Origin of the sequence: Roseicyclus sp. (assembly GCF_018402035.1) — a bacterium.
Lineage (GTDB): Bacteria > Pseudomonadota > Alphaproteobacteria > Rhodobacterales > Rhodobacteraceae > Roseicyclus.
Window position 1 is genome coordinate 228228 of sequence record NZ_JAGYJN010000001.1, and the last position, 56923, is coordinate 285150.

The 56923-nt window shown below is 61.1% G+C and carries 58 protein-coding genes (2 of these 58 only partly in view); 27 read left to right on the forward strand and 31 right to left on the reverse strand.

Annotation, left to right across the window (positions count from 1 at the left end; genetic code table 11):
- The 7 genes from KG698_RS01060 to miaA form a co-directional block, all read right to left on the reverse strand.
- Positions 1–12 carry the beginning of a DNA translocase FtsK 4TM domain-containing protein gene (locus tag KG698_RS01060; RefSeq protein ID WP_213683714.1) on the reverse strand. It extends 192 nt beyond the left edge of the window, so only the first 12 of its 204 coding nucleotides appear in the window; its start codon is at positions 10–12; its stop codon lies beyond the left edge, outside the window.
- A gap of 173 nt (positions 13–185) precedes the next feature.
- The gene (locus tag KG698_RS01065; RefSeq protein ID WP_213683715.1) at positions 186–2303 is read right to left on the reverse strand and encodes an ABC transporter ATP-binding protein; all 2118 of its coding nucleotides are present in this window, start codon (positions 2301–2303) and stop codon (positions 186–188) included.
- A gap of 84 nt (positions 2304–2387) precedes the next feature.
- Positions 2388–3851 (reverse strand): ABC transporter permease, encoded by a 1464-nt coding sequence (locus tag KG698_RS01070; RefSeq protein WP_213683716.1) that lies wholly within the window; start codon positions 3849–3851, stop codon positions 2388–2390.
- A gap of 13 nt (positions 3852–3864) precedes the next feature.
- Entirely contained in the window at positions 3865–4953 is a 1089-nt protein-coding gene (locus KG698_RS01075) for an ABC transporter permease (RefSeq protein ID WP_213683717.1), read from the reverse strand.
- 137 nt (positions 4954–5090) lie between these two features.
- On the reverse strand, positions 5091–6728 hold the full coding sequence (locus tag KG698_RS01080) for an ABC transporter substrate-binding protein (RefSeq protein ID WP_213683718.1): 1638 nt from the start codon (positions 6726–6728) through the stop codon (positions 5091–5093).
- Positions 6729–6972: 244 nt separating this feature from the next.
- Positions 6973–7761 carry a helix-turn-helix domain-containing protein gene (locus KG698_RS01085; RefSeq protein WP_213683719.1) on the reverse strand — a complete coding sequence of 263 codons (789 nt, stop codon included), beginning with the start codon at positions 7759–7761 and terminating at the stop codon, positions 6973–6975.
- A 90-nt stretch (positions 7762–7851) separates the two neighbouring features.
- Positions 7852–8718, reverse strand: coding sequence for a tRNA (adenosine(37)-N6)-dimethylallyltransferase MiaA (miaA, locus tag KG698_RS01090; protein WP_213683720.1), 867 nt, complete (start codon positions 8716–8718; stop codon positions 7852–7854).
- A gap of 158 nt (positions 8719–8876) precedes the next feature.
- Here miaA and pyrH point away from each other — a divergent pair, with 158 nt between their 5' ends.
- From pyrH to lpxB, 13 genes are all read left to right on the forward strand, one after another.
- Complete coding sequence (pyrH, locus tag KG698_RS01095) at positions 8877–9611, forward strand: UMP kinase (RefSeq protein WP_213683721.1); 735 nt, start codon at positions 8877–8879, stop codon at positions 9609–9611.
- Between the two features lie 107 nt (positions 9612–9718).
- Entirely contained in the window at positions 9719–10285 is a 567-nt protein-coding gene (gene frr / locus KG698_RS01100) for a ribosome recycling factor (RefSeq protein WP_213683722.1), read from the forward strand.
- Positions 10286–10353: 68 nt separating this feature from the next.
- A complete protein-coding gene (gene uppS, locus KG698_RS01105; RefSeq protein ID WP_213683723.1) occupies positions 10354–11070 on the forward strand; it encodes a polyprenyl diphosphate synthase in 717 nt (238 codons plus the stop codon).
- A complete protein-coding gene (locus KG698_RS01110) occupies positions 11030–11869 on the forward strand; it encodes a phosphatidate cytidylyltransferase (RefSeq protein WP_367114014.1) in 840 nt (279 codons plus the stop codon). Before uppS ends, KG698_RS01110 begins: the two co-directional genes overlap by 41 nt.
- A 28-nt stretch (positions 11870–11897) precedes the next feature.
- Positions 11898–13070 (forward strand): 1-deoxy-D-xylulose-5-phosphate reductoisomerase, encoded by a 1173-nt coding sequence (gene dxr, locus KG698_RS01115; protein WP_213683724.1) that lies wholly within the window; start codon positions 11898–11900, stop codon positions 13068–13070.
- A 7-nt stretch (positions 13071–13077) separates the two neighbouring features.
- Positions 13078–14406 (forward strand): RIP metalloprotease RseP, encoded by a 1329-nt coding sequence (rseP, locus tag KG698_RS01120; RefSeq protein WP_213683725.1) that lies wholly within the window; start codon positions 13078–13080, stop codon positions 14404–14406.
- 101 nt (positions 14407–14507) lie between these two features.
- On the forward strand, positions 14508–14645 hold the full coding sequence (locus tag KG698_RS01125) for a hypothetical protein (protein ID WP_213683726.1): 138 nt from the start codon (positions 14508–14510) through the stop codon (positions 14643–14645).
- Positions 14646–14784: 139 nt separating this feature from the next.
- Positions 14785–17133: an outer membrane protein assembly factor BamA gene (bamA, locus tag KG698_RS01130; protein WP_300982793.1), complete on the forward strand. Its 2349-nt coding sequence runs from the start codon at positions 14785–14787 to the stop codon at positions 17131–17133.
- A 9-nt stretch (positions 17134–17142) separates the two neighbouring features.
- Positions 17143–17772 carry an OmpH family outer membrane protein gene (locus KG698_RS01135; protein WP_213683727.1) on the forward strand — a complete coding sequence of 210 codons (630 nt, stop codon included), beginning with the start codon at positions 17143–17145 and terminating at the stop codon, positions 17770–17772.
- Between the two features lie 71 nt (positions 17773–17843).
- Positions 17844–18323, forward strand: coding sequence for a 3-hydroxyacyl-ACP dehydratase FabZ (gene fabZ, locus KG698_RS01140; RefSeq protein ID WP_213683728.1), 480 nt, complete (start codon positions 17844–17846; stop codon positions 18321–18323).
- Positions 18323–19126 (forward strand): acyl-ACP--UDP-N-acetylglucosamine O-acyltransferase, encoded by an 804-nt coding sequence (gene lpxA, locus KG698_RS01145; protein ID WP_213683729.1) that lies wholly within the window; start codon positions 18323–18325, stop codon positions 19124–19126. The genes fabZ and lpxA overlap by 1 nt, the downstream gene beginning before the upstream one ends.
- A gap of 6 nt (positions 19127–19132) precedes the next feature.
- On the forward strand, positions 19133–19909 hold the full coding sequence (locus KG698_RS01150; protein WP_213683730.1) for an LpxI family protein: 777 nt from the start codon (positions 19133–19135) through the stop codon (positions 19907–19909).
- Positions 19906–21087, forward strand: a complete 1182-nt coding sequence (gene lpxB / locus KG698_RS01155) for a lipid-A-disaccharide synthase (protein WP_213683731.1) — start codon at positions 19906–19908, stop codon at positions 21085–21087. The genes KG698_RS01150 and lpxB overlap by 4 nt, the downstream gene beginning before the upstream one ends.
- Here lpxB and KG698_RS01160 read toward each other — a convergent pair.
- A complete protein-coding gene (locus KG698_RS01160) occupies positions 21084–21554 on the reverse strand; it encodes a YbaK/EbsC family protein (protein ID WP_213683732.1) in 471 nt (156 codons plus the stop codon). The two genes, lpxB and KG698_RS01160, sit on opposite strands and share 4 nt — an antisense overlap.
- A gap of 92 nt (positions 21555–21646) precedes the next feature.
- Here KG698_RS01160 and KG698_RS01165 point away from each other — a divergent pair, with 92 nt between their 5' ends.
- On the forward strand, positions 21647–24442 hold the full coding sequence (locus tag KG698_RS01165) for a glutamine-synthetase adenylyltransferase (RefSeq protein WP_213683733.1): 2796 nt from the start codon (positions 21647–21649) through the stop codon (positions 24440–24442).
- The gene (locus tag KG698_RS01170; RefSeq protein ID WP_213683734.1) at positions 24442–24726 is read left to right on the forward strand and encodes a hypothetical protein; all 285 of its coding nucleotides are present in this window, start codon (positions 24442–24444) and stop codon (positions 24724–24726) included. Before KG698_RS01165 ends, KG698_RS01170 begins: the two co-directional genes overlap by 1 nt.
- Here the strand turns inward: KG698_RS01170 and KG698_RS01175 are convergent.
- The gene (locus KG698_RS01175; RefSeq protein WP_213683735.1) at positions 24723–25724 is read right to left on the reverse strand and encodes a GlxA family transcriptional regulator; all 1002 of its coding nucleotides are present in this window, start codon (positions 25722–25724) and stop codon (positions 24723–24725) included. The genes KG698_RS01170 and KG698_RS01175 overlap by 4 nt on opposite strands.
- A gap of 145 nt (positions 25725–25869) precedes the next feature.
- Here KG698_RS01175 and KG698_RS01180 point away from each other — a divergent pair, with 145 nt between their 5' ends.
- Positions 25870–27249 (forward strand): class II 3-deoxy-7-phosphoheptulonate synthase, encoded by a 1380-nt coding sequence (locus tag KG698_RS01180; RefSeq protein WP_213683736.1) that lies wholly within the window; start codon positions 25870–25872, stop codon positions 27247–27249.
- 21 nt (positions 27250–27270) lie between these two features.
- Here KG698_RS01180 and KG698_RS01185 read toward each other — a convergent pair whose 3' ends face one another.
- Positions 27271–27843 (reverse strand): PAS domain-containing protein, encoded by a 573-nt coding sequence (locus KG698_RS01185; protein WP_213683737.1) that lies wholly within the window; start codon positions 27841–27843, stop codon positions 27271–27273.
- A gap of 103 nt (positions 27844–27946) precedes the next feature.
- Here KG698_RS01185 and KG698_RS01190 point away from each other — a divergent pair, with 103 nt between their 5' ends.
- Genes KG698_RS01190 through KG698_RS01200 form a run of 3 tightly spaced genes read left to right on the forward strand, consistent with a single transcriptional unit; the run spans position 27947 to position 30005 of the window.
- Positions 27947–28828: a YicC/YloC family endoribonuclease gene (locus tag KG698_RS01190; protein WP_213684261.1), complete on the forward strand. Its 882-nt coding sequence runs from the start codon at positions 27947–27949 to the stop codon at positions 28826–28828.
- Between the two features lie 2 nt (positions 28829–28830).
- Positions 28831–29490, forward strand: a complete 660-nt coding sequence (gene gmk / locus KG698_RS01195; RefSeq protein WP_213683738.1) for a guanylate kinase — start codon at positions 28831–28833, stop codon at positions 29488–29490.
- Complete coding sequence (locus KG698_RS01200) at positions 29487–30005, forward strand: gamma carbonic anhydrase family protein (protein WP_213683739.1); 519 nt, start codon at positions 29487–29489, stop codon at positions 30003–30005. Before gmk ends, KG698_RS01200 begins: the two co-directional genes overlap by 4 nt.
- A gap of 4 nt (positions 30006–30009) precedes the next feature.
- Here KG698_RS01200 and KG698_RS01205 read toward each other — a convergent pair whose 3' ends face one another.
- Positions 30010–30633 carry a histidine phosphotransferase family protein gene (locus KG698_RS01205; RefSeq protein ID WP_213683740.1) on the reverse strand — a complete coding sequence of 208 codons (624 nt, stop codon included), beginning with the start codon at positions 30631–30633 and terminating at the stop codon, positions 30010–30012.
- Between the two features lie 15 nt (positions 30634–30648).
- On the opposite strand from KG698_RS01205, the gene KG698_RS01210 reads away from it, so the two are divergent.
- From KG698_RS01210 to KG698_RS01220, 3 genes are all read left to right on the forward strand, one after another.
- Positions 30649–30834: a DUF3553 domain-containing protein gene (locus KG698_RS01210; protein WP_213683741.1), complete on the forward strand. Its 186-nt coding sequence runs from the start codon at positions 30649–30651 to the stop codon at positions 30832–30834.
- 157 nt (positions 30835–30991) lie between these two features.
- Complete coding sequence (locus KG698_RS01215) at positions 30992–31765, forward strand: GNAT family N-acyltransferase (protein WP_213684262.1); 774 nt, start codon at positions 30992–30994, stop codon at positions 31763–31765.
- The gene (locus tag KG698_RS01220) at positions 31762–32592 is read left to right on the forward strand and encodes a 1-acyl-sn-glycerol-3-phosphate acyltransferase (RefSeq protein ID WP_213683742.1); all 831 of its coding nucleotides are present in this window, start codon (positions 31762–31764) and stop codon (positions 32590–32592) included. The genes KG698_RS01215 and KG698_RS01220 overlap by 4 nt, the downstream gene beginning before the upstream one ends.
- Here KG698_RS01220 and KG698_RS01225 read toward each other — a convergent pair.
- Positions 32589–33374: a 3-hydroxybutyrate dehydrogenase gene (locus tag KG698_RS01225; protein WP_213683743.1), complete on the reverse strand. Its 786-nt coding sequence runs from the start codon at positions 33372–33374 to the stop codon at positions 32589–32591. The two genes, KG698_RS01220 and KG698_RS01225, sit on opposite strands and share 4 nt — an antisense overlap.
- Before the next feature lie 280 nt (positions 33375–33654).
- On the opposite strand from KG698_RS01225, the gene KG698_RS01230 reads away from it, so the two are divergent.
- Together KG698_RS01230 and KG698_RS01235 are read left to right on the forward strand one after the other, a co-directional pair.
- Positions 33655–35475, forward strand: a complete 1821-nt coding sequence (locus KG698_RS01230; RefSeq protein WP_213683744.1) for an extracellular solute-binding protein — start codon at positions 33655–33657, stop codon at positions 35473–35475.
- Between the two features lie 159 nt (positions 35476–35634).
- Positions 35635–36516, forward strand: coding sequence for a DMT family transporter (locus tag KG698_RS01235; RefSeq protein WP_213683745.1), 882 nt, complete (start codon positions 35635–35637; stop codon positions 36514–36516).
- A 35-nt stretch (positions 36517–36551) separates the two neighbouring features.
- Here the strand turns inward: KG698_RS01235 and KG698_RS01240 are convergent, their stop codons facing one another.
- The 3 genes from KG698_RS01240 to KG698_RS01250 form a co-directional block, all read right to left on the reverse strand.
- Positions 36552–37268, reverse strand: a complete 717-nt coding sequence (locus tag KG698_RS01240) for a DUF502 domain-containing protein (protein WP_213684263.1) — start codon at positions 37266–37268, stop codon at positions 36552–36554.
- 95 nt (positions 37269–37363) lie between these two features.
- Positions 37364–38281 carry a pseudouridine-5'-phosphate glycosidase gene (locus KG698_RS01245; protein ID WP_213683746.1) on the reverse strand — a complete coding sequence of 306 codons (918 nt, stop codon included), beginning with the start codon at positions 38279–38281 and terminating at the stop codon, positions 37364–37366.
- Position 38282: 1 nt separating this feature from the next.
- Positions 38283–39173, reverse strand: a complete 891-nt coding sequence (locus KG698_RS01250; protein WP_213683747.1) for a PfkB family carbohydrate kinase — start codon at positions 39171–39173, stop codon at positions 38283–38285.
- 310 nt (positions 39174–39483) lie between these two features.
- On the opposite strand from KG698_RS01250, the gene rpsB reads away from it, so the two are divergent.
- Both rpsB and tsf read left to right on the forward strand, forming a co-directional pair.
- Positions 39484–40269 (forward strand): 30S ribosomal protein S2, encoded by a 786-nt coding sequence (gene rpsB, locus KG698_RS01255; RefSeq protein WP_213683748.1) that lies wholly within the window; start codon positions 39484–39486, stop codon positions 40267–40269.
- A gap of 71 nt (positions 40270–40340) precedes the next feature.
- Complete coding sequence (tsf, locus tag KG698_RS01260) at positions 40341–41216, forward strand: translation elongation factor Ts (RefSeq protein WP_213683749.1); 876 nt, start codon at positions 40341–40343, stop codon at positions 41214–41216.
- A 62-nt stretch (positions 41217–41278) separates the two neighbouring features.
- Here the strand turns inward: tsf and aroQ are convergent, their stop codons facing one another.
- The 8 genes from aroQ to KG698_RS01300 form a co-directional block, all read right to left on the reverse strand.
- Positions 41279–41719, reverse strand: a complete 441-nt coding sequence (aroQ, locus tag KG698_RS01265; protein ID WP_213683750.1) for a type II 3-dehydroquinate dehydratase — start codon at positions 41717–41719, stop codon at positions 41279–41281.
- A gap of 220 nt (positions 41720–41939) precedes the next feature.
- Positions 41940–42626, reverse strand: coding sequence for a phosphate regulon transcriptional regulator PhoB (phoB, locus tag KG698_RS01270; RefSeq protein ID WP_213683751.1), 687 nt, complete (start codon positions 42624–42626; stop codon positions 41940–41942).
- Between the two features lie 11 nt (positions 42627–42637).
- Positions 42638–43354, reverse strand: a complete 717-nt coding sequence (gene phoU / locus KG698_RS01275) for a phosphate signaling complex protein PhoU (RefSeq protein ID WP_213683752.1) — start codon at positions 43352–43354, stop codon at positions 42638–42640.
- A 31-nt stretch (positions 43355–43385) separates the two neighbouring features.
- Positions 43386–44183 carry a phosphate ABC transporter ATP-binding protein PstB gene (gene pstB / locus KG698_RS01280; protein ID WP_213683753.1) on the reverse strand — a complete coding sequence of 266 codons (798 nt, stop codon included), beginning with the start codon at positions 44181–44183 and terminating at the stop codon, positions 43386–43388.
- A gap of 10 nt (positions 44184–44193) precedes the next feature.
- A complete protein-coding gene (pstA, locus tag KG698_RS01285) occupies positions 44194–45555 on the reverse strand; it encodes a phosphate ABC transporter permease PstA (protein ID WP_213683754.1) in 1362 nt (453 codons plus the stop codon).
- Positions 45552–47012, reverse strand: coding sequence for a phosphate ABC transporter permease subunit PstC (gene pstC, locus KG698_RS01290; RefSeq protein ID WP_213683755.1), 1461 nt, complete (start codon positions 47010–47012; stop codon positions 45552–45554). The genes pstA and pstC overlap by 4 nt, the downstream gene beginning before the upstream one ends.
- 70 nt (positions 47013–47082) lie before the next feature.
- Complete coding sequence (locus tag KG698_RS01295) at positions 47083–48129, reverse strand: substrate-binding domain-containing protein (RefSeq protein WP_213683756.1); 1047 nt, start codon at positions 48127–48129, stop codon at positions 47083–47085.
- A gap of 162 nt (positions 48130–48291) precedes the next feature.
- Positions 48292–49374 carry an ATP-binding protein gene (locus KG698_RS01300; protein ID WP_213683757.1) on the reverse strand — a complete coding sequence of 361 codons (1083 nt, stop codon included), beginning with the start codon at positions 49372–49374 and terminating at the stop codon, positions 48292–48294.
- Between the two features lie 238 nt (positions 49375–49612).
- Here KG698_RS01300 and KG698_RS01305 point away from each other — a divergent pair, with 238 nt between their 5' ends.
- Positions 49613–50032: a hypothetical protein gene (locus KG698_RS01305; protein WP_213683758.1), complete on the forward strand. Its 420-nt coding sequence runs from the start codon at positions 49613–49615 to the stop codon at positions 50030–50032.
- 58 nt (positions 50033–50090) lie between these two features.
- On the opposite strand, the gene KG698_RS01310 is transcribed toward KG698_RS01305, so the two are convergent.
- From KG698_RS01310 to KG698_RS01345, 8 genes are all read right to left on the reverse strand, one after another.
- Positions 50091–51278 (reverse strand): aminotransferase class I/II-fold pyridoxal phosphate-dependent enzyme, encoded by a 1188-nt coding sequence (locus KG698_RS01310; protein WP_213683759.1) that lies wholly within the window; start codon positions 51276–51278, stop codon positions 50091–50093.
- A 75-nt stretch (positions 51279–51353) separates the two neighbouring features.
- Positions 51354–52634, reverse strand: coding sequence for a glutamate-5-semialdehyde dehydrogenase (locus tag KG698_RS01315; RefSeq protein WP_213683760.1), 1281 nt, complete (start codon positions 52632–52634; stop codon positions 51354–51356).
- Between the two features lie 78 nt (positions 52635–52712).
- A complete protein-coding gene (locus KG698_RS01320) occupies positions 52713–53276 on the reverse strand; it encodes an antibiotic biosynthesis monooxygenase (RefSeq protein WP_213683761.1) in 564 nt (187 codons plus the stop codon).
- Positions 53277–53289: 13 nt separating this feature from the next.
- Complete coding sequence (gene proB / locus KG698_RS01325) at positions 53290–54390, reverse strand: glutamate 5-kinase (RefSeq protein ID WP_213684264.1); 1101 nt, start codon at positions 54388–54390, stop codon at positions 53290–53292.
- Between the two features lie 17 nt (positions 54391–54407).
- Positions 54408–55445: a GTPase ObgE gene (obgE, locus tag KG698_RS01330; RefSeq protein WP_213683762.1), complete on the reverse strand. Its 1038-nt coding sequence runs from the start codon at positions 55443–55445 to the stop codon at positions 54408–54410.
- A gap of 116 nt (positions 55446–55561) precedes the next feature.
- Positions 55562–56101, reverse strand: a complete 540-nt coding sequence (locus tag KG698_RS01335; RefSeq protein WP_213683763.1) for a GNAT family N-acetyltransferase — start codon at positions 56099–56101, stop codon at positions 55562–55564.
- Between the two features lie 149 nt (positions 56102–56250).
- A complete protein-coding gene (rpmA, locus tag KG698_RS01340) occupies positions 56251–56520 on the reverse strand; it encodes a 50S ribosomal protein L27 (RefSeq protein ID WP_213683764.1) in 270 nt (89 codons plus the stop codon).
- Positions 56521–56533: 13 nt separating this feature from the next.
- Positions 56534–56923, reverse strand: partial view of a 50S ribosomal protein L21 gene (locus KG698_RS01345; RefSeq protein ID WP_213683765.1) — the 3' portion only. Its footprint extends 294 nt past the window's final position; the window shows 390 of its 684 coding nt (coding positions 295–684); its start codon lies off the right edge, out of view — the gene reads right to left on this strand; its stop codon occupies positions 56534–56536.

Here is a 56923-nt window from a genome sequence, read left to right on the forward strand (position 1 = left end):
AAATTTGGTCATGTCATCCTCATCCGTCATGGCGGTGAAAGCCTGCACACCATGGCTAAAGGCGCGCGTTTACGCCGACAAGCTTTAGGCAGCGCCACGCGGCGGCCCCTCAGATTTCGCCTAGATTCTAGGCGTTTCTAGGCGCCATTGCCCTTGAGCAGGGCAGTGGCGTGACAGTAGCTTGATCACGCTTGATCGGGGATGGTGATCACCGGCTCCATCCGGGCCAAGATATCTTCGGCCAAATGGCATTTGATTTCATGGCCTTCCGCCATGCGGCGCATCGGCGGGATCTGGGTTTCGCACAGATTGCCCGGCACCTCTGCCTTCCAGCCACAGCGCGTCTGGAAGGGGCAGCCCGGCGGCGGGTTCATCGCCGAGGGGATATCACCCTCAAGCACGATATGCTTTTTCGTGACCTTGGTATCGGCGATGGGAACAGCCGACAAAAGCGCCTCGGTATAGGGGTGGTAGGGCGGGCTGAACACCTGATCGGTGGTGCCGATCTCGACCACATGGCCCAGATACATCACCATCACCCGGTCGCTCAGATAGCGCACGATGGACAGGTCATGGCTGATGAAGAGGAGCGTCGTCTTTTCGCGGCGCTGGATTTCCATCAACAGATCAGTCACCGCCGCCTGCACGCTGACATCAAGCGCCGAGACAGGCTCATCCGCCACCACAATGCGCGCGCCACCCGCAAAGGCGCGTGCGATGCCAACGCGCTGCTTTTGCCCGCCGGATAGCTGGCGCGGCATGCGGTCGGCAAAGGCCCGCGGCAGCTTGACCAGATCGAGCAGTTCCAACATGCGCGCGCGCCGCGCGGCGTCGGAGGTGCCGATCCCAAAAACTTCAAGCGCACGCATGATCTGGCGGCCCACGCTCATCGAGGGGTTGAGCGTGTCGAAGGGATTTTGAAACACCATCTGGATCGACGACACCGTGCGCGTGTCGCGCTTTTCGATGGCGATATCTTGGATCTCGCGCCCATCGAGAAGTACGGTGCCCTCAGTCGCCGTTTCCAACCCCATCAGCACCTTGGCCAAGGTGGATTTGCCACAGCCCGACTCGCCCACAATGGCCAATGTCTCGCTTTCGCGCGCCTCGAAGCTGAGGCTTTCATTGGCTTTCACCACCCGCTTTTCGCCGCGCCCGAACAAGGCGCTGGCCGCAACCTCGTAGTATTTCTTGAGGTTGTCGACCTTGAGGACGACATCGCCTTTGACCGTGGCCTGTTGTTCCTCGCGCAAAGCCATGGGCGCGTCCCAGTCGATTTCGTCCAGCCGCAAACAGCGGCTTTGATGGCGGTCGCCATGCGCGATATCGGCCATAGCGATATGGCCGGCGTCGCAGCGCCCCGCTTCGAAATAATCGCAGCGCGGCCCGAAATTGCAGCCCGGCGGGCGTTCATGCGGCAGCGGGAAATTGCCGGGGATCGCACGCAGGGGCCGTGTCGTCTTATCCGCACCGGGAAGCGGGATAGAGCGGAACAGCGCTTGCGTATAAGGGTGGCGCATCTCGTCAAAGACATCCGAGATGGCGCCTGTCTCGACCGCCTCGCCCGAATACATCACGCAAATCCGGTCGCAGGTTTCCAGCACAAGCCCAAGGTTGTGGCTGATAAACAGCATCGATGTGCCGTATTTCCGGCCCAGATCTTTGACCAGATCGACCACTGCCGCCTCGACCGTCACATCCAGCGCGGTGGTGGGCTCATCAAGGATCAAGAGAGAGGGTTTCGACATCAAGGCCATGGCGATCACGATGCGCTGCTGCTGGCCGCCCGAAAGCTGATGCGGGTAGGAGCGCAGCATCCGCTCGGGGTCGGGCAGGCGGACATCGCTGACCATCTCAAGCGCGCGCGCCCACGCCTCTTTCTCCGAGATCCCTTCGTGGATCATCGGCACTTCCATCAACTGTTGACCGATCCGCATGGCCGGGTTGAGCGAGGCCATGGGTTCTTGATAGATCATCGCGATCTCACGGCCGCGAATGGCGCGCAACTCCTCTGCGCTCATCGCGTTCAGATCACGGCCTTTGTATTTGATCGTGCCACCGACCACGCGGCCATTGACGCCCAGATCCTGCATCACGCCCAATGCGACGGTGGATTTGCCACATCCAGACTCGCCCACCAGCCCCATCGCCTCACCCGGCATGACGGCGCAGGAGAAATCCATCACGGCGGGGATTTCACGCAGCCGCGTGAAAAAGGAAATCGACAAATTGGCGATTTCAAGGATGGGGCCATCATAGGTATCAGGCACAATCGCCGTAGCCTCTGGGGTCTGGTCAAGCATTCTTGCGCTCCTCCAAGGGGCGGCAACAAATCTTCGTACGAAGATTTGTCGCTGTGCGAACTTTCGTACGAAAATTCGGCATCATCAGTCCTTCAGGCTTTCTTCGCGCAAGCCATCAGCGAGTAGGTTGAGGCCAAGCACAAGGCTCATCAGGGCAAGGGCAGGGGGCAGCGCTGGATGGGGGTAAATCGTCAAAAGCCGCCGCCCCTCATTGATGGTCGACCCCCAGTCGGGGCTTTCGGGGCTGACGCCCAGACCGAAAAAGCCCAAGGTGCCGAGCAGGATGGTCGTATAGCCGATGCGCAGGCAGAAATCGACGATCAGCGGCCCGCGCGCATTGGGCAAGATCTCCCATAGCATGATGTACCACGGGCCTTCGCCACGGGTTTGCGCGGCGGCAACATAATCGCGGGTTTTGATATCGAGGACCATGCCGCGCACGATCCGAAACACCGTCGGGCTGTTGACGAAAACGACCGAGACAAAGACGATCAGCAAGTTCCCCGGCACATCGAACAGGTCCAGCGCCTTGGGCCAGAGGCGGAACAGGCGGGGCAAATCCGGGTCGGATGCATCCGAGATCAATGACATATAGGCGATCCCGCCCACACCGACGCAGATCGCCACGATGATATTTCGCAGGCCGGGCTGGGTGCGATAGCGCGAATTGAACAAGATCACCAAGAACAAGATCGGGAATAAGAACAATACCATCGACAGGTAGTTGGGGATGCCTGCCGCCACGATCTCGGGCGTGACAAGAAGGTAGAACAGCAAGATCACCGGGAATGCCAAGACCAGATTGGCGAGGAAGGTCACACCGATATCAAGCTTGCCGCCGAAATAGCCCGCAGGCACCCCAAGGGTGATGCCGACCATGAAGGCAAACAAGGTCGCAAGTGGCGCGATCTTCAGCACCTCGAAGGCACCATAGATCATGCGACTAAACACGCAGCGCCCCAGATTGTCACCGCCAAGCAGGTAATAGACATATTGCCCCTCGCGCGGGGCGGGCAACACACTGCCCGGAAGTTCGTTGCGCATTTGGCTGATGACATCGATGGGCCCATGCGGCGCGATGCTTTGCACGAAGACCGCCGCAAAAACCCAAAACATCACCAGTCCGAAACCGGTCATGCCGATGGGGCTGTCGAAAAGCTTACCATATAGCCCAAGGCGACGCTTGAAGCTGATCGAAAGCGCAAAAAGCACCACAAGCCCGATCCAGACAGGGGTGAGCCGCGCGGCCATGGCGCCGATGATCCCCGATCTTTGCGGATCGTTCAAAACAACGCCGCCGATGATATGGCCGATAAAGACCAGCAAGACCACCAGCACCGCATAGCGCATCGTCATCAGCGAATAATCGACTGGTCCGCGCCGGAGGGTAAGCGAATGATCGGCATTGATCACCATCTCGCCGGGGCGCATGCCGCCCAAGCTGAGCGCGATATTGACCACGAAGGCGGCCATAAACACGACCACCGCCGCAAGCAGGATCGGGTTGAGCAAGAGACCGATTTCGCCGGACCATGACAGGGGTTCCATCTGTCCGTCCTCCTCAGGATATGCGGATACGCGGGTTCAGATAGACATAGCCGATATCCGAGATCAGCTGTGTCACCAAAACCACGAAGACGGCCACGACCGAACAGGCCAGCAGCAATTCAATGTCATTGTTCGACGCGGCCTGAACCAAGGTCCAGCCAAAGCCGTTATAGTTGAACAATGTCTCGACGATCACCACACCGGTCAAAAGCCATGGGAATTGCAGCATGATGACCGTAAAAGGCGCGATCAGCGCGTTTCTGAGCGCATGCTTGAGCACGATATTGCGAAAGCTGACCCCTTTGAGACGGGCCGTGCGAATATATTGCGCTGTCATCACCTCGGCCATGGAGGCGCGCGTCATCCGCGCGATATAGCCCATGCCGTAAAAGGCGATGGTCATCACCGGCAAGGTGAAGTTCCAGAAATTCGGCCCATCCATCGCGCTGCGCGCCGAGCCAAGAAACAAGGTGCCGCTTTCAAGCCATCCCCATTGCACCAGCAAGGGCGAAATCCCCGTCTGGGACGAGGCCAAAAGCACGATGAAAATCACCCCTGATACATATTCCGGCGTCGCCGTCGTGCCGATGGAGAAGGTGGACAAGACACGATCCGTTCGGCTGCCCTCGCGCATGCCGGCCAGAACGCCGACCAAAAGCGCCGATGGCACGATCACGGCAAAGGCCCAGAACATCAACACGCCGGTCAACGCCAAGCGGCCACCGATGATATTGGCCACTTCGTCATCCGAAACGGTGGAATGGCCCAGATCGCCTTGCAAAAGCCCGCAATAGCGCGGCGCATCCTCGGGCGATCCGCCTTTCTCGAAGCAACGGCCGCGCCATTCCTGCGCCAGCTCGTCATAGCGCACCCAGCCCGGCACCACGCCCAGCCATTCGCCGTAGCGCATCACCAAGGGCCCGCCATAGCCGTTGCGATCAAGCCACGAGATCACCTCGGCATCGCTCATGCGGGCGTTGCCTTGGGTCTTGGCCAATTTCTCAAGATTTGGGGCAAGATTGGTAAGAAAAAACACCACAAACGTCAGGCAAAGCGCCGTCAAGATCATGACGCCAAAGCGGCGCAGGATGAAAAATGCCATTCGTCGCTGTGTCCTTGCCGAGAGGGTCGCCAGATCGCGCCGCGCGCGGCTGGACGGTCCCACATATGGGTTGGTTCAGGCAGCCGGGGCCGAGGACCGGGGCGACCTTTGGGCCGCCCCGGCAATTCAGGTGCAGATCAGGAGGCAAGCCCCAGATGATGCACGTTGATCTCGAACTTGGGATGCATATCGGCGTTCAAGACACCCTCGCGATAGTGGCGGAACAGCGAGCGCCAGAACGGGATGAAGGTCACCGCTTCTTCTTGCATGATCTGCTGCAAGCGGGCCGTCACCACGCGGCGGGCATCGGCATCCTGAATGCCGTTTGCCTGAACGAGAAGGCTGTCGAACTCGGCATTCGAAAAGCCGGTCTCGTTCCATGCCACGCCTGAGCGATAGGCAAGGTTGAGGATCTGCACACCCAGCTCGCGATGGTTCCACTCGGTCGCCGAGAAGGGATAGTTCAGCCAGTCGTTCCAGAAGGTCGAGCCGGGTAGAACTTCGCGCGTGACGGTCATGCCGGCATCGCGCATCTGTGCCGCGATCGCGTCACAGGTGAAGCGACCCAAACCATCGTCGAGCGACACAAGCGTGAACTCATGATCAGCATGACCCGCTGCAGCAAGGCGTGCCTTGGCTGCGGCCTTATCGACCACCATGGGGGGCAGTTCGGCATATTCCGGGTGGATCGGGCAGACATGGTGGTTTTCGCCGACCGTGCCTTGACCGTTGATGCCCAGCTCCAGCACCGCCGACAGATCAACCGCTTCCAGCATAGCGCGGCGTACCTCGACATTGTCGTAGGGGGCGTTCAGCTGGTTGGGGCGGACGACGATGGTGGCACCTGTGGTGACGTCGGACTGGTTCCAGCCCACGGCCGAGAACAGGTCGACGAATTCGCCGACCGTTTGATAGGTCATGTCGAATTCACCCGCCTCGGCGCTGGCAAACCATGCCGCCGGGTCGGTCCCCAGATCGACGAAGGTGACCTCGTCGAGATAGGCATTGCCCCAATAGGCGTGATCGGTATTGCGCTCCAGACGGCACGAAATGCCGACTTGGTAGTCGGCGATCTTGTAGGCACCCGTGCCCACGCCGTGATCAAGCGGGTTGGTGCCGATCAAATCGCGGTGCTGGATCGCGCCGGGATAGTCGGCCATGCCGGGCACCAGCGTGATGTCGGGGGCGGGCAGGTTGATCTGCACGGTCAGCGGGTCGACGACGACCACGCCGCCATCGCGCGCCTTGCCGGTGTTGGCATCGACCAGACCGCCCATGCGCGCGGCCATCGAATTGCCCTCGACCGTGCTGTCGCACCAACCGACGAAGTTGGCGGCCACATCCTCGGCGGTGAAATCATCGCCATTGTTCCACTTGACGCCCGGACGCACGCGCAGCGTGTACTGGGTCGCATCGGCATTGGCCTCCCAGCTTTCGAGCAGAACGCCCGAGAACGACCCGTCGCGATTGTATTCGATCAGGTATTCCAACAGGCCCCGGGTGACATTGCCCAATTCGGACCAATCGAAGGTGCGCGGATCTTTCAGTGCCAACACGCCTTGCTGGATGCGCAGCTTACCGCCCATGGGCGGGGTGGCACGCTGTGCCATGGCAGGCTTGAGCCCGATCATGGAATAGGCCGCTGCCGCTGAAACACCCAGCGCCGTCGCGCGCACCAGGAATTCGCGCCGGTTCATTTGACCCGCTTTGTATTCGCGGGCGTACATTTCCGCGACCGGATGTGTCGTCCGCGTTCCGCCGGAATGGTCAATCATATGTCTTCTCCCTGTGTCGTTTCTCTGGCTGGCTAAGATGCCGCCCATTTTGCCCGCGGCGACACCAAATATGTCAGCCATCGGATACCCGCATTCCGCGGTTTTTCTTGCGTTGCGTCAATCACAAGTTGTGATCAACCTTGGGCCGTTCCCGACCCAGCCCTGATCAAAAACGACATGGACCCTGATCGCAACCCCTTGTTCACTTTTTTTTCAACAGATCGAGTCGCACGGAGGCTTGGCCTCAGCTGCCTTGGCGATATGTGATTGGGGTTTTGCCCGTCGCTTGCTGAAAGGCGCGGGTGAAATAGGGCGCCGATGAAAAGCCCAATGTTTGGGCAATCTCGCGGGCGGGCATATCGGTGTCACGCAAGAGCCGCCGCGCCTCGTGAATGATCCGCTCATTGAGCAGCGCAAGCGCTGGCCGTCCGGCGGCATCGCGACACACACGCGACAGATGGGTGGGCGTCACGCCCAGCGTTTGGGCATAATCGGCCACGCCAGCGCCGCTACGAAACCGCGCCTCGACCGCATCGGCAAAGGCTTCGGCCAAGCGATGTGACCCTTCGCGCAGCGCCAAACCATTGTCACCTTGCGTCTCGCGCGTCATCCATGCCGAGATCAGCAGCCCATAACCCATCAAGGCGCGATCCATGGCCAGGGCTTGCGCGTTCAACTCGCGCTCGGCCCTTTCCAGATGGCCGGTCAGGCTGGCCTGTCCCTCGATTGTCGCGACGCGCCGCTGAAACGGGGTTTGCGGCATGCCAAGCCCGTTCTCCGCCGGAAGGGCGAATTCGATCCCCTGCAGCTGCGCTGGAAGCTCAATCGCCATTTGCGTGCCTGCGGGCAGAAAGATTGCCGTGTTCGGCCCATAGCCGCGCGTGATGCCACGGATCGTGACCCGGCCTTGTCCCCGCGTGATCCAATAGAGGCGATGGAGCGGCTGGCTATGCAGCAGCTCGAGCCGCCACGCATCCTTCATGCGCAGCTTGCCAAGCGAGGTGATGCGAAAGCCATGGGCTGAGTCGGTCATGCCGAAAGGCTGGGCTGGATGTCTGATTTATGCAACCCGTCAGGGGGCCAGCCCTTTGATTGCGCGAAAGGTGTCGGTTTTGTGAAATCGTCACACCACACTGGGATCGATGCCACGCCACGCCCCCATCCGCGCACGAAACCATGTGCGCTGACGCTTGGCATATTGGCGTGACGCGGTGATGGCCGCATCGCGGGCTGCATCAAGACTGCACTCACCGCGCAGATGGGCGATCAGTTCGGGCGCGCCAATGGCCCGCATCGACGGTAAGGCTGGCGTCCAATGGGGCAGGTTGGCCGCGACCTCGTCAAGCGCGCCATTTGCGAGCATCAGATCGAAACGCTGTGCGATGCGCGTATTCAGCCATTCAACCGGCGCATCCAGCACAAGCGCCCTGCAGCTTGCAAGCGGCAGCAGCGGTGCTGGCGTCTCGGCCTGCCATGCGGCAAGCCCTTTTCCTGTGGCGTGCCACACCTCCCATGCGCGCTGCACGCGGGCGCGATTGTTGAGGTCGATCCCTTGGGCGGTTGCGGGATCAAGCGCCGCGATCATTTCGGCCAGTGACAAGCGATCAGCGGTGGCGCGGATATCGGTCGGGGTGGGCGGGATATCGGCCAAACCTTCGGTCAACGCGCGAAAATAAAGCCCCGTGCCGCCCACGATGATCAGGCGCGGCCCGCCCATCAGCGCCGCCACTTCACGCAGCCAGTGGCCCACGGAATAGGGCGCGTCCCATGCGACATGGCCATAAAGGTGATGCGGAGTTGCCGCTAGATCGGCGTTATCGGGGCGCGCGGTCAAGACGCGCCAATTTTCATAGACCTGCAAGGCGTCGGCATTCACGATGATCCCACCTTGCGCCTGCGCGATGCGAAGCGCCAAGGCGGATTTGCCCGAAGCGGTCGGACCCGCGATCAAGACCGGGCGATCATCAGGGATGGTTTTCAAGTCAATCAATGTGTTGCTCTGTGACGTTCATGTTCGCGTCATGGTGACGTTAGGTGCGTGTGGTCTGTGTCGTGGCTGTAAGGGGCGTTGAACCCTGTCCGATTTTAGACCATGGTGCGCCGCGCGCAATGCGCTGTGGTCTATGTCCCATATCAAGGAGCCCTCCCATGTCCGATAGCCCAACCGCACCGGCCGATGCCCGCTATAGTCGGGTGATGTTGAAAATATCGGGCGAGGCGTTGATGGGCGATCAGGGATACGGCCTGCATCCGCCGACGGTCGAGCGCATCGCGCGCGAGGTGAAATCGGTCCATGATCTGGGCGTTGAGATCTGCATGGTGATCGGCGGCGGCAACATCTTTCGCGGCCTGCAAGGCAGCGCGCAAGGCATGGAGCGGACCACCGCCGACTACATGGGGATGCTTGCGACCGTGATGAATGCGCTGGCGATGCAATCCTCTCTGGAATCAATCGGTGTCTTCACCCGCGTGATCAGCGCCATCACCATGAACGAGGTGGCCGAGCCTTATATTCGCCGCCGCGCGATCCGCCATCTTGAGAAAAAGCGCGTCTGCATCTTTGCCGCCGGCACCGGTAACCCTTATTTCACCACCGATACGGCCGCCACCTTGCGCGCATCCGAGATGGATTGTCAGGCGATCTTCAAGGGCACCAAGGTCGATGGTGTCTATGACAAAGACCCCAAGAAACACCCCGATGCCAAGCGTTACGAAACCGTGACCTATGATGAGGTTTTAGCCCAGCACCTTGGGGTGATGGATGCCTCGGCCATTGCGCTGGCGCGCGAGAACAGCCTGCCTATCATCGTGTTCAGCCTTGATGAGCCGGGCGGGTTCAAGGGGATCTTGGCCGGGCGCGGCACATATACAAAAGTGTCTTGAACGCCACCGCGGGCGATTGACTTGGCATGACTGGCACTTGGGTTCTGGAAAACGCGCACAGCTTTGGGTAAGAGCGTCGCCAACAGGAGCGATAAAGGGCCGAGCAGATGGCAGAAGACGAACTTGACATCGACCTTGATGATCTGGCGCGGCGTATGGATGGCGCATTGGCGGCCTTGCGCACGGAATTTGCCTCGCTCAGGACTGGGCGCGCATCGGCCAGCATGTTGGAACCTGTCATGGTCGATGCCTATGGGCAGATGACGCCGATCAATCAGGTGGGCACCGTCAACGTGCCGGAACCACGCATGGTCACGATCAATGTCTGGGATCGGGGCCTTGTCGGCAAGGTCGAGAAAGCCATTCGTGACAGCGGCCTTGGCATCAACCCGCAGCTCAACGGCACGATCATCATGTTGCCGATCCCCGAGTTGAACGAAGAGCGCCGCCGCGAATTGACCAAGGTCGCCGCGCAATATGCCGAGCACGCCCGCGTGGCCGTGCGCAATGTCCGCCGCGACGGCATGGACCAGATCAAAAAAGCCAAGACCAAGGGCATGTCCGAGGATGATGTGAAGCTTTGGGAGGAAGAGGTGCAGGAATTGACCAATGGCCATATCGCCAAGGTCGATGCAGCCCTTGAGACAAAACAGGCCGAGATCATGCAGGTCTGATCAAATGGCCCTAAATGGGCCATTTTCTTATCGTTCTGTTTGTCTTTCCGGTATTAGGATTTTCACAAATGTCGCAGGCCGCCAAACATCCGCATCACGTGGCCATCATCATGGATGGCAATGGCCGTTGGGCGCAGATGCGTGGGCGGCCCCGCTTGCTTGGCCATCATGCAGGTGCGCGCCGGGTCAAGGAAATCGTGCGCGCCTGTCCTGATCTGGGTGTGCGTTACCTGACGATCTTTGCCTTTTCGACCGAGAACTGGAAGCGCACCCAGACCGAGGTGGCCGGTCTGATGCGACTGTTCAAGCGCTATATCCGGCGCGAGGCCAAGGCGCTGTTCGAAGAAAATGTGCGCGTGCGCTTCATCGGTGATCGGGTGCGGCTTGAACCTGCGCTTGTCGATCTGATGGATGGGCTGGAGTTGATGACGGCGGGCAATACCGGCACCAATCTGACCATCGCGCTCAACTATGGTGGCCGTGATGAGGTGACACGCGCCGCACGGCGATTGGCGCATGATGTGGCGATGGGCAAGCTTGATCCACGCGCCATCTGTGATGAAACCTTTCCGCGCTATCTTGATACTTATGTGCTGCCTGATCCCGATCTGGTGATCCGCACCTCGGGCGAGGCGCGGATTTCCAATTTCTTGCTCTGGCAATCCGCTTATGCGGAATATGAGTTTATCGACACGCTCTGGCCCGATTTCACCCCGGCTGTCTTTGCCCAAGTCATCGGCCGCTTTGGCCAGCGCGAACGCCGCTTTGGCGCGGTCATGGCCTGAGGATAGATTGGCCTTCGCCCGCGATAGCTTTTCCGATTTGGCCACGCGCATGGTCACGGGTGGCGTGCTGGCTTTGGTCGGTCTTGCGGCGGTCTGGGCCGGGGGCTGGTGGTTTACCGCGCTTGTCGTGATCTTGGTCGCCACCTTGGTCTGGGAACTTGTCCGGATGCTGGGTGGTGCGGGGCAGGGCGCGGTGATGCTGGGCCTGCTTGCTGGTGCGGCGATCTTGGCGACCAAGCTTGCACCGCTTGCCATTGCGCTGATCTTGGCACTCTGCGTGCCTTTGGCGGCGATGGTCATGCTGGCGCGCCACAGGCGGTTATTCGTGTTGACCATCGTGATGATCCTGATGGCCGGGGTCGGGTTGATCATTCATCGCGACAGCTTTGGCCTGACATGGATGATGTGGCTGGTGCTGGTGGTCGTCGTGACCGATATCTTGGGCTATTTCGCGGGGCGCTTGATCGGTGGGTCCAAGTTCTGGCCAGCGGTCAGCCCCAAGAAAACATGGTCGGGCACCATCGCCGGTTGGATTGGGGCGGCCATTGTCGGCTGGGTCTTCATGGCGGTGACAGGTGTCGGGGCTGAACTGGTCGTGATTTCGGTCGCGTTGAGTGTGGCCAGCCAAATGGGCGATATCGCGGAATCCGCGCTCAAGCGACATATGGGCGTCAAGGACAGTTCCAACCTTTTGCCCGGCCATGGTGGCGTCTATGATCGTTTTGACGGGCTGCTTGGGGCGGCCTTTGTTTTGGTGATTGTCGAGACTGTGACCGCGTTTCCGCCGCCCCTGCTTTGATTGCCCAGCGAATGAAAAGAAGGGGCCTATGCGCAGCATTTCTATTTTCGGCGCGACCGGATCGATTGGGCAAAACACCGTCGATCTGATCGCGCGCGCGCCGGATGCCTACCGGGTGGTGGCCCTCACGGGTGGGGCCAATATCGCCAAGTTGGCCCAAGATGCGATCCGGCTAAGGGCCGAGGTTGCCGTCACCGCCCATGCCGACCGCTTGGAGGATTTGCGCGCGGCCTTGGCCGGTACCGGCATCATGGCCACCGCCGGAGAGGCCGCCTTGATCGAGGCCGCCGACCGCCCCGTCGATTGGGTGATGTCAGCCATCGTGGGGGCCGCAGGGCTTGCGCCGGGGTTTCGCGCGCTGCGCCATGGTGGGACACTTGCTTTGGCCAACAAGGAAAGCCTTGTGACCGCAGGCCCGCTTTTACTGGCCGAGGCGCGCGCGCATGGCGCCACGATCCTGCCCGTCGATAGCGAACATTCAGCCGTGTTTCAGGCGCTGGTGGGCGAAGATATCGCCGCGGTTGAGCGGATCATCATCACCGCCTCGGGCGGGGGTTTGCGCGATTGGCCGCTCGCGGCTTTGGCATCGGCCACGGTCGCGGATGCAGGGGCGCATCCCAATTGGGCAATGGGCCAACGCATCACCATCGACAGCGCGTCCATGTTCAACAAGGGGATGGAGCTGATCGAGACGCGCGAGTTTTTCGGGGTAGAGCCTGCGCGCATCGAAACGGTGATCCATCCGCAATCGCTGATCCATGCGCTTGTGGGGTTCAATGACGGGGCGCTGATGGCCCATCTGGGCGCGCCCGATATGCGCCATGCGATTGGCTATGCGCTCAACTGGCCGGACCGGCGCCATTTGCCTGTCGCGCGCCTCGATCTGGCGCAGATCGCGACATTGGAGTTCCGCGCCCCCGATCCCCAACGCTATCCCGCTTTGGCAATTGCGCGCGCTGTCATGGAAACGCGTGGGCGCGCAGGGGCCGTGTTCAACGCCGCCAAGGAGGTGGCGCTTGATGGTTTCATCGCCGGACGGATCGGCTTTATGGATATGGCAACGGTCGTGGAACAGACGCTTGACGAAATAACGTCGCAGCTTCGCCTCGGTTCTTCCATGTCGACCCTTGAGGATGTGGCGATGACCGACCACATGTCACGACAGGTGGCATGGGCACAGATCACAAAGATGGAGCGTTAAGCACCCGATGGAATTCATTCCCCAGTTCGGCAATCTTGCCTTTACGATTGCGGCCTTTATCGCGGCCCTGTCCATCATCGTCGCAATCCATGAATATGGGCATTACATCGTGGGCCGCTGGTCGGGCATCCATGCCGAGGTGTTCTCGATCGGCTTTGGCCCGATTTTGCTCAGCCGCACGGATCGGCACGGCACGCGCTGGCAAATCGCGGCGCTGCCATTCGGGGGCTATGTGAAATTCTTGGGCGATGCCGATGCCGCCAGCGGCAAGGATGGCGCAGCGATTGATGCGCTGGATATGGCCGAGCGGCGGCGCTCGATGCATGGCGCGCCGCTATGGGCGCGCGCGGCCACCGTGGCGGCGGGGCCGGTGTTCAACTTTATTTTCTCGATCTTGATCTTTGCGGCTGTCTTGTTTGTCAGCGGACGGCCCGCCGAGGCACCGCGCGTGGGCGCGCTGACACCGCTGCCGTCCGAGATGGCGCAGCTTGAACAAGGCGATCTGATCTTGGCCCTTGATGGCCAGCCGGTAAGCGAATTTGGGGATGTCTTTACCATTGCCCAAGACCTCGCGCCGCAGCCAAGCCTGATTTATACTGTCGCGCGAAATGGGCGCGAGATGCAGGTCGAGGCGGCCTTTCCCCTGATCCCGCTGGTCGCATCCGTTGCGCCGCAATCGGCGGCCTTTGCGGCTGGTTTGTTGCAAGGCGATGTGATCCGCGCGATTGACGGCGCGCCCATCTATGCCTTTCGCCAGTTGCGCGATGCAGTCGCCCAAGCCGAGGGCACGCCGCTCACGCTGTCGATCTGGCGCGCGGGCGAAGAGATTGCCGTCACGCTCGTGCCGCGCCGCACCGACCTGCCGCTGGCCGAAGGCGGGTTCGAGACACGTTGGCTGATCGGCGTGACGGGTGGCTTCAGCTTTGAGCCCGAGCGCGAGGCTGTTGGGCCGTTTGCCGCCATTGGATATGGTGCCGAGCAAACCTTGTTTGTCGTGCGTTCATCGCTTTCGGGGCTGTGGCACATGATCACCGGGGCGATTTCATCTTGTAACCTGCAAGGACCAATCGGCATTGCCGAAACCTCTGGTGCGGCGGCAAGCCAAGGGATCGATAATTTCATCTGGTTTATCGCGGTGCTGTCCACGGCGGTGGGGCTGTTGAACCTGTTCCCGATCCCTGTGCTTGATGGGGGGCATCTGGTGTTTCACGCCTATGAGGGTGTCACGGGCAAGCCGCCTTCGGACAAGGCGATGCGGGTTTTCATGACCATGGGGCTCACACTTTTGTTGTCCTTGATGCTCTTTGCCCTGACCAACGACATTTTCTGCCCCTGACGCGCAGCGCGCAGGGAGTGTCGTTGGTTTTCCCTCGCGCTGCCCCAGCATTGCCATAATGCAGGGCGAGGGTTGTTCCATCGTTCAACATGGAGCATGCCATGAAACTGCTGATGGAAGGCACACGCAGCATGTCGTTGCTGGTCTTGTTGAACACCGACCGTTTTGTGATGCCGATCTTGATCATGACAGCGCTGTTTGTGGCAGGCGCACTATTTGACTACCCCAAGGATTTTTGAGCGATAGGTTGCGCAGTCTGACCAATCTTGGGGCCAATGGGCCCTGTTTTTAGCTGACCCCTTTATGTGTTCGTTTTGACAACCAACCGACCCTCCGCTAGGCAAGATAGGTCTGCTGGGAAATTTGGGGTTGGATGAGATGAGTCGGCATGTCCTGTTTTCGCCGTCGCCTGTGATGCGTCAGTTCATCGGCGCTTTGCGATTTCGATCCCTATCCGCACTGTTTGCCGTGCTTTTGATCATCTCAGGCAGTTTGATCGTGGCCTCGGCCAGCGCCCAGACATTCAGCTTTTCCCGCTTCGATGTGGTGGGCAATGCCCGCATCAGCGATTCTGCCGTTCTGACCTACGCGGCGATCACACCCGGCAGCACGGTCTCGGGTGCGCAGGTCAATGACGCGCTGCAACGGTTGCAAAACACCGGCCTGTTCGAGACGGTCGAGATCACGCCGCGCGGCAATACGCTGGTCATCAGCGTGCAAGAATACCCCACGATCAATATCATCTCGATTGAGGGCAATGAACGGCTTGATGACGATGCGCTTTTGCCGGTGATCAGTTCGACGCCGCGTCGCACCTATTCGCCCAGCGTGGCCGAGCAAGACGCCAACGCCATCGCCGAGGCTTACCGCCTGTCAGGTCGCCTGACCGCCACGGTGACGCCGCGCATCATTCGGCTGGCCGACAACCGCGTCAATCTGGTCTTCGAGATTGCCGAGGGCCGCGTGGTCGAAACCGAGCGGATCAGCTTTGTGGGCAACCGCGCCTATTCTGATCGCCGCCTGCGCCGTGTGCTGGAAAGCACGCAAGCCGGGCTTTTGCGCCAGATCATTCGCCGCGACACCTTTATCGCCGAGCGGATCGCGCTTGATCGTCAGCTTTTGTCCGATTTCTACCTTGATCGCGGCTATGTCGATTTTCAAATCCTGAGCGTGACACCGGAACTGGCGCGCGGACGCGATGCCTATTTCGTCACCTTCAACATGCGCGAGGGCCAAAGCTTTTCCTTGGGCGCGGTGTCGACCACCTCTGAGATCCCCGAGGCGGATGCCGCCCAATATCAAGAGATCATCCGCATCCGGTCGGGCCAGACCTATAGCCCGCGCCTGATTGAGACGACGATCAGCCGGATGGAGGCGCTGGCCACCCAGCAAGGCTTGCGCTTTGTCCGGATCGAGCCGCGCATCACCCGCAACGACGAGGCGCGCACGCTGGATGTGGAGTTTTTGATCCGTCGCGGTGAACGCGTCTTTGTTGAACGCATCGATATCGAGGGCAATGTGACGACGCTCGATAGCGTGATCCGGCGGCAGTTCACCACGGTCGAGGGCGACCCGTTTGATCCGCGCGCGATCCGGCAAGCCGCCGAGCGTATCCGCGCCACCGGCTTTTTTGCCGATGTCGATGTCGAATCCCGCCCCGGCACATCGGCTGATCAAATCATTGTCGATGTCGATGTCGAAGAGCAACCGACCGGCACCTTGGGCTTTTCGGCCAGCTTCTCGACCGATACCGGGCCGGGCCTTGCGGTGAACTTTGCCGAGGCGAATTTCCTTGGCCGCGGTCAGTCGTTGGATTTCGGCTTTAACACAACCGATGGCAGTCGCGCTTTCAACCTATCCTTCACCGAGCCTGCTTTCTTGTCGCGCGATCTCGAGCTGGGGCTGAGTGCCTTTTACACCGAGACCACCGATCAAAACCGCGATTTCGACACGCTGGATATCGGCCTGCGCACCAGCCTTGGTTTTCCCGTCAGCACCTTTGGCCGGGTAAACACCTATTTCGGCGTTCAACAAAACGAGATTTCGGGATTGGTGGCTGGACGCAGCTCTCCCATCTTGTTTGCCGAACAAGGTGATCGCGCTTTGGCCTTTGTAGGCATGCAATATGCCTATGACACGCGCGATGGAGGTCTTGATCCCACGCGCGGTGTGCGGCTGCAATTCGGCGTGGAATATGCTGGTTTGGGGGGCGACACCGACTATCTACGCGCCACATTCCTTGGCATCGCCGAGCAAAAGATCCTGCGCGAGGATGTGACCCTGCGCGCGAGCTTTGAGGGCGGCGCGCTTGAGATGCTGGGCGGCACGAACCGCTTGTCTGATCGCTTCTTCCTGTCTAGCCGCCAGATGCGGGGCTTTGATGCATTCGGGATCGGTCCGCGCGATATTGCTGCCACCAACCAAGATGCGCTTGGCGGTAATTTCTTCTCGGTCGCACGTTTCGAGGCGGCATTTCCATTGGGCCTTCCTGACGAATACGGCATCTCGGGCGGCATGTTCTATGATGTCGGCACGGTCTGGGGCCTTGATAACAAAGCCGGGGCGTCAACCGTGGATGATGGTCAGCATTTGCGCTCATCTGTCGGTGTGTCGATTTTCTGGGATACGGCCATCGGGCCTTTGCGCTTCAATTTCTCTCGCGCGCTTGATTTCGAAAGCTACGACCGGACCCGCGATTTCGATCTGACCGTCGAGACGCGGTTCTAAGGGCGCGATATGCGCAGCCGCTCCTTTATCGGCACCTGTCTGGCGCTGGTGCTTTACGTGGTGCCGCCGGTCGCGATTGCGCAGTCCGAGGGTACATCAGCGGCACCATCTGATGGGGTTTCGAACCCCATCGCGATCATCGATCAAGACCGGCTCTTGAGCGGGTCGCGCTATGGCCAACGGATGGGGCAAGAGATCGAAGCAGCAGGCGCAGCCCTTGTTGCCGAGAACCGGCGCATCGAAGGGCAGTTGACCGAGGAAGAACTGCGCCTAACGGCACAGCGCGCAAACATGGATGCCGACGCGTTCCGCCCCTTGGCCGAAGAGTTTGATGCCCGTGTCGAAAGCATCCGTGCCGCACAAGAAGCTAAAAGTCGCGCCCTCCAAGCACAGGCCGAGGCGGCGCGTGCCGCTTTTTTCGAATTGGTCTTTCCGATCCTTGTCGATCTGATGCGGATGCGCGGTGCGGCGGTCTTGATGGACAATCGCGCGGTGCTGCTGTCGGCCGAAGGGATCGACATCACCGATGCCGCGATTGCGCGGATTGATCGCGAAATCGAGGACGGCGGTGATGCGCCGCTGATCGATCTTGATGGCACCACACGGCTGCCCCCTCAGACCGAGGGAACAGCGCCATGACCCGGTCGCTTGCCGCATGGGCGGCAAGTTGATACCAACCTCCAAAGCCTGCATTCAATACCCGAGGACACATGACGGCAGATACGCCCACAACCGCCGATATCGCGCTGATCCAGCGGATCATCCCGCATCGCTATCCGTTTCTCTTGGTGGATCGCGTGCGCGATATCGTGCCTTTTCAATCGGCGGTCGGGATCAAGAACGTCACGATGAACGAGCCGCATTTTCAGGGCCATTTCCCCGGCGCGCCGATCATGCCCGGCGTCACCATCGTCGAGGCGATGGCGCAAACCGCCGCGGTGATGATCGGGGTGTCCGCCGATTTGGCCGATAAGAACCTGCTCGTCTATTTCATGGGCATTGATGGCTGTAAATTCCGCCGCAAGGTGGTGCCGGGCGATATCGTCGAGATGCATCTCACCACGCTGCGCGGCAAGCCCGGTGGCAAGGTGTGGAAGTTCGGTGGACAGGCTTTTGTCGAGGGTGACTTGGCCGCAGAGGCCGAATTTACCGCGATGATGGACCTAGGTGCAGCGCAAGGGGCCGCATGATGGGGATCGATCCCAGCGCAGTTATCCATCCCATGGCCGTGGTCGAGGCAGGGGCCAGTATCGGCCCCGGTTGCGTGATCGGGCCGTTTTGCGTGGTTGGGGCCGAGGCGCGCTTGGCCGCCGATGTGACGCTCAAATCCCATGCGGTCGTGACCGGCTGGACCGAGATCGGCCAAGGCACCGTGATCTTTCCCTTCGCCAATATCGGAGATGTGCCGCAAGACCTGAAATATAGCGGTGAGAAAACCCGGCTGATCGTGGGCAAGCGCAATCGCATCCGCGAGGGTGTGACGATGAACACTGGCACCGAAGGCGGCGGTGGCATCACCCGTGTCGGCGATGACGGGCTGTTCATGGCAGGTGCGCATGTCGCCCATGACGCGCAGGTGGGTGATCGGGTGATCATGGCCAATAATGCCGCTGTGGCGGGCCATTGCATCATATCCGATGACGTCATCATCGGGGGGCTGTCAGGCGTGCATCAATTCGTGCGCATCGGCAAGGGTGCCATCATCGGTGCCGTCACCATGGTGACCAATGATGTCATCCCCTATGGTTTGGTGCAGGGGCCGCGCGGCATGCTTGATGGTCTGAACCTCGTGGGGCTCAAGCGGCGCGGTGTGGCGCGCGAGGATATCATGGCGCTGCGCGCCGCCTTTCAAGCCTTGGCGCAGGGGGATGGCGCGTTTCAAGATCGCGCCAAGCGGCTGCTCGATGATGTGGCCGGGCAATCGCGCTATGTGCGCGATATCGTCGATTTCGTGCTGGGCGAGAGCGACCGATCCTTTCTCACGCCGGGCTAGAGGATCATGGGCAGGCGCGCCATCATCGCGGGGGCAGGGGCGCTGCCCTTGCTGGTTGCCGCGGCCGGGCCTGCGATGGTCGTACGCTTCGCGGATGCGCCGGGCGGCACGGAGGGGGCTGATCTGGTCGCACGGTTCGAGCGATTGGGCGCGCTGTTCACCGATCTCAAATCACATGGTGTGGATGAGCTCTGCCTTGCCGGTGCCATGCGGCGGGTTGGCTTTGACCAAGCACGCTTAGACGCTGAGACCAAAGCGCTCTTGCCAAGATTGGCCGATGCGATGGGGCAAGGCGATGATGCGCTGTTGCGCAGCATTGTGGCGATCTTCGAGGAGCAGGGTTTTACCATTCGCGGCGCGCATGAATTGCGCCCCGATCTGGTCGCGCGTGCGGGCAATCTGTGCGGACAGGCCATCGCAAGCGCCGATGCAGCGCGCGCGCGCGCCGTCCTTGCCGCCATTGGTCCGCTTGATGTGGGGCAGGCGGCGGTGGCAGCCAAGGGCCAAATCCTTGGGATCGAGACCTTGCAAGGCACCGATGCGCTGTTGCGCTTTGTGGGCGACACAATGCCAGCATCGGGCGGCATCTTGGTCAAGCGCGCCAAGCCGGGACAAGATCTGCGCGTCGATATGCCGGCCATTGGCCCTGACACGGTCGCGCTTTGCGCGCAGGCGGGGCTGAAGGGGATCGAGTTGCAGGCAGGTCACGTTCTGTTGCTTGACGCCGATGCGGTGCGCGCAGCATGTCTAACGCACGACATCAACCTATGGGCGGTGCCATGACGCTGCGGCTTTTCTTGGTGGCGGGTGAGCCCTCGGGCGACAGGCTAGGGGCCGCGCTGATGGCTGGGATCAAGGCACTGACCCAAGGCCCGGTCAGCTTTCACGGCATCGGTGGCCCCTTGATGCAGGCCGAGGGTTTACAGACGCTTTTCCCGATGGAGGAGTTGTCGGTCATGGGGCTGACCGAGATCTTGGCCAATTACCACCGCCTATCGCGCCGCGTGGATGAGACCGCTGCCGCGGTGCAGGCCATGGCCCCTGACGCGCTGATCACGATTGATATCCCAGAGTTTTCCTTGCGCGTTGCCGCGCGCGTCAAGGCGGCTCTGCCTGATCTGCGCACCATCCATTACGTCGCCCCCACGGTCTGGGCATGGCGGCCGGGACGGGCCAAGAAAATGGCCAAATCCGTCGATCATGTGCTTGCCCTTTTGCCCTTCGAGCCGCCCTATATGGAAGCCGCTGGCATGAGTTGCGATTTCGTGGGCCACCCGGTTGTGACCGAAGAACAGGCCACCGAGGGCGAGATTGCGGCGTTTCGGGCCAAGTATCTGCGGGACGAGGGGCCGGTGATCCTTGTGCTTCCCGGCTCGCGCCGCTCTGAGGTCGAGCGCTTGATGCCGATCTTCGGCGCGGCGCTGCGCGATGTTTTGGACCGTCACCCAGATGCGCGCATCGTACTGCCAGCGGCACCTGCCGTGGCGGGAATTGTCGCCGCACGTATCAAGGATTGGCCGGGCAATCCCATCATCCTCGACCCACGCGGGGTGGCGCTTGATGATTTCGCCGCCGAGAAACGCGCGGGTTTTGCCGTGGCCGATATCGCGTTGGCCGCTTCTGGCACTGTCAGCCTCGAGCTTGCCGCAAGCGACACGCCGATGGTTGTCGCCTATAAGATGAGTTGGCTCAGCCAAAAGCTGATCGGCGCATTGCTGCGGGTCGATACCGTGACGCTGGTCAATCTGGTGACCGATAGCCGAACGATCCCCGAATTTCTTTCTGAGAACTGCCGCCCCGCGCCGATTGCGGCGGCGATGAACCATCTGATGGAAGATGAGCGCGCGCGCCTTGATCAGCTTGACGCCATGGCGCAGACGATGCGGCGCTTGGGTCGCGGGGGCGAGGCACCTTGGCTGCGCGCGGCGCGGTCGGTGCTGGCGCAGATCGGCGCGCTCTAGCGGGTGAAATCGGCCAAGATCGCGCCGGACAGTTCCAGCAAACGCTGGGGCGCGATGCCAAAGACATGGCGCGGCGTGCCAGCGGCCGCATAGACCAGATCGAAATCCAACAGCCGCCGGTCGAACCATGCCCGGATCGGGATCAGATGCCCAACGGGGGCCACACCGCCGATGGCAAAGCCCGTTTGCGCCCGGATCAGATCGGCATCCGCCTTGCCCAAAGCCTCGCCCGCCAGCGCGCTGGCCTTGGCGGTATCGACCTGATTGCCGCCCGCCGTGATGAAAAGCACAGCGTCGCCTGTCGCCTCGGCGCGGAAAATGATGGATTTGGCGATCTGGTCCACGCCGCAACGGGCCGCGCGCGCCGCATCCTCGGCGGTGCGGGTGCCCTCGGCCATTTCGACGATTTGGCTTTCGACATCGGCTGCGCGCAGCGCATCCGCGACCCGTTTCAGACTTTTCGACATATCGGCACGTTCCCCTGTTGCCCCTTGATCTCAGGGCCGCGCGCAATGTGCAAGCCGTTGACCACGGGGGGCAAGCGGGCCTATTTCGGGCCATGAGCTTTGCATCGCGCCTGACCCGCCATCCCATCCCCTTTAGCACCGCCCGCGGTGAGGAGGGCTGGGCCATGCTTGACGGTGTCGATGCGGCCTTGCACCCGCTTATCACGGGCACGGCAGGTTCATCGCCGTATTTGTCGGGGCTGATCCTGCGCGAGGCGGCTTGGCTGTCTGAAGCTTTGAACGCCGCACCCGAAGACAGCATCGCCGCGCTGATCGTTGAGGCCGCGCGCCTTGATCACACCACGCTTGATCACGGGTTACGCCAGCTCAAACGGCGCGCGGCGCTGGTGGTGGCGCTGGCCGATCTGGGCGGGCTCTGGCCCTTGCACCAGGTGACGCAGGCCTGGACCGATTTTGCCGATGCTTGCCTAAATGCGGCGCTGATCACCCATGTCGGGCTTGAGGCACGGCGCGGCAAGATCCCCGGCATGACCGAGGATGATGCCCATCGCTTTGGCGCGGGCATGGTCGCGCTGGCGATGGGCAAGATGGGCGCGGGGGAGTTGAATTATTCCTCTGATATCGATCTGATCTGTTTCTTTGATGATGATCGTTTCGATCCCGCCGATGCGATGGAGGCGCGCGCGGCCTTTATCCGCGCAACCCGCCGCATGGCGGCGTCCCTCTCGGATACGACCGATGAGGGTTATGTGTTTCGTACCGACCTGCGGCTGCGCCCTGATGCGAGCGTGACGCCGGTTTGTATCTCGCTCACGGCGGCGGAACGCTATTACGAGGCCGAAGGGCGCAGTTGGGAACGCTCGGCCTATATCAAGGCGCGGCCAGCGGCGGGTGACATTGCAGCGGGCGCAAGGTTTCTGGACACGCTTACCCCCTTTGTCTGGCGCAGGCATCTGGATTTCTCGATGGTGCAAGACACGATCGACATGCGGCAGAAAATACGTGATCATAAAGGGTTGCACGGCAATCTTAAACTCGAAGGTCACAATATGAAACTCGGCGCGGGCGGCATCCGCGAGATCGAGTTTTTCGCCCAAACCCGCCAACTTGTCGCCGGCGGCCGTGATCTGAGCTTGCGCAAGCGGCGCACGGTCGACGCGCTTGGCGCGCTTGCCGCGGCGGGTTGGATCGGAGCGGATGTGGCGGAAGAATTGACCGATCACTACACCCATCACCGCGAGATCGAGCATCGCATCCAGATGATCGACGATGCGCAAACCCATGATTTGCCCAAATCCGCCGAAGGTTTTGCCCGCCTTGCCCATCTGTGCGGGACGGATGATATCACGGCCTTCCGCGCGGGGCTTGCGCAGCGCTTGGCCCGCGTGGAGGAGATGTGCGGCGACCTGTTCCAACCGGGCAAAGCGGGTGGCGGCGATGTGGCAGTGCCGCCTGAACAGGCCGAGATTGTGGCCCGTTGGCCCACATATCCTGCGCTACGCTCCGAGCGGGGGCATGCGATCTTTGCCCGCCTTAAGCCAGAGCTTTTGCGCCGGTTTCAGCGCGCCGCGCGCCCCGATGAGGCGCTGCTGAACTTTGATAGCTTTCTCAAGGGGCTACCCGCTGGTGTGCAACTGTTTTCGCTGTTCGAGGCGAACCCCAGCCTTGTTGATCTGATTGTCGATATCTGCGCCACAGCGCCCGGTCTGTCGCTTTACCTGTCGCGCCACGCAAGCGTGTTGGATGCGGTGCTGGATGGGCGTTTCTTTGCACCTTGGCCGGGAACACAGTCGCTTCAGGCCGAACTTGCGGCGGTTTTGGCGGGCTCTGGATTTGAGGGCCAGCTTGATCAGGCGCGGCGTTGGCAGAAGGAATGGCATTTCCGGATCGGCGTGCATCAGCTCCGCGCGCTGATCGACGAAGAGGCCGCGATGGCGCAATATACCGATCTGGCCCAAGCCGTGCTTGGCGCGCTCTGGCCTGTGGTTTGTGACGAGATCGCGCGCCGTCACGGCCCGCCGCCGGGGCATGGCGGCGTGGTCTTGGGCATGGGCAGTTTGGGTGCCGGGCGGATGAGCGCGGGCTCTGATCTTGATCTGATCGTGATCTATGACCCTGCCGATGTCGAACAAAGTGCAGGGCCACGCCCCCTTGATCCGCGCGGCTGGTATGCCAAGGCGACCAAAACACTGATCACAGCGCTGTCTGCACCCACCGCTGCGGGCACGCTTTACGCGGTCGATATGCGGCTGCGCCCGTCGGGGCGACAAGGGCCGGTGGCCACGGCGATCACGGCGTTTGCGCATTATCAGCGCACCGAGGCATGGACATGGGAGCATATGGCGCTGACACGCGCGCGTACCATGGCGGGCCCAGCCGATCTTTGCGACCGGGTGGAAGAGGTTCGCCGCGCGGTCATTGCCGACAAGGCCGATCCGGCCAAGGTGCGGGCGGATGCGGCCGAAATGCGCGCGCGCCTTGCCGCCGCCGGGCGCGCGGGCAGCACATGGGCGATCAAAGAGGGGCAGGGCGGGCTGCAAGATATCGAATTGCTGGGTCAGGCCGTCGCCTTGGCCAGCGGATCGGATGCGCGCGCTACGGCCGCACAATTGGCCCATGCGCCTGATCTGGGCTGGCTTGATGCCGAACAGTCCACCGCGTTGATCGCCGCGCATGGGCTTTTCGCCCGCGTGCAGGCGGCAACCCGGCTTTTGACGGATAGCGCGGTTGACCCAAGCGCCATCGGCGAAGGGGGGCGCGAATTCTTGGCGCGTGTCGCGGATGCGCCCTCGGCTGACGCGCTTGCAGTGGCATTGGACGAAAAGCGCGCCTATATCGCCAAGATGATCGACGCCGTGCTTGGCGCCGCCCCGCGCAAGGAACCGTGATGTCGCCTGAAAAACCCGCCGCCGACCCGATTGATCCCAAGGGTCTGATCCGCGAATCTTTTCGGATCGATGGGATCACCGATGGGGAATGCCGCTCGATCTTTGTGGATTGGGCGCTCAGCGTGTCGGGCGCTGACCCGCGCGAGGCGATTACAGCGCTGCTTGCGCGCTATGCGGATGCCCCCGCCGCCCATCCGATGCTTGCCGTTCTGCGCGCAGGGTTGGATGCCAGCCCCAAGGGTGGTCGGCGTGGCGGGCGCGCGGCGCGTGTCGCTCAGGGTTAATCGCGCGGCTTGCTGCCATGGGTGCCACGCTCACGATAGGGCGTGGTGGCGTAATGGGCGCGGTAGCATTTCGAGAAATGCGAGGGTGAGGCAAAACCGCAAGCCAGCGCGACATTGATCACGCTCATATCGGTTTGCATCAGCAGGTTGCGCGCCTTGCCCAGCCGCAATTCCATGTAATAACGCTTGGGGCTGCGGTTGAGATAGCGGCGAAACAGCCGCTCAAGCTGGCGGGTCGACATATCGACATCGCGCGCCAGTGTCGCGGGGCTGATCGGTTCTTCGATGTTTTGCTCCATCATCCGGATCACTTGGCCAAGCTTGGGGTGGCGCACGCCGATCCGCGTCGGGATCGAGAGGCGCTGTGTGTCCTGATCGGTGCGGATCGAGGTATAGATCAGCTGATCGGCCACCAGATTGGCCAGATCCTCGCCATGATCATCGGCGATGATCTTGAGCATCAGATCGATCGAGGCGGTGCCGCCCGCCGTGGTAATGCGGTTGCCGTCAATAACAAAGACGGATTTCGTCAGCGTCACATCCTCGAATTCTTCGATGAAGCTGTCTTGGTTTTCCCAATGGATCGTGGCGCGCTTGCCATCGAGAAGCCCGGCCTTGGCCAGCGTGTAGCCTGCCGTGCAAAGCCCGCCAATCGTGGCCCCTTTGCGCGCCTCGCGGCGCAGCCAGTTGAGCATCTTTTTCGAGGTGGCCGAGGCCACATCGATACCGCCGCACACAAGCACCGTGTCATCGCGGTTGATCTCGGGGAGGTCGCAATCAAGCTTAAAACCGATGCCCGCCGAGCACCACGCCACATCGCCACCTTCACCAGCCAATGTCCATGTATAGAGTTGCTTGCCAGACATGCGATTGGCGATCCGCAACGCCTCGACGGCGCTGGAAAAGCATAGCATGGTGAATTGGTCCAACAATATGAAGACATATTGCTTGGGGCCGATTTGATCTGGCATTTGCGGTCTCGTCTTGGCACGGCTCATGTCGCGCGGTTGCGCGGACGTCGTGAGCGAAAGCAGCTTTTTTGCCCATGCGCAATCCCCGCTCGCTTTGATTTAAGGCATTGGAAGACAAGCCAAGCCAGCCTATAACCCGCCCGCGTGAACAGACGACAGGAGATGCATAGCCATGACCCGAACGACCGGACAGGCTTGGACCAAAACCGATTGGCGCGCCAAGCCGCGCGTGCAGATGCCTGTTTATCCTGATGCAGATGCGCTTCACAGCGCCGAGGCGCAGCTGTCGAAATACCCGCCCTTGGTCTTTGCGGGCGAGGCAAGGAAGCTGAAAAAGCAGCTTGCCGCCGCCGCGCGCGGTGACGCCTTCTTGCTTCAGGGGGGCGATTGCGCCGAAAGTTTCGCGGAATTCTCTGCCGACAATATCCGCGATACTTTCAAGGTCATGCTGCAAATGGCGATGGTGCTGACCTATGGCGCCAAGGTTCCCGTGATCAAGGTGGGCCGCGTCGCCGGACAATTTGCCAAGCCGCGTTCGGCACCGACCGAAATGGTCAATGGCGTTGAGATGGATAGCTATAAGGGCGACATCATCAATGATATCGCCCCCACACCCGAGGCGCGTATCCCCGACCCGGCGCGGATGTTGCAGGCCTATACACAGGCCGCGGCCTCGCTCAACTTGCTGCGCGCATTCTCGACGGGCGGTTTTGCCGATATCCACCGCGTGCATAGCTGGACGCTGGGTTTTACCGATCACGAAGACGCCGACAAATACCGCGACATGGCAAACCGCATCCAAGACAGCCTTGATTTCATGGCGGCCGCTGGCCTGTCGGGCGCGACGAACCATGAGCTGAGCACGGTCGATTTCTACACCAGCCACGAAGCACTGCTGTTGGAATATGAAGAGGCGCTGTGCCGCGTCGATAGCACCACTGGCAAATGGCTGGCGGGCTCTGGCCACATGATCTGGATCGGCGACCGCACCCGCCAGCCCGATGGCGCGCATGTGGAATTCTGCCGCGGTGTGCAAAACCCCATCGGCCTGAAATGCGGCCCCAGCACCAAGGAAGAAGACCTCAAGGTCTTGATGGCCAAGCTCAACCCCGAGAATGAGCCGGGGCGCTTGACGCTGATCGCGCGCTTTGGTGCGGGCAATGTTGGGGATCACTTGCCGCGCCTGATCCGCACGGTGCAGGCCGAGGGGGCCAATGTGCTTTGGTCCTGCGATCCGATGCATGGCAATGTGATCAAATCCTCGACCGGCTACAAAACCCGTCCCTTTGACGCGATCTTGCGCGAAGTGCAGGATTTTTTCGCCATCCACCGCGCCGAAGGAACCGTGCCGGGTGGTGTGCATATCGAAATGACAGGCAAGGATGTGACCGAGTGCACCGGTGGCATCCGCGCGGTCAGCGACGAGGATTTGTCCTCGCGCTACCACACGGCCTGCGATCCGCGCTTGAATGCGTCGCAATCGCTGGAACTGGCGTTCTTGGTGGCCGAAGAGCTCCAGCAAAGCCGCGCGGCGCTGCGGGCTGCGGTGTGAGCATATCTTGCGGTGGGCGGCTTAACACCGCCCGCCGGCGACCAGCCGATGCGCCGCTGCTCTGGGTTGCGCTTGACTGAGCGGGATTAAACTCGCGTGGCTGATCTCAAAGCGCACAGGCGCCTTGACCGCGCGGGCGCCTTCTTCATCCAAGCAGATCAGGGCGCGCGTGGTCTGATCGTGATGATCACGCAGAGGCAGCATCACCATGCTGAGATGAACAGGCGCTGCGCGGTATTGCGCGGCTGTGGTCACGTTCATGCGCAGAAGGGCTGGGGCATGAAACACATGCTGGGCCAAATCATGCAGACGCGCCCGCGCACCCGGCGCAAAAAGGCTGCGCAGCGGCATACCGCGCGCCTCGGCCCCTAATAAGGCGCGCAATCCCTGTCCGCCGACGCGAAAGCGCAGCGCTCCGTCAGGGCCGTGCTCGACCAACCCGGCCATGGCAAGCCACGGTGCCAAGGCATTGGGATCAAGATCTGCGCGCGCGGGTACGCCTTGACCACGGCGCAACGCCTGCCAATAGCCGATCAGCGCCGCCAAACCGGTGCTGTCCGGTCGCAGCGGGCCGAAGGGAATGATATTGTTCATCTGGTAACGCAGTCTCGAGTTGGTTAGCCAAAGCTTAATAGCTGTGTGCAGTCGCAGAGGGCAGGGGGAGAATTCATCATTGGTTAACGCAGCACCGACCGGGGTGATCGCCTCGATGACAGGCTATGCCACACGCGAGGGGGCGGATGGCAATGGGCAAAGCTGGAGTTGGGAACTGCGCGCCGTCAATGCGCGCGGTCTTGATCTGCGGTTTCGGCTGCCCGATGGCTTGGGTGCGCTGGACGCACCCTTGCGGCGCGCCTTGGGGGCTGCGCTGTCGCGTGGCGCGGTAAGTTTATCCTTACGGCTGGGCCGCGATGGGGGCGTGGCTGGTGCTGGCATTGATGCCGCCCGCCTTGAACACGCGCTGACGCAGATGTTGCAGATCGAGGCGGCGGCAAACGCCATGGGCCTTACGCTCCGCCCGGCCAGCCCGGCCGAGATCATGGGGCTGCGCGGCTTGCTTGATGGGGCCGATTTGGGCTTGCCCGACCCCGAGGTGCTATTGGCCGATATCGACCAGCTTTTGGCCGAGTTCACCGCAATGCGGCAGGCCGAGGGGGCAGCACTTGCCGCAATCTTGCAAAGCCAGATCGACCGCATCGCCGGACTTGTCGAACAGGCCGAAACCCTCGCCCATGCCCGCGCCCAGCCACAGGCAGAACGCTTGCGCATGGCCGCCCAAAGCCTGCTCGACAGCACAGAGATCGACGAGGCGCGGCTGTTACAAGAAATCGCGGCGCTGGCGCTTAAAACAGATGTGACCGAAGAGATCGACCGCTTGCGCGCTCATGTGGCAGCAGCGCGCGCGCTTTTGGCGCAAGGGGGGGCTGTTGGGCGCAAGCTGGATTTCTTGATGCAAGAGTTCAACCGCGAGGCCAATACGCTGTGTTCCAAAAGCCAAGATCACGCGCTCACTTCTGTGGGGCTTGACCTTAAACTGACCATCGACCAGACCCGCGAACAGGTTCAAAACGTGGAGTGATCATGACCGCCACCGACCCGATGGCCCGCCGTGGTCTGTTGATCATCCTGTCTTCGCCCTCGGGCGCGGGCAAATCCACCTTGGCCAAGATGCTGATGGGCTGGGATCCGTCGCTGCGCTTTTCCGTCTCGGCCACAACGCGCGCCGCAAGACCGGGCGAGGTTGATGGCGAACATTACCATTTCATGGCCGAGGCCGCGTTCAAATCGCTGGTCGCCAAGGGCGCGATGCTGGAACACGCCCATGTCTTTGGCCATTTCTACGGCTCACCCATGGCACCGGTTGCCACTGCGATCGAGGCCGGGCGCGATGTGCTGTTCGATATCGACTGGCAAGGTGCGCAACAGATCCGCAATTCGGCGCTGGGGCGGCATACGCTGTCGATCTTTATCTTGCCGCCATCGATCCCCGAATTGCGCCGCCGTCTGGAAAGCCGTGGTCAAGATGGCAGCGATGTGATCGCCAAGCGCATGCAAAAAAGCTGGGACGAGATCAGCCATTGGGATGGCTATGACTATGTCTTGATCAACGACGATCTTGAGACGAGCTTTGCGCGCCTCAAGACCATCATCACCGCCGAACGGCTGCGCCGCGCACAACAGCCGGGGCTGGCCGATCATGTTCGCAAATTACACGCCCAGTTTGAGGAGGGTCAGCCATGATCTATGCATGGGAGGGGATCACCCCCGTTGTCGATGCCGATAGCTGGGTCGCCCCCGGCGCGCATGTGATGGGGCGCGTGGTGCTTTGCGCGGGCGCGAGCGTCTGGTTCGGCGCGACCTTGCGCGGCGACAACGAAGAAATTCGCATCGGCGAAGGCTCCAACGTGCAAGAGGGCTGCATTTTCCATACCGATATGGGCTATCCGCTGACGGTCGGGCGCGATTGCACCATCGGGCACAACGCGATCTTGCATGGCTGCACCATTGGCGACGGATCGCTGGTGGGCATGGGGGCCACGGTGTTGAACGGGGCCGTCATCGGGCGGGGCTGTCTGATCGGGGCGGGGGCGCTTATCCCCGAGGGGAAAATCATTCCCGATGGCAGCCTTGTGATGGGCATGCCCGGAAAAGTCGTGCGCGAACTGGATGGCCCGGCGCAGGAAAAGCTGCTGCAATCGGCGCGCAATTATGCCGACAAGATGCGCCGCTTTCGGTCGGGATTGGTGGCGCTGTAAACACTCATGCGGTGGCGATGATCAGCCCATCATCACCCGCAACGAAGTTCAGCGTCAGATCGAACAGCGACAGTGTGGCATGAAGCGCTGCAAACTGTGCCTCGCAAGCCTTGAGCGGGCGCGCGGCGGCGTTCATGCCGAAATGCAGCACTGACCAAAGGGCCGGGTCAAGCGTGACGCGGCTGGCCTTGGCACTAAGCCGCAGGTGGCCGCCGGGCGCTTGCGCAATGGTCACATCACCCCCCATGGGCAGCGCGGTCTCGGCGCATAAAAGCATCAGATACCCGATCTTGACCCGATGGCGCGGCAAATCCTCGGCCACGGCCCAGCTGACATGCAGCCGCGCACCTTGCCATGGGCCTTGGGCTGTTGCCTTGGCCTCGCGCGTGGAAAGGATCTGGGTGGGGGCGGCCGCGCCAAAGGCGATGCGCAAAAAGCGCACCCTTGCCTGTGCATCGCGCACCGCGTCGCGGATCAAGGCCATTTCCGGGCCGCGCACCGCCCCCGTCATCTCGATCAATTCGACCCCGTTGCCGATTGCGCCCAGCGGGTTTACGAGGTCATGGCAAAGCCGCGAGGCAATGAGTTCAGCAAGGCTTTGATGCCCTGAAGGCGTTTGATCATTCATGAGGCGGACCTTTTGATGCACGATGATTTGAGCACGATCCTAGAGCCGGGCATGTTCGTGCGCGCGCCCGATACCCCGGACTGGGGGCTGGGGCAGGTGCAGTCGAATATTGGCGGCAAGATCACGGTCAATTTCGAGAATGAGGGCAAGCTGGTGCTGGACGCGCGCCATATCCGCCTCAACATCGTATACCTCGACTGAACCATTCTATCCTCACCGGATCGTGCGCCCTAGGCTAAGGGCCACCGGTTAATACCAGTTTAACGCAACACCCCATCAACCTTGCAGCGCCATGGCTGGTTTGCAAGCGGGGTTGCGCCTGCTAAAGCCATCGCCACAGGGGTTACGCGCGACGAACATGCAGATCGATGATCGCCATTTCGAGCTTTGCTTGGCGCAAGATCGCGCCGATCTGCATGCCGCGCAGCGCTTGCGCTATGATGTTTTCGTGGCCGAACTGGGCGCTGACGGGCCAATGGTCGATCATGATGCCCGCCGCGAGATCGACCGCTTCGATGCCCATGTCGATCACCTGTTGCTGCGCGATACCCGTCGGCCCGCTGATGATCAGGTGGTGGGTGTCTATCGGCTTTTGACCGAACAGGGCGCGGTTGCGGCGGGTCAATTCTATTCCGAGGATGAATACGACCTCACCGCGCTCAAGCGCAGTGGCCGGCGCTTGCTGGAATTGGGGCGGTCTTGCCTGCACCGCGACTATCGCGGCGGCACCGCGATGATGCATCTTTGGGCCGGGCTTGCGGGCTATATCGCCGCCCGCGAGGTCGAGGTGTTGTTCGGCGTGGCCAGTTTTCACGGCTGCGATCCCGCGCCTTTGGCCGGGCCCTTGTCGCTGCTGCATCACCGGCATCTGGCCCCGCCCGACCTGCGCCCTGTGGCGCGCGCAAGCGGCTATCAGCGGATGGATTTGATCGCCGAGGCCGATCTTGATCGCCCAGCGGCGATCCGCGCCGTGCCTGCCTTGATCAAGGCCTATCTGCGCTTGGGCGGCGTTGTGGGGCAGGGGGCCTATCTTGATCATGCCTTTAACTGTCTCGATGTCTGCCTTGTCATGGATGTCGCGCGCATCCCCGAGACATCGCGCGCGATCTATCAGCGGGGCGCCTTGGCATGAGCCAAACATGGTATGGGCCGGCCGCGCCTGAACCGCGCGCGCTTGGGTGGGCCGATTGGCTACGCATCGGTTTGCGCGGCGCGCCCTTGTTGATCTTGTTGATCTTGTGTTTTCCGCTTTTGCTGCTCTTGCGTTGGCCCGAGCGGGTGATCTTTGGCCAAGCGCGCCCAATCACGCCTTTCATCACGCAATTTGTCTGTATCGCGGCCTGCCGTATCTTGGGGCTGGGCCGGGTGATCCATGGCAGGCCCATGATCGGGGCGGGGGCCTATGTGGCCAATCATGTGGGTTGGCTGGATATTTTCGTGCTGAGTGCAAGCAAGCGGCTTTATTTCGTCGCCAAATCCGAAGTGGCGGGCTGGCCCGGTATCGGCTGGCTTGCGCGTGGCACGGGTACGGTGTTCATCGCGCGCGATCGCCGCCATGCCGCCGCACAAACGCAGCTGTTCGAGGATCGGCTGCGCGCGGGCCAAAGGCTGTTGTTCTTTCCCGAAGGAACCTCCAGCGATGGGCGGCGGGTTTTGCCGTTCAAAACCACGCTTTTCCAAGCTTTCCACAATGAGCGGCTCAGTGCGATCTTGCAGATCCAGCCCGTGACGCTGATCTATCAGGCACCACTGGGCGAAGACGCATGTTTTTACGGCTGGTGGGGGGATATGGCGCTTGGCCCTGCAATCTTATCCGTTCTCGCCGCACCCCGCCAAGGCCGTGTGACGGTGGTGTATCACCCCCCCCTCAAGGTGAGCGATTATCCAGACCGCAAAACGCTGGCCGCAACTGCCGAAGCGGCGGTGCGCGCGGGTCTGCCACCCGAGATGCGCGATTAAAGTGCGGTCCAGCCGCCATCGACGCTGATCGTGGTGCCGGTGATCTGGGCCGCCGCATCCGAACACAAAAACACCGCCGTGCCGCCCATTTGTTCCACGGTCGCGAAATCGCGCGAGGGTTGGCGTGCCAACATGACTTCGCGCACCACGGTGTCGCGGTCCATATTGTGGGTTTTCATCTGATCGGGGATCTGCGCCTCGACCAAGGGCGTCAGCACATAGCCGGGGCAAATCGCATTGGCGGTGATGGGTTCCTCGGCGGTTTCCAGTGCCGTGACCTTGGTCAGCCCGACGATGCCGTGCTTGGCCGCGACATAGGCCGATTTGAACGGGCTTGCGGTCAAGCCATGGGCCGAGGCGATGTTGATCACGCGCCCCCAACCAGCCGCCCGCATCAGGGGCAGGGCAGCGGCCGTTGTGTGAAAGGCCGACGAGAGGTTGATCGCGATGATCGCATCCCATTTCTCAGGGGCGAAATCGGGAATGGGGGCGACATGCTGGATGCCCGCATTATTGATCAAGATATCGCAGCGCCCCGCCTGCGTGATCAGATCGCGGCAGGCTGCGGCCTTGGACATATCGGCGGCGATGTAGCGCGCGCTGACCCCGTATGCGGCACCAAGCGATTCGGCCAAGGCGTGATCTTCCGCCCGGTCGGTGAAGGAATTGAGCACGATATCGGCACCGGCGCGCGCCAGTTCATGGGCGATGCCAAGGCCAATGCCAGAGTTCGAGCCGGTGATAACCGCGGTCTTTCCGGAAAGATCGGTGGTGATGGCCATGGTCGCTTGGTCCTTTGTGCCGCCTTATGTTTGGCGCAACACTAGCGCTTTGACGCGCGCGGCAACAGGGCATGGCATGTCGCGGCAAGGCGAAAAAAAACGCCGGCACAAGGCCGGCGTTCAGTTATTGAGGCAGGTTTCATACAGGCAAGAAACCTATCGAGCAGTGATCCCTTTATATGCAAAGGCATGCCTCTTGTCCAATCGAAAAGTTTGCAGTGTCCGCCCAGCATCGATAGCCTTGTGCCAATCTGCATTGAGGCAAAAGGATTGTTCGCGCATGAGAACGCAGTGTTTCACGAAAATGCTCGGTGTCGCGGCTGTGTCGATGATGGCTGTATTGGGCCTGTCAGGGGCAGGTATCGCGCAGCCGATGCATGGGATCGCAATGTATGGTGAGCCAGCCCTTGGGCCGGATTTCACCCATCTGCCCTATGCCAATCCCGACGCGCCCACGGGCGGGCGGATCGTGACCGGTGAAACCGGCAGCTTCGATAGCCTCAACCCGCATATCCGCGCAGGCTCGGTGCCATGGCAGTTGCGGCTTTTGGCTTACGAATCGCTTTTGGGCCGGTCATGGGATGAACCCTTTACGCTTTACGGGCTTTTGGCCGAATCGGTCGAGGTCGCCCCTGATCATGCATGGGTGGAGTTCATCCTCCGCCCCGAGGCGCGCTTTTCGGATGGCAGCCCGGTCACGGTCGAGGACGTCATCTGGTCTTATGAGACACTCGGCACCATCGGCCATCCGCGCTATCTGAACGCTTGGACGCGTGTCTCGGGCATCGAAGCGGTGGGTGAGCGCGGTGTGCGGATCAGCTTTTCTGAACCCGACCGCGAATTGGCGATGATCATGGGCCTTCGCCCGATCCTGAAGGCTGCGCAATGGGAAGGGCGCGATTTCACGCAATCGGGCCTTGATGTCGTGCCTATCGCCACGGCCCCTTACGTCGTCGATGCATTCGAGGCGGGGCGCTTTGTCAGCCTCAAGCGTAACCCTGATTACTGGGGCCGCGATCTTGCATTCCGGCGCGGCACCAATGTGATCGACGAGGTGCGGATGGAGTTTTTCTTAGACGGAACCGCCATGTTCGAGGCCTTTACCGCCGGGATTCTTTCGACCATGCGCGAGACATCGGCGCAGGCTTGGGCCACGAATTACGATTTCCCCCGTGTCCGTTCCGGCGAGGTTGTGCTGGCCGAGGTCACGCATCAGCGCCCATCAGGCATGACTGGCCTTGTGATGAACACGCGGCGCACAGATTTCGCCGATTGGCGGGTGCGTGAGGCGATGATCCAGGCCTTTCCGGCCGAATTCATCAACCAGACGATGAATGGCGGCGTTGATCCGCGCATCACCTCCTACTTCGCCAACTCACCCTTGGCGATGCAGGCAGGCCCAGCAACGGGCCGGGTGGCCGAATTTCTGGCCCCCTTTGCCGCCGATCTTTTGCCCGGCGCGCGCGAGGGCTATGTGATGCCCGTCTCTGACGGATCGGAGCGCAATCGCGCAGGCATTGCGGCGGCCCTCGCTGCAATGGAGGACGCGGGCTATACCGTGCAAAACGGTATGATGACCAAACCCGATGGCACGCCCTTTACCTTTGATATCTTGCTGCAGACCGGGTCGGCCGAGAATGACGCGATCATCAATATCTATACCGAGGCGCTGACCCGTCTGGGGATCAATGTCACCGTCAGCCGCGTGGATGCGGCCCAGTTCCGCGAACGCCGCGATGTCTTTGATTTCGACATGGTCTATGAGCGCTACGGCCTGTCGCTCAGCCCCGGCAATGAGCAATACAGCTATTGGGGCTGCGCCAGCCGCGACACCCAAGGCGCGCGCAATTTGATGGGCGCATGCCACCCCGCGATCGAGGCGATGGTGGGCAGGATGCTCAATTCCGAAAGCCAAGATGATTATGTTGCCGCCGTGCGCGCGCTTGATCGTGTCCTGACGTCCGAGCGCTATGTCGTGCCGTTCTGGCACAACCCGGTCAGCCGCATCGCCCATAATGCCGAGCTGCGCTTTCCCGATGTGATCCCGATCTATGGCGATTGGATCGGCTGGCAGCCCGACGTGTGGTGGGTCGCACCCTAAAGGGCCGCGCCCAACACCCAACACAACGGCGCCCTCGGGCGCCGTTGTCTATTTGGGGCGGATCGCCTGAAAACGGCAATGGCCCATGTCGCATCCAAACGCGACCGGGCGTGCTTTGCGGCGGCAGATGGGCGCAAGAACCATCATGCAGGAAATCACATGCGCTACGGAACTGGTGTGGGGCTTGTGATTGGCGCGGCGCTGTTGTGGTCCTTGCAAGGGTTGATATTCCGTCAAATCGACATGGCCGAGCCTTGGGCGATCTTGTTCTGGCGCTCATTGGGGATGATCCCGGTGATCGCGATCTTCATCACTTGGCAAGACCGGCAGCATGGGCTGCGCGGGCTTTGGCATGTGGGATTTGCGGGGGTGATTGGCGCGCTTGGGCTGATCTTTGCCTTTGGCGGGGCCATCTATGCGATCCAATCCACCACCATCGCCAATGCGGTTTTCCTCTTTTCCGCCTCGCCATTTATCACGGCGCTGTTGGGCTGGGCCGTGCTTGGCGAAAAGGTGCGTGGGCGCACTTGGGCCGCCATCGGGGTCGCGGCCATCGGGATCGGCGTGATGGTGCAAGGCGGGCTTGATCGCGGCGCTTTGCCCGGCAATATCGCAGCGCTTTCCAGCGCGGCTGGCTTTGCAATCTTTACCGTCACCCTCCGCCGGAGCGGCGCATCGGCCATGCCCATCGTCTTGCTGGGCGGTATCTTCAGCCTGATCGCAGGGGCAGGGGGCGCATGGTTCAGCCTGACGCCCTTGTCGGTGCCCTTGGCCGATCTGGGTTGGTCGATCGGCATGGGGGCGGGAACGCTGGCCTTTGGCATGGTGCTTTACAGCTTGGGCAGTCGCGTGGTCCCGGCGGCCGAGTTAACGCTCATCTCGCTGCTCGAAGTGATGTTGGCACCGCTTTTGGTGTGGGTGGTGATCGGCGAAACGGCCAGCCAAGCCACCATGCTGGGGGGCATATTCGTGCTAGGGGCGGTGTTACTCAACGCCACAGGGCGCGCGCGCAAGCAGACGGCGTTGGCCGAGAGCGCTTGACACTGAATGGGATAGAACGCGGCACGCGCGTAGAGCTATTCTGCCGCTTCGGGCAAACTGCCCTTTGCATCGGTTTTCACACCACCATCGCCATTGGGATAAACCAAGCCCGCCGAGATGATCAGCTTGGCCGCATCCTCGACCGACATATCCAGCACGATCACCTCTTTGCGCGGCAAAAACAGCAAAAAGCCCGATGTCGGGTTGGGCGTCGTCGGCATAAAGACCGAGACCATCTCTTCTGGCCCGTGGCGGCGCGCAATCTCGCCCTTGGCGGTGGTCGAGATAAAGGCAATCGCCCAAACCCCTTTGCGCGGATGCTCGATCAGACAGGCTTTCTCAAAATTCTGCTGGCCTTGTTGCAGCACCGTCTCGACGATTTGCTTCAACCCCGAGTAGAGCGAGCGGATCAGCGGGATCGACAAAACAAGGCTTTCGGCCCAGCGGATCAGCGACCGCCCGATCAACCCTTTCGCGACCCAGCCCACCAAAATGGTAAAGATCAAGAAAGTGGCCACGCCAATGCCGCGAATATCGACCTCAAGGCCGGTATAAAGCCGGATCAGATAGGCCGGGTTATAGGCATTGGGGATCAGCGGCAAAACCCAGCTATCAATCCAGCCAAACAGCGACCAGATCAGCCAAACGGTGATCCCAATCGGCGCGATCACGATCAGCCCGGTGAAAAAGCTCGACCGGAGTGATGCGAACAGGCCACGGCGTGGCGGCGGGGGTGGGGGTGGCAGTTGCATGGCTCTCATGGGGTCTGGCGCCTTGGCGGGGCTGCGTTGGGCCGCGTTCACCGCATATGTAGGCCGCGCACGGATTTCACACAAGCGTCGCGCAGTTAACCCTTGGCCATCGCCTTGGCAATTTCGGCCCCAAGGCGTGCATTGTTCAACACCAGCGCAATATTGGCCGAAAGGCTGCGCCCTTTTGTCAGCGAAAACAGCCGGTCGAGCAGAAATGGCGTCACGGCCTTGCCGGTTATCCCCTGCGCGCTGGCCTCGGCCTGTGCCATGGCGATCAGCGGCGCCAGATCGGTACTGGGAATTTCATCGACCACAGGGATCGGATTGGCGATCAACTGCCCACCGGGCAGACCAAGGGCCGCGCGCATGCGGTGGGCGGCGGCGATCATTGCAGGGTCATCCATGCGCAGCGGTGCGCGCAGCCCGCTGTCGCGGCTCCAAAAGGCGGGGAAAGCGTCTTGGCCATAGGCGATGACCGGCACGCCAAGGGTTTCCAGCACCTCAAGCGTTTTGGGCAGATCAAGGATCGCCTTGGCCCCAGCCGCCACCACTGTGACAGCTGTTTGCGCCAATTCATGCAGATCGGCCGAGATATCGAAACTTTCTTCCGCGCCGCGATGCACACCGCCGATCCCACCCGTGGCAAAGACCGCGATCCCCGCTTTGGCGGCACAGATCATCGTCGCGGCCACCGTCGTGGCCCCCGTGCCACCCTGCGCAAGACAAGCGGCCAAATCTGCCCGGCTCAGCTTGGCCACACCGCGCGCTTGCCCCAGATCGCGCAACACTGCGCCATCCAGCCCAACATGGATCTCACCCGCCAAAACCGCGATGGTCGCAGGCACGGCCCCTGCGGCACGCACGGCATCCTCCACCGCTTGGGCGGTCTCGACATTCTGCGGCCAAGGCATGCCATGGGTGATGATGGTTGATTCGAGCGCGACGATGGGGGCCGCTGCTGCACGGGCTGCCGCGACCTCGGCACCAAAACGCATTGGAAGGGTAAAGGGCATCTCAGGATCTTTCCGAACTGACATAGTCTGCCGCTGCCGCAATCGCTTGGGCCAGCGCCGCTTGCCCAGTGATCCCGGCAAACTCGGCGGCAATATGGGCCGCCATAAAGGTATCGCCCGCACCCGTAACGCGCCGCGCGGTGATCGCGGGCGGCTTGGCCACCAGCCGCTGGTCCGCTTGCGCTGCAACCGCCAAGGCTGGCCCGTCAGTCACCAGCACCCGCCGCGCGCCTGCATTGATCAAGTGATCAGCGGCCGCCATCGCATCGCTGGGGGTGGTCCCGGTCAACAGCCCGGCCTCCTCGCAATTGACGTAAAGCGTTGCGCGCGGATGATTTAACAGTGGGCGCAACCGCACGGCCTTGCCCGGCGAGGCAGGCGCGATGCGCAGATCGGCCTCGGCGAACTGCGGGCTTTCGGCAATCTCTTCCAAGAGCGCCTCGGTCAGATTGCCATCAAGCGCGACGATCCCGGACCAAGGCGAAACTGCACTGGCCAAGCGCCCGTCATGCAAAGGGGCCAAGATGCGCGCGCCGGCAGCCTCGAGCGAATGGGCATCGGCCAAGGCCGCCAAAAGGCCGCCTTGCGCCTCGATCGCCATATATTGATCGGTCGGCAGATCGGGATCGACCAAGACCGCATCGCAATCCAGCCCCATCGCGCGACATGTCGCCAAAAGCGCATGACCTTCCGCATCATCACCCACCACCGACAAAAGCGCAGAGGTCAAGCCAAACCCCCTGATCGTCATTGCGATGTTCAGCGCCACGCCCCCCGGCAGGCGGGTGATCCGCCCTGGCTTGTCATTGCCGGGTGCCATGGCATGATCGGTGCGCCCGATAATGTCCCAAAGGACCGAGCCGATGCACAAGATATCCGGTGCCTTCCCCATCTTCTTGCTCTAACCTTGCGCCTTGCGCGCGTCTATCGGCTTCTTCGTTTCATAAATATCCCGGGGGGGTCGCGGCACGCGACGGGGGCAGCGCCCCCATTCTTTCGCGCCCCTTCCCACCCTCCAAGCCGGCCCGGTCATAATTGCTTCAAACCCATGGGGCAGGGGTTGCCATTCCCCCCGAAACCCCGTAATCGCACGCTCACTTCACAGGCGGAGGCGGGCCTACGGGGGAGACATCCCCGTTGGGTCCACCGGTTGGGGAAACCCTGAACCTTCGCCCTAGGCGCAAACCGGAAAGGAACACGACATGGCGCTTCCCGATTTTTCCGTGCGTCAGCTGCTTGAGGCTGGCGTTCACTTTGGTCACCAGACACAGCGCTGGAACCCCCGTATGGCCCCGTATATCTACGGCGAGCGTAACGGTATCCACATTCTCGATCTGACGCAGACGGTTGAATTGCTCGACCAAGCGCTCAAGGTCGTGCGCGAGACCGTGGCCAAGGGTGGCCGCATCTTGTTTGTTGGCACCAAGCGTCAGGCACAAAAGCCGGTCGCAGATGCCGCTGAACGCTGCGCGCAATACTACATGAACCACCGTTGGCTGGGCGGCACGCTCACCAACTGGAAAACCGTCTCGAACTCGATCTCGCGCCTCAAGGAGATCGACGCGCTGATGGGTGCCGGTGTCGAGGGTCTGACCAAGAAAGAACGTCTTGGGATGGAACGCGATCACATCAAGCTTCAGGCCTCGCTTGGCGGGATCAGCGAAATGGGCGGCCTGCCTGATTTGCTGTTCGTCATCGACGTCAACAAGGAAAGCCTCGCCATCGCCGAAGCGCGCAAGCTGGGTATTCCCGTGGTGGCTGTGGTCGATACCAACTGCCCGCCCGATGGCGTCGACTATGTCATCCCCGGCAATGACGATGCCGCCCGTGCGATCGCGCTCTATTGCGACCTGATCAGCCGCGCCGCACTTGACGGGATGTCCGCACAGCTCCAGACCGCCGGTGTCGATCTTGGTTCGCTGGAAGAGGGCACACTCGAAGAGGCCTTGGCCGATGAGAGCGCCGTCGAGGAAACAACCGAAGCCTGAGGCTTTCGTCATCCAAATGATACGCGCGCGGGGCATGCCTCGCGCGCAGACCTAATTTCAGGAGAACGCTCATGGCGATTACCGCTGCAATGGTAAAGGAACTGCGCGAAGCAACAGGCGCAGGCATGATGGATGCCAAGAAGGCATTGACCGAAACCGATGGTGATTTCGAAGCCGCCATTGATTGGCTGCGCACCAAAGGTCTGGCAAAGGCTGCCAAGAAATCGGGCCGCACCGCCGCCGAGGGCCTCGTTGCTGTCGCCGTCGCGCATGGCTCCGGCGTCGCGGTCGAGGTGAATTCCGAGACCGATTTCGTGGCCAAGAATGCAGAGTTTCAAGGCATGGCAGCCGCCATCGCCGAGGCGGCACTTGGTGCGGCTGATCTTGCCGCACTCAACGCGACCGCGATCAATGGCACCCCCGTCGAGACCGTCATCACCGATGCCATCGCCAAGATCGGCGAAAACATGGCGCTGCGCCGCATGACCAAGCTGACCGGCCAGACCGTTGTCAGCTATGTCCATAACGCGGCCGCACCCGGCATGGGCAAGATCGGCGTTCTGGTTGCCATCAACGGCACGGATGAGGGCTTTGCCCGTCAGGTCGCGATGCATGTCGCAGCCGTCAACCCGGCCGCGCTGAACGAAGATGCCGTCGACCCCGAAATGGTCGCCAAGGAGCGTCAGGTTCAGATCGATATCGCACGCGAGTCGGGCAAGCCCGACGCCGTGATCGAGAAGATGATTGATGGCCGGATGAAGAAATTCCTCGCCGATATCACGCTGGTCAACCAAGCTTTCGTCATCAACCCCGATCTGACGGTTGGTGCGGCCGCCAAGGAAGCTGGCGTGGAAATCACCGGCTTCGTGCGTTTGGAAGTTGGCGAAGGCATTGAGAAAAAAGAAGAAAATTTCGCTGAGGAAGTGGCCAAGGTCGCCAAGGGCTAAGCCCGTTTCTCAAGCCTGATTTTGAACGGGGCAGGGCATCGCACTGCCCCGTTTTCTTTGGCTTATCCGCGCGTCAGATGCCCCTTGATCGCATCAAGCGCCAAGATGTAGCCACGCGCGCCAAACCCTTGGATCACCCCAACACAGACCGGCGCAATCAGCGAGATATGGCGAAACGCCTCGCGCGCATGGGTGTTTGACAGATGCAACTCGACCACCGGCAAGGCAATTGCGCTAATCGCATCACGCAGCGCGACGGATGTATGGGTATAGGCACCGGCATTGATGATCACACCCGACATCGTGCCGCGTGCGGCATGCAGGTGATCAATCAAACTGCCTTCGCAATTTGATTGCGCACAGTTGACCGTCAGCCCGATGGATGCGCCATGGGCAACGCAATCAGCCTCGATATCGGCAAGCGTGGTTGCGCCGTAAATCTCGGGCTCGCGCGTACCAAGCAGGTTCAGGTTCGGGCCGTTCAGCACCAGTATTTGCATCATGTCATCCTCCGGTGCGCAGTATAGGGGATTTGCAATGCGGCGGAAGAGGCAAGTAAAGGCAACGATTTCTCAAGATTTACCGTTTAAAAACAAGTATCTGTCAAAGGTGTTGAAAGTATCACCCGAGGTTGCGACACAATCGGGTTGATATTTATTTAACATAATACTGATTATAGGATAAATGGACGACGCCGCAGAATAAAGCCCGACGCCGCCCCACCTATCCCAGCGCGTAGCCCGCCCCGCGCACGGTTCTGATCGGGTCACCATGCGCGCCGGCCTTCAGCGCCTTGCGCAAACGGCCCACATGCACATCGACCGTCCGGCTGTCGACATAGATATCGCGCCCCCATACCCGGTCGAGCAATTGCTCGCGGCTCCAGACACGGCCTGGGCGTTCCATAAATGCGGTCAGTAGCCGGAACTCGGTCGGGCCAAGCCGCAGCTGTTCACCTTGGCGATAGACGCGATGCTCGGCCAGATCGATCATGATATCTTCATAGTCGAGCCGCTCACCCACTGTCGCGGGCCGAACGCGGCGCAGCTGGGTGCGCAGCCGGGCAAGCAATTCAGCCACGGAATATGGCTTGGTCATGTAATCATCGGCACCGGTTTCCAGCCCGCGGATCTTATCCACCTCTTCGGATCGGGCCGAAAGCATGATGACCGGAATGCGCGCGGTTGCCGGGCTTGTCTTGAGCTGGCGGCAGACTTCGATCCCGGAGACATTCGGCAGCATCCAGTCCAGAACGATCACATCGGGCGGTGTTTCGCGCACGATGATCAGCGCCTCATCACCGGCTTCGGCGGAAACCACCTGATAGCCTTCAGCCTGAATATTATAGCTCAAAACCTCACGCTGAGCCGGTTCATCCTCGACGATCAAGATCAGCGGTTCGCCAGCCATGCCCCTGCCCCTTACAAGCCATGCCCCGCGTCAAGCGCGGTGCCATCTTGCTTGGGCCGGTCGTCATCGGGCAATTCGCCGGTCACAAGATAGATGACCTGCTCAGCGATGGAGGTGACATGGTCGCCCATCCGCTCGATATTCTTGGCCATGAAATGCAAATGCATGCAGGTCGTGATATTGCGCGGATCTTCCATCATGAAGGTCAGATATTCGCGAAACAGCGCCGAATACATCTGATCGACATCACGGTCACGGGCGCGCACATCCGCGGCCAATACCGCGTCGCGCTGGATATAGGCATCCAGCACATCCTTGAGCATCAACTCCACCTGACGGGCCATCCGGCGCAAGGACGCAGCCGTGCCATTGACCGGCGGGCTGTCGATGATAGTTTCCGTGCGCTTTGCGATGTTCTTGGCATAATCGCCGATCCGCTCAAGATTGGTCGAGACGCGGAATACGGTCAGAACCGTGCGCAGGTCAGTCGCAATGGGCTGGCGCTGCGCGATGATGCGCGCGGCTTCCTCATTCACTTGCTCTTCCAGCGCGTCGATCGCGCTGTCGCCGGCACGCACGGCACGCGCCTGTTCGACATCGCGTGTCTCAAGCGCCTCGGTGGCGCGTGAAATGGCTTCTTCGACAAGGCCGCCCATGCGCATGATCTGCGCCTGAATGGCCTCGAGGTCGCGGTCAAAGCTCGATACGATATGCTCAGATGATGGCATGGTTATCCCCCCTGCCCTATACGATAAAGCCTCAACCGATCCGGCCCGTGATGTAACTTTCGGTCCGCGGATCGTCGGGATTGGTGAAAATCTTCGAAGTATTGCCGTATTCCACCAGATTGCCGAGGTGGAAGAAGGCGGTTTTTTGGCTGACGCGCGCGGCTTGCTGCATCGAGTGGGTCACGATCACGACCGAGAATTTCTCGCGCAGCTCGTCGATCAACTCCTCGACCTGTGCGGTTGCGATCGGATCAAGCGCGGAACAAGGCTCATCCATCAACAAGACTTCGGGGCCGGTGGCGATGGCGCGCGCGATGCAAAGGCGCTGCTGCTGACCACCCGAGAGGCCAGTGCCCGATTCCTTCAGCCGGTCCTTAACCTCATTCCAAAGCGCCGCCTTGCGCAGGCTTTCTTCGACAATCCCGTCGAGATCGGCCTTGGTGCGGGCCAAGCCGTGGATCTTTGGCCCATATGCGACGTTGTCATAGATCGATTTGGGGAAAGGATTGGGCTTTTGAAACACCATCCCCACCTTGGCACGCAGCTGAACAGGGTCAACGCGGCTGTCATAGATGTCTTCGCCATCGATGCGAATATCACCCTCGACCCGCGCGATGGCGACCGTGTCGTTCATCCGGTTCAAGCAGCGCAGAAAGGTGGATTTGCCACAGCCAGAGGGGCCGATGAAGGCCGTGACCGTATTGGTCAGGATATCGACATCGACGTCTTTCAGCGCATGCTTTTCGCCGTAATACACCTGCACGCCGCGGGCGGTGATCTTGATGTCCTGCGCGTCCACAAGTCTTTCCGTCATGAGTTGATCGTCCATGTTCCGTTCCTTACCAGCGCCGCTCGAACCGGCGACGTAGCACAATGGCCAAGATGTTCATGATCAGCAAAAAGGCCAACAATACGATGATTGCCCCTGCCGACCGCTCGATAAAGGCCGGGTCGGCCCGCGAAGCCCAGGAATAGACCTGAACCGGAAGCGCCGTTGCCGGATCCAAGATGCCGCCGTCAAACGGCCCTGCGGGGTAATTGGCCACAAAGGCCACCATCCCGATCAGCAACAAAGGTGCCGTTTCACCCAATGCCGACGCCAGCCCCAAGATCGTGCCAGTCAAAATGCCCGGCGCTGCCAAGGGCAGAACATGGTGAAACACCACCTGCATTTTGGACGCCCCTACCCCCATCGCCGCATCCCGGATCGAGGGGGGGACGGCACGAATGGCCGCGCGCGTGGCGATGATGATCGTGGGCAATGTCATCAGCGTTAGCACCAGCGCCCCGACAAGTGGCGAGGATTGCGGGAACTGCGCAAAGTTAATGAAGATCGCAAGGCCAAGAATACCATAAACAATCGACGGAACCGCCGCGAGGTTCGAGATATTCACCTCGATCAAATCGGTCCAACGGTTCTTGGGCGCGAATTCTTCAAGATAGATCGAGGCAGACACGCCAAGCGGCAGCACCATGATCGCCACCAAGAGCATCATATAGGCCGACCCGATCATCGCCACGCCCAACCCCGAGGCTTCTGGGCGCTGGTCCGAGGCATCGGGGTTGGTCAAAAAGCCCCAGTTGAACTTGAGCGACAAAAGCCCATCATCCACCATGCGGTCGGCAAGGTCGAGTTGAGCCACAGAGATATTGACGTCAAGCAAGGCGATTTCGCGCGTCACCCGACCCTTCAGATAGCCGTCGATGCGCCCCGTGGCATATCCCTCGAACCGGATGGTTTGGCCCAAAAGCGACGGGTCTGCGATGACCATATGACGAAGCCGTGCGGGCGTGTCGCGCGAAATGAAGGCCGCGATTTCCTTGTCGGTCACACCTTCGGTCGAGATGCCACGCTCGCCCAGATAGGCGATCAAATTGTCATTCAACAAACCGGTATAACCAATGGTCGTCACGCGCATCATTTCATCGCGCTGGCGGTTTCCATCGGGGTCAAGCCGTTCGGCATCAAGCGTGACCGTGAAAGAAAACGTTGCTTGCCGAAATGCAGACAGACCGTCGGAAAAGATCGTCCAAAGCATGATGAACAGCACCGAAAGGCTGACACAGATCGCGACGATGCCATAGTATTTAAACCGTGCCTCGGCGGCATTACGCTGCTTCATCCGGTCTGTTTGTTTCAACAAGGAGGATGACGGCTTAGCCGGGTTCTGCGGAGGATTGGCTGCTGCTGCGTCGGTCATTCATACTGCTCCCGGTACCTGCGCACGACCCAAAGCGCGAAAACATTTAGCCCCAAGGTGATCACGAACAGCGTGATCCCCAGCGCAAAGGCCACGAGCGTTTCAGGCGAATTGAATTCCAGATCGCCCGTCAATTGGCTCACGATCTTCACGGTGATCGTTGTCATCGCCTCGAACGGGTTAAGGTCGAGCTTGGCCGATGCACCCGCACCCATGGTCACGATCATCGTCTCACCAATGGCGCGGCTGGCAGCTAGCAAGATCGCACCAACGATCCCCGGTAATGCAGCGGGCAAGATGACCTGACGCACGGTTTCCGATTTCGTGGCGCCCAAGCCATACGACCCATCGCGCAATGATTGCGGCACGGCATTCATGATGTCGTCGGTCAGAGATGAGATGAATGGCACCTGAAGAATGCCAATCACGATACCCGCGGTCATGACCGACGACCCAGAGGTGCCAAGCCCGGTCGGCTCGGCAATCCATTCGCGCAGGAACGGACCCACGGTCACCAGCGCAAAAAGCCCGAAAACCACGGTGGGGATCCCTGCGATCACCTCGATCAGCGGCTTGACGACGGAGCGCACGCGCGGGCTGGCATATTCGGCCAAGTAAATAGCTGTGAAAATGCCCGTCGGCACAGCGACAACCATCGCCACAAAGCTGATGTAGAATGTTCCCCACAACAGTGGCAAAAGCCCGAGCTGGCTATTGCCCTGAAAGGTTGGCGCCCACGTCAGGCCAAAGAGGAAGTCAGCGAAAGGATACATGGTCGAAAAACGGATCGTTTCCGACAACATCGACAAAATGATCCCAACGGTAGTCAAAATCGCGATGGTCGAGGCCAACATCAACATCCCCAACGCCACGGCCTCAACCCGATTACGCGCACGAAAATCCGCCTGCGTGATCTTGATGGCATAGGCCAAACAGCCCAAGGCGATTAAGATCGTAAAGATGGATCGAAACAAACCGCCTGTGCTTGCCAATTCGCGGTAACTCTGCGCCGCTTGTAGCACCTCAGCTGTGACGGCAGAGCCAAGCGCCACGCCCACTTCGGCCAAGCGCGCGCGAACATCATCATCTGCAATATTCAGCGCAATCGCCTGATCTGGCGTCAACGCGCCTGCGACCACAGCACTGTCGATGCCCTGCGCGACGCGGCGCACATCGGCCATCAACAAAATACGGTCGGTTTCATTCTCAAATTGCTCGGCGGGAAAAAAGCCCGCCAGCTGCCGCTCAATCAACAAAGGCTGGGCAATGGACCAGAGCGTCAGGAAAAACAAAGCCGGCAGAAAGGCCATAATGGCGCCATGCCAACCGTAAAAATTGGGTAGGGAATGCAACCGGCGCATGTCGCCTTGCGAAGCAGCCATTGCACGGGCGCGGCCAAGAAAAAATCCGACAGCGCCAAGGGCGAGCAAGAGCAAAATGAGCACAGTGACGGTCATCTAACGAACCTTGCAGCGGTGAAAGAAATAGCACCCCAGGACAACCCCGGGGTGCCATAATCACTTTAGATTAGTTCAGCGGGCCCATGGCGACGCGGTTGCGCACCATGTCCTGAGTTGCGGCCAGCGCCGGGTCGGACACGAGGCCATACTGGGCCAGCGGGCCGTTCGGGCCAGCCATGTCGTCGGAGACGAAGAACTCAACATAGTCCTGCAGGCCGGGGATCACGTCGAGATGCGCCATCTTCACGTAGAAGAACAGCGGACGCGAGATCGGATATTCGCCCGAGGCAACGCTTTCGGTCGAGGGGACAACGCCGTTCATCGTTGCGACGCGCAGCTTGTCGGTGTTGTTGGTGTAGAAGGACAGACCGAAAACGCCGATTGCGTTGCGGTCGTTCTCGAGGCGCTGAAGCGTCTCGGTGTAGTCGCCGTCGATGTCGACGTTGCGGCCATTATCGGTGCGCACGGCCATGCATGCGTCCTCGGCATCGTCTTCCGACATGCCGCCAGCGACCATCGCAGCCATTGCGCCGGTCTCTTCGCAGCCAGCGATCAACACGCGCTCGTCAAAGACTTCGCGGGTGCCGTGCTTGGTGCCGGGCGACAGGACGAGGATGTCCTGGGCGGGCAGGCTTGCGTTGAATTCCGACCACTGGCTGTAGGCGTTGTCGACGAGCGCGCCGTTGACCAAGACCTTTGCGCCGATGGCATTGTACAGATCGCCGGGGGTGAAAGCGAAAGCCGGGCCGTTGATGTCCGACGCGAAGACGATGCCGTCATAGCCGAAACGCACTTCCATCACCTCGGTCACGCCGTTCGAGGCACAACGGTCGAGGTCGGACTGCTTGATGCGCGAGGACGAGTTCGCGATGTCGATGGTGGTCTCACCAACGCCTTCGCACATCATTGCGCGGCCAGCGCCCGAGCCACCGCCCTGAACGACGGGGGTCGGGAAGTCAAAGTTTTCACCGAAAGCTTCTGCAACGATGGTTGCATAGGGCAGAACGGTCGAAGAACCGGCAATCTGCACGTTGTCACGGCTCTGCGCGAAGGCGCCAGTTGCGGAAACGGCGGCGATTGCCAAAACCGAAACGGAAAGTTTTGCGAGCGACATGGAAGAGATCTCCTAATTTAGTCATACATCCGAACGCGCCCGAATGCGCATCCTTGAGCGACCGCCTATCGGTCCCATGCAATGCTTTTGTGACGCTTAGGTAACAGCTTTATGACACTCATCGACGCGCAGGCTTATTTCCATGACGCCCCGCAAATCCGGTCAATCGCGCGGCAAGATCACCGTGAAAACGCTGCCCTCACCTTGGCGCGATTCGATGCGCAGACGACCGCGATGGCGGTTGATAATATGCTTGACGATGGCCAAGCCCAGCCCCGTGCCGCCCATCGCCCGGCTGCGATGCGTATCCACACGGTAAAACCGTTCGGTCAAACGCGGGATGTGCAAAGGGTCGATCCCATCGCCTTGATCGGTGACATCGGCCACGATCAAGGGGCCGGGCATCGCGCCCATCCCCTGTTGCCAACCAATCCCGATGGTGACGGTTTTCCCACGCCCACCATATTTCAGCGCATTCTCCGTCAGGTTCAAAAACACCTGCATCAACTGATCACGGTCGCCCTTGAGGCGAAACACATCTGCGGCTGTGTCAAGCGCAAGCTCTGGCGCGGCGGGCCGGATATCGAGCACCAGTTCACAGGCTTGTTCCTCGGCGGCGGGACGCAATGCGGCGATCACACCGCGAAGAACGGCACCAAGATCGACATCATCCGAAGGGCGCTGGCGCTCTTGCGACTCGACCCGGCTCAGCGACAATAGATCCGAGACCAAGCGGTTCATGCGCCGCGCCTCGCCCTCCATGATCCCCAAGAATCGTTCACGCGCGGTGACATCATCGCGCGCCGGTCCACGGAGCGTTTCGATGAAACCCATCACGGCGGTCAGGGGCGTGCGCAATTCGTGGCTGACATTGGCCACGAAATCACGCCGCATCTCCTCGGCTTCGCGCAGATGGGTGATATCGGTGAAATAAAGCGCCAGATCATGCTGGCCGCGCGCATCGGGCGGGCCAATCGGCGTGATCTTGACCCGGTATTGCGTCTCACCCGTGCGTTCGGTGCGTTGCAGCCGCGCCTCGCCCGGCTGACCATCGGCAAAAGCCGCTTCGATCCGGCCTAGAAGCGACGGCTGGCGCAAGACCGAGGCATAGCTGCGCCCTTCGATCCAATTGCCCAAAAGCGTGCGTGCGGCACTGTTTGCGCGCAACACTTGCCCGCCTTGTGACAGGTGCAGCATCGGCTCGGGCACCGCCTCCATCAATTCACTCAGAAGCGCGTCGCTCATCATGGCCCCATGGTTTTCGCGGTTGCCGTATGTGGCACGGCGCTAGGCGTGGCGCGATTCCCATCGCTTGGCAATGGTTGCGAAATTCTTATCATCTGCATTTGTTATCTTTGACAAAGAAATTTTCTCGCTATACTGACAACCCTGATGGCAAACTTGGCTGTCGTATCGCTGGCTGCGCCGGATCGGTCAGGCGGCGGTGCCATGCCACACCATCGTTGAAAATAAGGTGCCAAAGATGGATGGAAGAGACAGGCAAGCCCTTTCTCGCGCCCGTCAAGAAGGGCCCGAGGAACAATGCGCCGAACGCCCCGTGCTTGCGGTCGAGATCGCATGTGACGTCGTGTCGGCCTTGCCGCCGAACTTGGTGCAACCCGGCGCGCTGATCCGCTCGGTCGCGCTTGACCATTTGGCAGATATCCCGCTTGTCGGACAGGCAGCACCCATCTTGGTGCTCTCGCGCCTTGTGACGCCGGAATTCGACGCGCTCGATCTGGCGCGGATGCTGGCGCAGTATGGCTATCGTGGGCGCTATTTGGCGCTGGTTGACAGGTTACCTGATGCAAGGCTGGTCCGCCGCGAGGTTGCGGCCCAATCGCCCGGCATCAATTTCGATGTCATCATCCTTGATGGAACATCGCCGCTCCATTCGCTTTAAAGCGTGTCGCGTTCTATTGCATTCACCGCAACAGGCGAACGATCAAACGCAACACGCTTTAGATTGCCGCAAGCCCAGCTTCGAAATCGGCAATCAGCAAATCGACATCTTCGATCCCGACCGAGATCCGGAAGAACCCATCCGTAATGCCGAGTGCTGCGCGCCCCTCAGCCGTCAGGCCGCGATGGGAGGATGAGGGCGGATGGCTCAGCGTGGTGCCAACATCGCCCAAGGTCGGCGCAAAGGCCATCTCCGGCATCGCCTCGACCATGCGGTTGGCGGCTGCCGCATCGCCATCGATCATGATCGAGAGCATATTGCCATAACGCCCAGCCAAAAGCGCCTTAGCTTGCGCATGGTCAGGGTGATCGGTGCGGCCGGGGTAAAGCACGCGCGCCACCTTGGGTTGATCCGCGAACCAATCGGCGAGACGGGCGGCATTTGCCTCGGCCCGGTCAAAGCGCAGCGGAAAGGTATAAAGCCCGCGCTCGGCCAGCCAGCACTCATAGGGGCTGGGTGTCAGCCCTGTGGTCACCGCGAAATCATAGATTTTCTTGCTGTCGGCCGGATCGCGCGCTGCGACATAACCCAGCGTCACATCGGAATGGCCGGCCAAAAGCTTGGTCACCGAATGGATGACGATATCGGCCCCATGATCGAATGGGCGGTAACCAATGGGCGTGGTAAAGGTATTGTCGACCGCCACGCGCACCCCCGCCGCTTTCGCCACAGCGATGATGCCCGCCATATCGGCGACCCGCAGGGTTGGGTTCGACACCACCTCAAGCAAGATCATCTTGGTCTCGGGCCGGATCGCGGCGCGCAGCGCCTCGGGGTTGGTGGGATCAACGAGGCTGGTGGCAATGCCAAACCGCGCAAGGTCTTGATGCATCAATCGCAGCGAGCGACCATAGAGCTGATCAGCCCCGATGATATGGTCCCCTGCCCCCAGTATCCCCATGATCGCGGCGGTAACGGCCGCCATGCCCGAACCTGTTACAAGGCCGTTCTCAGCCCCTTCGAGCATATCGATTTTCTGCGCCAGAAGTGTCGCGTTGGGATGGCCTTCACGCGCATAGGTATAGCCCTGCGCGCGGCCCTCATATTGGGCATGCAGCATGTCGATGGAGGGAGAGGCATAAACCACCGAAGGTTGGATCGGCGTGACCACGGCCCGGCTGACCCCTTCCTTCAAAGGATGGCGGCGAACCAAGGTCTGGGGGCGGTCATTGCGGCGGTCGGTCATTTTTGCTCCATTGGGTGGGTTGCCCCGAATTTTCGTACGAAAATTCGGGTAAAAAAATCCTTTTAAGGATTTTTTTCAAGGCCGGATCGTCCCGTCGCCGGTAACGAGATATTTGAACGAGGTCAGCTGCTCTGCCCCCACAGGACCGCGCGCATGCAGCTTGCCGGTGGCAATCCCGATCTCGGCGCCCATACCGAACTCACCCCCATCGGCAAATTGGGTCGAGGCGTTGTGCATCACGATCGCGCTGTCGATTTGGGCGAAAAACTGTGCGGCCGCACTGTCATCTTCGGTCAGAATGCTTTCGGTATGCTGCGAGCCAAATTGGCGGATATGGGCGATCGCCGCGTCGATATCATCGACCACGCGCGCGGCGATGATATGATCGAGAAATTCTTTGCCCCAATCATCGGCTTTCGCGGCCACAACACCCGGCAGGCTTTGCAAGGCGGTGTCACCGCGCACTTCGACGCCCGCCGCGACCAGAGCCGCGATCACATCGCGCCCAATGGTATCGGCCACATCACGATGGATCAGCAAGCATTCCGCCGCGCCACAAATTCCCGTGCGCCGTGTCTTGGCGTTGAGCGTGACGCGCACGGATTTCTCCGGATCGGCGCTGGCATCGATGTAGATGTGACAGATCCCTTCGAGATGGGCAAAGACAGGCACGCGCGCCTCGGCTTGTACAAGGCCAACAAGCCCTTTGCCACCACGCGGCACGATGACATCGACGAAATCGGTCATGGTGAGTAAGGCGCGCACCGCCGCACGGTCGCGCGTCGGCACAAGCTGCACCGCATCTTGGGGCAAACCCGCCGCCTTGAGGCCCGCGCGCAGGCAATCGACCAAGGCACCCGAGGAATGCAGGCTTTCCGATCCCCCACGCAAGATCACCGCATTGCCGGATTTGAGGCATAGCGCACCTGCATCGGCGGTGACATTGGGCCGGCTTTCATAGATCACACCGATCACACCCAAGGGGGTGCGCACCCGCGCGATATGCAGCCCATTGGGCCTGTCCCATTCCGCGATCACCGCCCCGACAGGGTCATCTTGGGCCGCGACCGCACGCAGGCCCGCTGCGATGGCGTCAAGCCGGGCCGGTGTCAGTTCAAGCCGGTCCAGCATGGCCTCTGACAGCCCTTTATCACGGCCAAAGGCCATGTCTTGCGCATTGGCGGCCAGAATATCCGCCGCGCGCGCACCGATCAGGCGCGCCGCCTCTTCAAGCGCGCGGCGCTTATTGTCGGCGCTGGCCGTGGCAAGGATTGCAGCGGCAGCCTTTGCGCGCGCGCCGATATCCGCCATCAAGCTTGCAATCTCATCAGTGCTGTCGCGGGTCAGATCTTGCATCGCTTTGGCCTTTTGCGCAGGGATCACAGCTGAGGATAGGCGTATTTTCGGAAAGGTGAAACCCAAGCTTTGGTACGATCAGTGGCTCGGTGCCTCGGCCCGCTCGGTCAAGCTGTAGTCGCGGTTGATCGCAAAGATACGCAGATCACGCGCGCCTTGCGCCATGGCGTGGTGGGCCAGATCCAAAGCCTCGGTCCGGCTGCGATCACCGGCCAAGGCCACGCATTGGCCGGGATGATTGACGCTTTCATAGAGCCGCGCACCGGGCAACGTGAGGCCGCCATCGCCATAGGCCACGACCAAAAGCCGTGCATCGGGAATCTGATCATGAGGGGCGGGCAAATCTTGGGTCAGATGCAGCACCATCTCACCCACGCGGATGCGGTAGCCATCGAAATGGATGCGCCGCCCTGCGGCTTGGCTGGCGCGATGGGTGCTTTCGGCCCGCCATGCCGCGATGGCTTGCTCATCGGCCCAAAGCTGATGCGACAACAGCGCGCCCGCATCATCGCGCGGCTGGTAACGGTCGAGAAACATCAGCCCCGCATGTTTCGCCAAGATCGGCTTGAGCCGGTTCACATGGTCGAAATAATGGGGCATATGCCCCGGCTTGGGTTGCACATCGAAGAAAAGCCCATGCATGCCTTGTCCCCCCTTAGACGGCCATATCATCACGATGAACCAAGGCCGCGCGTCCGGGATAGCCCAAAATCCGCGCGATCTCGTCTGAGCGATGACCCGCGATGGCGCGCGTCTCCTCGGCGGTGTAGCGGCATAGGCCCAGACCTAGCCTTGCGCCATCCGGCCCTTCCAGCGCGACGGGATCGCCGCGTTGGAAATCGCCCATCACCTCGGACACACCGGCGGGTAGAAGCGAGCTTCCTCGCGCGAGCGCTGCGGCTGCACCTTGGTCAAGTCGCAGCGTGCCCTTGGGCTTCATCGCAGAAATCCAACGTTTGCGCGCGGTTTGTGGATCAAGCGTGGCGGTAAACCATGTCACCCGCGCCCCATCGGCAATCGCGGCAAGCGGGTTCATCCCCGCACCTTGCGCAATCGCCATGGCACAGCCCGATGCGGTGGCGGTCCGCGCGGCCATCAGCTTGGTCTTCATCCCGCCCTTGGATAGGCCCGTGCCCGCATCACCCGCCATCGCCGCGATCTCCGGGGTGATGCTTTCGACCACGGGTAAATGCTGCGCGCGCGCATCCTCGCGCGGGTTGGCGGTGTAGAGCCCGTCGATATCGGACAACAGCACACAGATATCTGCGCCCGCCATTACCGCGACATTGGCGGCTAAACGGTCGTTATCACCATAGCGGATCTCATCGGTGGCGATGGTATCATTCTCATTCACGATGGGCACTGCCCCCCGCGCAAGCAGCGCCGCAAAGGTCGCACGCATGTTGAGATAGCGCCGCCTGTCGGCGCTATCGTCAAGGGTGAGCAAGATCTGGGCGGCCACGATCCCATGCGGGGCCAGTGCCGCCTCATAGGCGCGCGCAAGCCGGATCTGGCCCACGGCCGCCGCCGCCTGCGCCTCGTCCAGCGATAGCGCGCCTTGGCCCAAGGCAAGCGCCCCGCGCCCCAAGGCGATGGAGCCGGATGAGACCAAGATCACATCCATGCCGCGTGCCTTCAGCGTCGCGACATCGGCGGCCAGCGCATGCAACCACGCCTCGCGCAGCGCGCCAGTCTCTTGATCGACCAATAGCGCCGAGCCGATCTTCACAACAAGCCTGCGCGCCTGACCAAGCATGGGCAGGCCCGGCTGGGTCAGGGGCGCCAAGGTGCTACCTCCTCCAGCCCGGCGCGCATGCGCAACCGTCCCGCATCAATTTGCGCACGCAAGGCGCGCAGCGCTTCGGTCACGCCGGTGCGCGCAACGCCCGAAATCAGCATCACATCGCCACCTGATGCCTCTCTGAGTGCCGCCGATTTTTCGGCAATTTCTTCATCGCTGAGCGCGTCGATCTTGTTGAGTGCGGTAATCCGGGGCTTGTCGGCCAATTCGCCGCCATAAGCCTCCAACTCGCCGATGATCACATCGTAATCCGCAGCGACATCCTCGGAGGTGCCATCGACCAGATGCAACAGCACCGCGCAGCGCTCCACATGGCCGAGGAACATGTCGCCCAACCCCCGCCCCTCATGCGCACCCTCGATCAGACCGGGGATATCGGCGATGACGAACTCGACATTGTCCACGCCCACGACACCCAGATTGGGATGCAATGTCGTAAAGGGGTAATCGGCGATCTTGGGCCGCGCATTGGAGGTTGCGGCCAAGAATGTGGACTTGCCCGCATTGGGCAGGCCCAAAAGCCCCACATCGGCGATCAGCTTGAGCCGAAGCCAGATCGTGCGCTCCACCCCTTCTTGGCCGGGATTGGCCCGGCGGGGGGCTTGGTTCGTCGCGGTCTTGAAGCGCAGATTGCCCCAGCCGCCATTGCCGCCCTTGGCCAAAAGCACCTTTTGGCCAACCTCGGTCAGATCGGCGATCACCGTCTCTTCATCCTCATCAAGGATCTCGGTGCCCGCAGGCACGCGCAAAACGATATCGTCGCCATCCGCGCCCGAGCGTTGCCGCCCCATGCCCGGCACACCGTTCTTTGCAAAGAAGTGCTGCTGATAGCGAAAATCGATCAGCGTGTTCAGCCCATCGACCGCCTCGGCCCAGACATCGCCGCCGCAACCGCCATCGCCACCATCAGGGCCACCATGCTCAACGAATTTCTCGCGCCGAAAGGACACACAGCCCCCCCCGCCCGAACCGGAACGGATATAAACCTTGGCGAGGTCCAGGAATTTCATAGCATCACCGACCGCGCCGGTTCACCCGGTCCGCGCCTTCTCTGTTTCATAAATATCCTGCGGGGGTCCGGGGGTGCAAAACCCCCGGGCTTGCGCCGCAAGCCTGTCTTACGCTGTCAGGCGAGACGTTTCAAATAGGTCCATGTCGCAACCTTTGCCCCGCGCGCGACCGAGAACGCTTCTGCATCGCCAAGGTAGTCGAAACCAGCATTGGTCAGCACCCGTGCCGAGCCGGGATTATCTTGGAACACGCTGGCAAAGATCGTTTGGCTGGCCAGCGGATTGGCCGCGATGAGCGCGCGCACCGCCTCGGAGGCAAAGCCCGTGTTCCACATGGTCGGCGCGACCCAAAAGGCGATCTCGGTCTGGTCACGGTCCAGCTGGTGCAGCGTGATCAGTCCAAGAAACTCCGCGCCGCCCGCTTCAGAGCCATCCATTGCCCAAGTAAAGACATCACGATCCGCGCGCATCGCCTGCGCGATCAAGGTCTCTGCCGCGCCGGGCGGATAGGGGTGGGGAATATGGGTGGTCATCTCGGCCACGCGCCTGTCACCGGCATAAAGCCGCATCAGACCCGCATCGGCATTGCGCAAAGGGCGCAGAAGCATCCGTGGCGTCTCGATCACGGGTTGCGCGATAATCGTTTCTTGTTTCATCCCCGTTGGCCCTCTCCCAAAATGCTCACCCGTGCCCCACCGCGTTTAGGTGGGATCTGTGGCGCAATCGCACAAGACTATGACTGAAACGCGAAGGGGCCGGCGAACGCGCCGGCCCCTCGAAACTTTTCCCGTCTCGGGATGCGGCGCTACTCTGCGGCCTCGGCCACCGGCAGCACGGAGACAAAGGTGCGGCCCTTCAGCCCTTTGGCGAAAGAAACATGACCTTCGACGACCGCGAAGATCGTGTGATCCTTGCCAAGGCCAACACCAGCACCGGGGTGCCATTTGGTGCCGCGCTGACGCAGGATGATATTGCCCGGAATGACGGCCTCGCCACCGAACTTCTTCACGCCCAGACGCCGACCCGCGCTATCGCGACCGTTGCGGGAGCTACCACCAGCTTTTTTATGTGCCATTTCGTCTCTCTCCTCAGCCTGCGATCAGCGCTTTGGCTTGATCGACCCAGCCTTCACGTTCGATCCGGCCTTTGAAGTTCAGCTTTTCGTCGAAAGCGGCGATATCATCATCACCCCAAGCGGCGATCTGCGCGAAGCTGGTCACACCAGCCTCATGCAGCTTCTTCTCAAGCGCAGGGCCAACGCCCGACAGCTTCTTGAGGTCATCGCCACCGGCGGCGGCGACTGCTGCCTTGGCGGCTTTCGGCGCTGCAGGCTTGGCTGCGGCTGCCACGGCCACCTTGGGCGCGGCACCCTTGTTCGAGGCAGGCGCCATCGCGGCTTTCTCAGCTGCCGAGAGCGAACCGGTGCCGATTGCAGCTTTGACGCCGGTCTTGTCTGCGCCCGAGGCCAAGATCTCGGT

Coding starts and splice junctions, on each gene's coding strand:
- KG698_RS01065 (WP_213683715.1), bottom strand. CDS start 2,303: ATGCTTGACCAGACCCCAGAGGCTACGGCGATTGTGCCTGATACCTAT.
- KG698_RS01070 (WP_213683716.1), bottom strand. CDS start 3,851: ATGGAACCCCTGTCATGGTCCGGCGAAATCGGTCTCTTGCTCAACCCG.
- KG698_RS01075 (WP_213683717.1), bottom strand. CDS start 4,953: ATGGCATTTTTCATCCTGCGCCGCTTTGGCGTCATGATCTTGACGGCG.
- KG698_RS01080 (WP_213683718.1), bottom strand. CDS start 6,728: ATGATTGACCATTCCGGCGGAACGCGGACGACACATCCGGTCGCGGAA.
- KG698_RS01085 (WP_213683719.1), bottom strand. CDS start 7,761: ATGACCGACTCAGCCCATGGCTTTCGCATCACCTCGCTTGGCAAGCTG.
- pyrH (WP_213683721.1), top strand. CDS start 8,877: ATGTCCGATAGCCCAACCGCACCGGCCGATGCCCGCTATAGTCGGGTG.
- frr (WP_213683722.1), top strand. CDS start 9,719: ATGGCAGAAGACGAACTTGACATCGACCTTGATGATCTGGCGCGGCGT.
- uppS (WP_213683723.1), top strand. CDS start 10,354: ATGTCGCAGGCCGCCAAACATCCGCATCACGTGGCCATCATCATGGAT.
- dxr (WP_213683724.1), top strand. CDS start 11,898: ATGCGCAGCATTTCTATTTTCGGCGCGACCGGATCGATTGGGCAAAAC.
- rseP (WP_213683725.1), top strand. CDS start 13,078: ATGGAATTCATTCCCCAGTTCGGCAATCTTGCCTTTACGATTGCGGCC.
- KG698_RS01125 (WP_213683726.1), top strand. CDS start 14,508: ATGAAACTGCTGATGGAAGGCACACGCAGCATGTCGTTGCTGGTCTTG.
- bamA (WP_300982793.1), top strand. CDS start 14,785: ATGAGTCGGCATGTCCTGTTTTCGCCGTCGCCTGTGATGCGTCAGTTC.
- KG698_RS01135 (WP_213683727.1), top strand. CDS start 17,143: ATGCGCAGCCGCTCCTTTATCGGCACCTGTCTGGCGCTGGTGCTTTAC.
- fabZ (WP_213683728.1), top strand. CDS start 17,844: ATGACGGCAGATACGCCCACAACCGCCGATATCGCGCTGATCCAGCGG.
- lpxA (WP_213683729.1), top strand. CDS start 18,323: ATGGGGATCGATCCCAGCGCAGTTATCCATCCCATGGCCGTGGTCGAG.
- KG698_RS01150 (WP_213683730.1), top strand. CDS start 19,133: ATGGGCAGGCGCGCCATCATCGCGGGGGCAGGGGCGCTGCCCTTGCTG.
- lpxB (WP_213683731.1), top strand. CDS start 19,906: ATGACGCTGCGGCTTTTCTTGGTGGCGGGTGAGCCCTCGGGCGACAGG.
- KG698_RS01160 (WP_213683732.1), bottom strand. CDS start 21,554: ATGTCGAAAAGTCTGAAACGGGTCGCGGATGCGCTGCGCGCAGCCGAT.
- KG698_RS01165 (WP_213683733.1), top strand. CDS start 21,647: ATGAGCTTTGCATCGCGCCTGACCCGCCATCCCATCCCCTTTAGCACC.
- KG698_RS01170 (WP_213683734.1), top strand. CDS start 24,442: ATGTCGCCTGAAAAACCCGCCGCCGACCCGATTGATCCCAAGGGTCTG.
- KG698_RS01175 (WP_213683735.1), bottom strand. CDS start 25,724: ATGAGCCGTGCCAAGACGAGACCGCAAATGCCAGATCAAATCGGCCCC.
- KG698_RS01180 (WP_213683736.1), top strand. CDS start 25,870: ATGACCCGAACGACCGGACAGGCTTGGACCAAAACCGATTGGCGCGCC.
- KG698_RS01185 (WP_213683737.1), bottom strand. CDS start 27,843: ATGAACAATATCATTCCCTTCGGCCCGCTGCGACCGGACAGCACCGGT.
- gmk (WP_213683738.1), top strand. CDS start 28,831: ATGACCGCCACCGACCCGATGGCCCGCCGTGGTCTGTTGATCATCCTG.
- KG698_RS01200 (WP_213683739.1), top strand. CDS start 29,487: ATGATCTATGCATGGGAGGGGATCACCCCCGTTGTCGATGCCGATAGC.
- KG698_RS01205 (WP_213683740.1), bottom strand. CDS start 30,633: ATGAATGATCAAACGCCTTCAGGGCATCAAAGCCTTGCTGAACTCATT.
- KG698_RS01210 (WP_213683741.1), top strand. CDS start 30,649: ATGCACGATGATTTGAGCACGATCCTAGAGCCGGGCATGTTCGTGCGC.
- KG698_RS01215 (WP_213684262.1), top strand. CDS start 30,992: ATGCAGATCGATGATCGCCATTTCGAGCTTTGCTTGGCGCAAGATCGC.
- KG698_RS01220 (WP_213683742.1), top strand. CDS start 31,762: ATGAGCCAAACATGGTATGGGCCGGCCGCGCCTGAACCGCGCGCGCTT.
- KG698_RS01225 (WP_213683743.1), bottom strand. CDS start 33,374: ATGGCCATCACCACCGATCTTTCCGGAAAGACCGCGGTTATCACCGGC.
- KG698_RS01230 (WP_213683744.1), top strand. CDS start 33,655: ATGAGAACGCAGTGTTTCACGAAAATGCTCGGTGTCGCGGCTGTGTCG.
- KG698_RS01235 (WP_213683745.1), top strand. CDS start 35,635: ATGCGCTACGGAACTGGTGTGGGGCTTGTGATTGGCGCGGCGCTGTTG.
- KG698_RS01240 (WP_213684263.1), bottom strand. CDS start 37,268: ATGCAACTGCCACCCCCACCCCCGCCGCCACGCCGTGGCCTGTTCGCA.
- KG698_RS01245 (WP_213683746.1), bottom strand. CDS start 38,281: ATGCCCTTTACCCTTCCAATGCGTTTTGGTGCCGAGGTCGCGGCAGCC.
- KG698_RS01250 (WP_213683747.1), bottom strand. CDS start 39,173: ATGGGGAAGGCACCGGATATCTTGTGCATCGGCTCGGTCCTTTGGGAC.
- rpsB (WP_213683748.1), top strand. CDS start 39,484: ATGGCGCTTCCCGATTTTTCCGTGCGTCAGCTGCTTGAGGCTGGCGTT.
- tsf (WP_213683749.1), top strand. CDS start 40,341: ATGGCGATTACCGCTGCAATGGTAAAGGAACTGCGCGAAGCAACAGGC.
- aroQ (WP_213683750.1), bottom strand. CDS start 41,719: ATGATGCAAATACTGGTGCTGAACGGCCCGAACCTGAACCTGCTTGGT.
- phoB (WP_213683751.1), bottom strand. CDS start 42,626: ATGGCTGGCGAACCGCTGATCTTGATCGTCGAGGATGAACCGGCTCAG.
- phoU (WP_213683752.1), bottom strand. CDS start 43,354: ATGCCATCATCTGAGCATATCGTATCGAGCTTTGACCGCGACCTCGAG.
- pstB (WP_213683753.1), bottom strand. CDS start 44,183: ATGGACGATCAACTCATGACGGAAAGACTTGTGGACGCGCAGGACATC.
- pstA (WP_213683754.1), bottom strand. CDS start 45,555: ATGACCGACGCAGCAGCAGCCAATCCTCCGCAGAACCCGGCTAAGCCG.
- pstC (WP_213683755.1), bottom strand. CDS start 47,012: ATGACCGTCACTGTGCTCATTTTGCTCTTGCTCGCCCTTGGCGCTGTC.
- KG698_RS01295 (WP_213683756.1), bottom strand. CDS start 48,129: ATGTCGCTCGCAAAACTTTCCGTTTCGGTTTTGGCAATCGCCGCCGTT.
- KG698_RS01300 (WP_213683757.1), bottom strand. CDS start 49,374: ATGAGCGACGCGCTTCTGAGTGAATTGATGGAGGCGGTGCCCGAGCCG.
- KG698_RS01305 (WP_213683758.1), top strand. CDS start 49,613: ATGGATGGAAGAGACAGGCAAGCCCTTTCTCGCGCCCGTCAAGAAGGG.
- KG698_RS01310 (WP_213683759.1), bottom strand. CDS start 51,278: ATGACCGACCGCCGCAATGACCGCCCCCAGACCTTGGTTCGCCGCCAT.
- KG698_RS01315 (WP_213683760.1), bottom strand. CDS start 52,634: ATGCAAGATCTGACCCGCGACAGCACTGATGAGATTGCAAGCTTGATG.
- KG698_RS01320 (WP_213683761.1), bottom strand. CDS start 53,276: ATGCATGGGCTTTTCTTCGATGTGCAACCCAAGCCGGGGCATATGCCC.
- proB (WP_213684264.1), bottom strand. CDS start 54,390: ATGCTTGGTCAGGCGCGCAGGCTTGTTGTGAAGATCGGCTCGGCGCTA.
- obgE (WP_213683762.1), bottom strand. CDS start 55,445: ATGAAATTCCTGGACCTCGCCAAGGTTTATATCCGTTCCGGTTCGGGC.
- KG698_RS01335 (WP_213683763.1), bottom strand. CDS start 56,101: ATGAAACAAGAAACGATTATCGCGCAACCCGTGATCGAGACGCCACGG.
- rpmA (WP_213683764.1), bottom strand. CDS start 56,520: ATGGCACATAAAAAAGCTGGTGGTAGCTCCCGCAACGGTCGCGATAGC.